Below are 55,595 nucleotides of genomic sequence, written 5' to 3'. Positions count from 1 at the left end.
GTAGTGTGGCTCGATCAGGGCAATCAATCCCTTCCACGGCACCACCTGATCCATCTCGATCAGGAACAATTCCTTACGGGTCTGCTTGCGCTTGCTGGCGTACTCGGCGTCGGCGAAGGTCATCTGCTTCATGGAAAAACTCGGCTGGCGGGATCGGCGTATTTCACCAGATTCGGGAAGTCTTTTTCAGACCTTCCTTAGGCGTAAGCACCAATACGTCCCGTGTTTTTCGATGGTACTCTTTTCAGGCGGAAAGACTGGTTCTAGAAACCGGGTTAAATCGCTTCGAGATCTGACCGTTACTGTTCCAAGAAACAAGCGGGATGTTGGTCTGCACGCATGTCGTTTGAACATATTCCTGGGTTGGTCCTGGCCGCGCCAATTAAGCCAACGCTCAATATGACTGCACAAATGTTCCAGATTCAATCGGAAGGAGGCTGATACGATCCCAAGACGATCTGTTTGTTGCCGTCCATGATATCAAGGCGAAAGTCCTAACTATGACAGACGACAGGAAAAGCTGGGTTCACCTGAACCAGGACGCCGAAACCGGTATCGAGACCATTCGTGCTCATTTTGAGGGTCATGCCTATGATCCCCATTGGCATGACAGCTATCTTGTAGGGTTTACCGAGCAAGGCGTGCAGCAGTTCAGCTGCCGGAATGCGCTGCACGTCAGCACCCCTGGTAAGGTCTTCATGCTTGAGCCGGGTGAGATTCACGATGGCCATGCGCCGGCAGAGGGTGGGTTTACCTACTCCATGCTTTATCTGGAGCCGCAGTGGATCGAGCGTGAGCTGAGGATGTTGCATGAGGATGCGCCTGTACAATGCCTTCCCAGTTTTGGCGCGACACTAACCGATCAGACCGAACTCATGATCGCTATTGCCGATGCGTTCAAGGCGCTCGAATACAATGAGTTGAGAATAGTAAGGCAGACCGCGCTGGATCAATTGCTGATCAAGCTGACCGACCATGTGAAATGGCGAATGCGGGGAGCTTATGATCCCAGACTTCCGTTGGTGGCTTATCGCGTTCGAGATTATCTTCACGCTCACATGCAGGACGATGTAGGCCTGGATGAGCTTGCTAATACCGTAGGTGTGGATCGATTTCGCTTGACCCGAGCCTTCAAGGCCGCCTTTGGTTTGGCACCGCATGCTTACCTCATCCAGCTGCGACTCGCCAAGGCTCGTTTTATGTTGGCGAAAGGCGATCAACCGGCCGAGGTTGCCATGAGACTCGGTTTTGCGGATCAGAGCCACATGGGCCGTTGGTTCCGCCGCGCCTATGGGCTGACTCCAGCCAGCTACCGCAAGCGCTGCTCAAATCTTCCAGACGCCTCACGCAGCTAACACCACAATCGACTCCAGCCGTATAACTGTGGAGTCGATATGATGATTTCTGTGCCGTTCATTCTGTTCTCTCTGGTAGCCTCCATCACTCCAGGGCCTACCAACATCCTGGTGCTAAGTCACAGTGCCCGCTATGGATTCTGGAAGGCATTACCTATTGTGCTGGGCGGGTGTGCGGGCGCGGCCGGTATCGTGCTGGTAACAGGCGTGGGTATTGGCGAAAGCCTGACGAGCTACCCGTTGATCCAGCTCGTGATGAGCACTGCCGGCGTGCTGTGGTTGAGTTATCTGGCCTGGCAGATCTTTAGCAGCCCAGCCACGCCATTGAATGAGATGAGTGAGTCCATGGCCAATGACAAGCGCGTCGGGTTTGGCGGAGCGGCCGGGTTGCAGCTGATAAATCCAAAGACCTGGATGATGGCCATCGCCGTTATCAGCGTGTTTACGCAAGCCGGGTCAGACAAGGCCGCGCAGGTGGTACAGCTGACATCTGTATTCTTTGCGATATCGATTCCATGTCTGACGGCATGGGCGGTGCTGGGCTCAAGCGTTTCGCGCTGGCTCGATTCTGCCACCCGTGTCAGATACTTCAACCGTCTCATGGGCCTGCTGTTATTGGGATCGGCTTGGCTGAGCCTGCTTTGATGTTTGTCCCATAGTTAGGCCAGACAGCTGCTTGGCCTAACTATGGCTGTCTTCATGTAGTACTTTCAGGATATTTGGCTCGAGCCAGCCAGCCCTTCCATAACCATTTTCTCTCATGAGCATCCAGAGGAGCATCGAACGCGTGCAATGCTAGCCACTGGTTGAAACGCAGCTGTTCGAGTTCTTCGGCTGGCTTGCATACCGGCCCACCCAGAACCTGTTCGATATTGTTAAGCAGTGGGGCAGGTACCTGTTCGCGATACAGGCAAATCTGCTCTCTCAAGACATCCAGTGTGTAGGTGAGGATTTCCTTGTCAGAAAACTCAGGCACGGACATAAGACACCTCTTGCAGCATTGATCATTAAGCAAAAACGGTTAAATACGATCCGTCGCGATGTCACATGAAGCGGGTTAGTGCTGAGTCGTTAGTTGGGCAAGCAAAAGCCCCATTTCTTTTACCGGCACGCAGTAGTTCGGGTTACAGGCGCTAAGTTCATGAATAGCCGTGGTCGAGCTAATAGCCTGTCTTTGATCCTCTACGATGCAGATCCCCCCGGCGCCTTTGATGGCGCGCAAGCCCTCGACGCCGTCTCGTCCCGATGCTGATAACACCGCGCCTATTGTACGCGGCCCAAATACCTTGGCTGCAGAGGTGAACAGTTCATCTGCTGAGGCATGCTCATGCCTTGCGGAATCAAGCCGTTTAAGCCTGATCATGCCCTTGGGCTCTATAGTGACTTGATACCCAGGCGGAGTGAGATAGACGCAGCCCGCCACGAGTAGCTCGCCGGGTGTGCATACTTTTACGGGAAGGAAGGTATAGCGTCCCATAAGCGTTACGAGCGCCTCTACAGGACTGTCGGTTGCTACACGAAGCATCACAACGACACAGGTTTCCAGGCGAGAAGGAAACGTGCTGGCGAGCTGGCATAAGGCTCTAAGACCAGGAAGGGGGGAGGTAATAACTACAATGTTGTTGATTGAGCTCATCTTAAACTTCTCATGCAAAACGCTGTGAAAGCATGTCCTGATGAAAAGGTAACTCCGGCTTACTGCCCTCACGCTCCGTATGCGGCTGCGTACAGACGGAAAAACAACGGGAATAAAAAACTGTATCGCCGCGAGTACAACAACTTCGCCAACACACTAAACGCGGCGATACAGAGGAGCACACTTCATGAGCTATGACATCACTACAGAACAGGTTCAAATACAACCTGTATTCAATGGAAAGCTGGGTGAAAGATAAGTTGCAGAATTGCTAAGTCATTAAATTCTTTGAACTTTATTAAAATACAAGTTTTGCTAAGTAGATACCAGACGCTGATTAAGATAGCGCTTCGTTGGAACGGCGCAATTGTGCAGATTTGCTTTTTAACCTTCTACATGAAAATTGTACATGTATAACTATGGACCTATCTGTACGTCTTAGCCCTGTAATATCTTGAAACATCCATCAATCCTTATATACGACTACGGCAGCTGAAACAGGTAAGCTTTAGTCCCGGATCACAGCTGCTACTCGCCGTCGACGTTGGACGTAAGCAGTGAGTCAATGGCGTGAGCGTTCAAAGGCATACGATGCTACCGGTCTCATCTACCCAGTGATCACACAGAAACAAGGCTTAGTACCCCTGTTTTGGCTAGCCGATATCGAGCAAGGTCTTCTGCCAGAAACAGCGAGCCCTGGTAATGGTGTGCAGCTTCACTACGGATATCCTCAATGGAGGGAGACTGCTCCGGATTGGCTTGATAGCGGGCGCTAAAGTGCGTCAGGACAAGATTGGGCAGCCCGCTGGATTGGGCAAAGCTCGCAATCCCGGCCGCTGAGCTATGTCCGAATGTATCGCCAGCCCTGTCTGCCACATCTTGTGTATATGTCGACTCATGAACAAGCACCTGAGCTGGCTGGCAAAAGGTCCGCAACAGCTCGGGCTGATCGTTGTCACCGCAGACGACCAGGCAGCGAGCCGCTTGGGGGTAGTACACATAATCGGCGCTTTTAAACGTTTGGCCTTCATGTACCACATCAATGCCTTTACGCAGCTGTCCCCAGATTGGGCCGCGTGCAATACCTTCGGCATTCAATTTTTCAGTGTTTAGATGAGGTTCACGGGCTGTTTCGGTAAACCGATAGCTGAAAGAGGGCACGCGATGGGAGAGGGGCGTAGCATCGACCGTCCACCGTGGAAATGCCCACTGCCCTAGCGCCTCAGCCGGCAGAAACTCTACGTCAAAGGGCAGGTACAGCTGGGTGAATTGTCGAGTCGCGTTAAACCATTCGGCAATGCCCGACGGGGCAATGATGGGAAGTGGCTTCTTTCGGCCTGACATGCCTGCGCTGGCCAGGAGGCCTGGCAAGCCATAACAGTGGTCACCATGGACATGTGTAATGAAGATGGCCTGCAGATCATGCAGCGACAGACGTGTACGCAGTAGCCGGTGCTGAGTGGCCTCGCCGCAATCAATCAGAAACCAGTCACTGCCCATCTCTTCCTGTAGGGCAAGCCCGGTCACGTTGCGTTTCTTGGTCGGTACGCCAGCGGACGTGCCCAGAAATAGTAAATCCACAAATGCCTCTATTTATTGGTGCCGCACCAGTATCAAGACATAGTGTATATCGCAGATGGCTGCAAGGTGGTGAGCATGAGACTTGCCGACCTCCGTGTCGGCGTATTTCAGAACGCTCAGGTTCCAGGCGCGACGTCATTTCTGGCGATTCGGATTTCTTGCACCATGGCCTCGGAGAACTTCTGGGCGGCTGACCAGCGCAGATGGATTGCATCGATGAAGGATGTCTTGGCGGTAATCCATTCCTTGTCGCCATTCCAATACTGGGCCTTGGTTGGCGCCAGGGCGGTAGCAAGCTGCTGGTCGAAATTAGCCAGAAAGACACCTGTTGGATCTTGCTGGGCTTTCCAGTCAGGATGTAATGGCGTGGATACGACCGTTAATTGCCGTCCCTCCTGGTACAAACGGGTAGCCAGGGTTTGCAGGGCATTGAAACAGGTTGAATCCAGCGCTTCCGGGCGGCCATAAAGCAATTCACGACTGTTCACCGTATTGAGCGGGCCGTCCCCGTAGCGATTGAACACTAAGGGATCGAACTCGATACGGTTGGCGCGCTGATCTTTTACCTTCAAGGCATTGCGCATCAGCGAGCCGGGGGAGAAATAGTGCATGTAGTAAAGCCAGGGTGACGTTTTCTCATACACGTACTGATCAACATCGTTGCGATTGAATACGGCAGCCGAAACACGCCAGCAACCCGCAAAATCCTGGGGGTCGACTACCACCAGGACATGCCTGACGGTAGGTTCCCGGTCAAGTAGCCAGTTGGCAACGTATACCGACTGATTGGCATGCAGACCACAGAAGGCGCCGTTCAGCGGGCGCGTACCTGGGGAATGCCTGACGATGGCATCACCATCGATATGCCGCCAGGCTACAGATGACCCTATCACCAGCAGGTCTGGCGATTCGATGGGATTTTCACGTAGAAAGCTGAGTTTTTCGTCAACGCACAGGCTATTGGAAAATGCCGGTGGGGGCAGGTTATCTGTGCCGCGCAGGCCGAGCAGCAGCATCCAGAACGCCGCGAGGGCACCCGCCATTCCGCCAAATAGTGCAAGCAGGTAGCCGGCAGAAATCCTGCTGCCGGAACTGGAGGTGGGCTTGTCATCCGCTGCTGAAGTCTTCATGACACCGCCGCTCCTTCGAGTTTGGATTGTATCAGCTGAGCGAAATGGCCCACATTCTTGAGTGACTCAAGCTCTGCGGTCCTGAACTTGATACCAAAACGCTGCTCTGCCGCCACGATCAGGATGACATGCGTCTGGCTGTCCCAGCCGTCGATGTTGTCGGCGGTCATGTCTGGAGCAAGCACAATGTCGTCGTCATCGAACACGTCGCTGAAGACCTGGGTCAGTGCGTTGAGAATGTCCTTATCGTTCATACGTCAGTAACCTCGATGAAGTGGCGGGAAGTACGGGGTGAGAGCAGGTCATAACGCCAGAAGCTGGCGTTGGGGATAGCGCCTTCAGGTGCTGGGCAATGATCAAAGCCCAGCGCTGCATAATGTTCGGCAACCATGCCGTTCCGGTCGGTAGGGCGATATTCGCCGATGAGCGCTGCCCAGCCAGCTGCCGTTGCACGTTTGATCAGTACGTCGAGGACGGCCTCTTCTACCTGACGGCCCAGGACGCGGCAGCTCATCAGCCAGGTATCGATAAGAAGTTCATCCTGAGCCCATGCGGTATCTGCGCGTGCGAGAACTACGCTGATCAGGCCGTTATCACCGAATTTGTCGCTCAGGCGCACCGCAAGGGCAACTGCACGATTATCTGCTGCAAGGCGTTCGACCTCCGCTTCGCTGTAGCGGTGCGTCGTAAGGTTGAACTGATTGGTCTTGTTAATCAGCTGCGTGGTACGGATCAACTCTGCCGGACCGATGGTGGTAGCGGTAAGAACCATTTGCAGACCGCGCAGGTAACCTTCCATGTCGGTTGCCTGGCTCATGGCAACCTTGCGTTCGGCGTTAAGGGCATAGTGACGGCTGCGTGCAGTGTCGTCTGTGGTGAACGAGACTGTCTCGAAATAACCGGCAGCCGCTACGCGAGCAGGGTAGTCGGCTACATCCTCGGGAAGTTCCGGCACCGCCACCTCGGGTAGCTCACGGCGAACAATGTCACGCTCAGCCGGGTTATCGTCGACAAAGACTAGGCTGTCGAGTCCGATATTGAGCATGGAGGCAATACGACGCAGGTTGCCCGCCTTGTCCTCCCAGTTGGCGACAAAGGCGGCGATATCGGAGCGCTTGAGACCCATTTCCGGGTGGTCGAACGCCGCTTCAGCTACTGCCAGATCGTTCTTGCTACAGACCGCGAGAATGATGCCTCGTTTGGCCAGCTTCCCTGCGTAATGCTGGAATGCCAGAAACGCTTCACCTGCCGGTGATCCCTGGCCTATCTGGATGCCATGAACACCATCGTCGCCAATCACGCCGCCCCACAGAGTGTTATCAAGGTCCAGGACCAGGCACTTGCGTGAGAGACCGACCCCAGCGGCAGCAACCCTTGCCAGCTGATCGCCATAAAGGGGGGCCAGCGTTGGGCTGACCAGCTGTTTGGCTTGGTGCCACCGCACAGGCTCAGCCAGACCGGTGCCATACATCCCTTGTGCAGCTTGCCACGCCAGGTCCATCAGCAGTACACCTTCTTCCTTTGCCGCTGCACGGATGGCGGTATTGAGCCGCTCGATTACGGCAAAGGGCGCGGCTGGAACATGGGCTTCGAATGAGCCGAACAGCAAGGGTTCTGTAGTGACAAGCGTTTGCTGAATAACCTGCGCTGCGTAACGTTCCCGGGCGAGGCGCCAGAGGTGGCGTAACTCCTCGATACGCGTCTCAACGGCGCTTGAAACCTGCGCCTCTGATGCATCCAGGGGCAGCTGCAGGGCGGTGTCTTTTGCATCCACGGCCAACAGAATCACCTGAGGGGCAAAGGACGATAGCGCAGGGTCGTCCATTAGTAAGGCCTGTCGATACATGCCATACGGGGCAACATACACGGACAAGGCCAGACGCCGGGAGAGACCTGCGATCCGAATGGCAGGAACGAGATGATCCACGGTATGGGAGGAAAGCAGGGCGATACGCAAGGGACGCAAACCCAGTGTTGCCAGATCTCCTGCTGTGGTGAGATCACTTAGTCCTTCTGCGGCAAGCTTATCCAGTCGGGCGGTAAGGGTGAAGTCGCGTCGAAATCCGGATAAATAAGCCGCCTGACTGAGCCGCTTGGCAGGGTCTGCCTCTCGCTTGGCCTCGCTGATCGCTGCGCCGAGATCTGGATGAGGGGGAAGCCAGGGTAATAGGTCCATCATGGAATGCTCCTGTTTCGACACTTAGAACTGGAAGTAAAGAAACTCGGTCGGGGCCGCAGAGAACGCAGAGGCCAATGCAAAAAAACCCAGTACACCCAAGGCAGCGCCCAGCACTGGCGTAGGCCGCCACGCCACGAAGGGGAACCAGTGTTCGATCCAGTTTTCCTTTGGCCGAAAGTTCAGGGCAGTGCGGAAGTGATGCATCCACTGGCCGATATTGGGCATGGTCCAGACAAAGGCCAGCAACATAGCGATGGCCAGGAAATCGGACTTGTCGAGCTTGGTCGAGACGTCGCTCAGGCCCACCATGCCGGCGAGGATTGCCATGGCAGCGGACACGCTTTCGGCTCGGAAGAACACCATGGCCACCACCACACAGGTGAAGGTGAGCAGCAATGCAGCGACCTGATGGATTCGGTTGTCACTGTCGAGCTTCCAGCCTTTACTGACCTTATAGGCGCGCCAGCCATGGGCGACCACAAGGTAAAAACCGTGGAGTAGCCCGAACGCTACGAATTGCCAGCCGGCCCCATGCCAGACGCCGGAAATGAACATGGTGAAAAGGGTAGGGTAGGCCACCAGCGCTACAAAGGTACCAAGCGACATTTTTCCGCGCTTGGGCAGGGGCTTACCGGCAGCCAGCCGTGCACGGGTAATCCGCATGACGATGGGATTGTAGATATAGGCGGTCAGAAAGCGTGTCAGCGTCATGTGCCAGCGAGACCAGTAGTCGATCACGTTGCGTGCCTTGAACGGGCTGTTGAAGTTGGCCGGTAGGCTTATTCCAAAAAGAAGCCCCAGGCCGATCGCCATGTCGCTATAGCCGGAAAAATCAAAATAGATCTGGAGGGTGTACGTAAGCGCGCCGGTCCATGCGTCGAAGAAAGAGGGCGTCACGCCGTCGGCTGCCAATGCAAACACCGGCGAAGCTTTTTCACCCAGCGGGTCGGCGATAACAACCTTCTTGAATAGCCCCAGCAGGAAGATAGTGGTGCCAATAGTGAGATTATCCAGGCGGGGTTTGAAGTTGTTGCGTTCGCGAAACTGCTCCAGCATCTCACGGTGATGGGTAATCGGTCCGGCGATCAGGTGCGGAAAGAAAGTAATGAAAAGGCAGTAGTTGAGAAAATCATGTTCAACAACTTCACCGTCGTGTGCATCGACCAAATAGGCAATTTGCTGGAACGTGAAGAACGAAATCGCCAAGGGTAGAATGATGTCACTGACCGTCCAGCCTGTATCGAGCACATCGTCAAGCGTACCGAGCAGAAAACCGGTGTATTTGTAGTACCCCAGCAGTGCCAAGTTGGCAGTAATACCTAGGGTCAGGGCCCAGCGGGAAGGGTTGCGAAGTAGATAGCCACCCAGCAGGTAATTAAAGATCATGCTTGCGGCCAACAGCGGAACGTTGGCTGGGTTCCACCAACCATAAAATACCAGGGAGGCGAGTGTCAGCCAGACGATCGCCAGGCGTTGTCGACCCGTCCCACCCAATACAAAAAAGCCTAATAGTACGACTGGAAGAAATCCGGCTATAAACGCAAACGAGTTAAAAAGCATCGTCCTGATCCTCTTAACAACGCCGTTCCATGGCCAAGGGCTCGCCCGGCGACAAGCCAGAGCGGGGTGGTTTCCTTGGCACTGCATCATGAATGGCTATCACTGATATCCACCACGGCCATCTACTACCGACCGCGCATAAGTGCCTTTCACCGTCGCGTACGGGGATTTTGATCCAAAACGTTTGTGCGCTCGGCCACAGAAAAATCCTATATCTCCGTGTAGCACCTATGCTTAGCGCCTGCCAAAAAAGCTCGCCGCTTCAAGCGGCAGATTTGCTTATTTATGTGATCTAGTTTGCTTTGTATGGAAAGAAAAGCGCTGTTTATTAATGTTCTGTTAATGAGTCTTTACCAGATTGCCCATAAATTGTGACGGCTATCACTCATAAATGGGGCGCGGTTGTTGTTGCTCCTTAAAACAAATAACGGAATTACAAAATAATACCAGCCCTATAAATGGTTTAAGAAAACTAACAAACCCAAGCACATAACAAGTAATCAGAAACGTAAAAACAAAAAGGCCACCATTAGGTGGCCTTTTCGCTAAACAGACGATTAGCGTTTGGTGCGGGTGGTAGGATCAACATCGTCCATATGATCGGTGCCACGCATGCCAGCCCGGGTTGCGACATTGTCATTTTCGATGTCTACATCGGTACGGCGTACTGTGTCATGAACCGTTTCGTTATGATGAGTCGTTTCCTTACCTACCACGACTTCTTCCACAACTCGAGCGGTTTTCTCAACAACGGCTTCTTCTGCCGTTTCCTGGATCTCTACCGTTCCAGATTTGAAGGCAGAAAGATCGTCAGTGGAGACTGGGCGGTCGACAGGGCGACGTTCGATAACGGCATGCTGTTCGCTGAGGTTGACCGTTTCTTCAACGGGACGCTCACTCATACGTGATACCACTCGTACGCGGCCCAGGCTGTTTTCACGTTTGCCGACCTTCAACTCTTCTTCCATGACTGGAATGGCCGTGCGGTCAGTCGCTTCAGTAGGCGTCTGGTCAGCGTGGGTAGTGGACCCTGCACCCAGTGTAGAAGCTGTGTTAGGGTAGTCATTCGATACCGGCCCGGTAGCGGCGCTGGTGCCCATGGTGGTCGCTGAAGAGCCGATCGCACCCTGGTTGCTCCAATTGGCGCTGCGCTCGTCGATATCAATTGCGCCATTGCGCTCCATGATTTCTTCAACGACACCTACTTGTGCGTCGTCATTGACGGTAACAGTCACTACAGTGGATCCACGGCGTACCGCTTCAGGATAGGTATCGGCGTAGCGGCTATTATGGGTGTCGCTGTCGCTGAAGATTGAGCGGAAGAAGCCGCCGATCTTGTCGGTCATCGATTCATCGTCGTGAGTACGGGTGTCGGACCGCATGGAAGTATCTGTCGTGCCGTCGAGCACGGGGGATTCGTTAGAGGCGGCCATGCGGATGTTCGTTTGGGATACGCCTTTGGACAAAAGCTCACGCTTAACCTGTTCTGCTTCGTTAACGTGGTCAAATGCTGCAACTAGAATGTGCTGTTTCATAAGGTCACCTTTCGTTCTCTTCGGCAGCTGTGCTGCGATTCGATTGGGCGGTGCAGACTGCGATTACCGCGCGGAACCGGAGTGATCTGACTCCGGATGAGAGTGGCTGCGTTCCACAGTCACGTTTTCGCGTTTCAATGTGACCGGCACGGTACGTTGTGCTTCACGAGTGACGCGTTGGACATGAAGTTCTTCCTTCAACATCAAGCGTTTTTCAACAACCAGAACTTCTTCGAAAACAGGGATGATGGTGACATCACCGTCCTGCCGCACCTGTGGAAGGTGAGCGGGGTCGACTGGCGTGTCGAATTTGACCCGTTCGATAACCGTTTCCTCATACCGCAAGGCGTCAGAAACGGTGTATTCCTTGGACTCGACGGTCTTATTGATCCGGACGCGGCCGGATTCGACAGTCTCTTTATGAAGCTCGGCACGCTCTTCAACGATAGGTATCGTTTCGGTTGCTTGCCTATCAGACTGGTCGTTGTTCATCCGTCTATCCTGCTGTTGATTTCGCTCGGTGTTTTCATGCCCTTCGTGAAAATGGAGTGAGTCATGAACGGTTCGTTCAGAGAAACTTACGAGCGGTAGGGCCGGTTCTAGACTGGTTGAGAGCTGTGTCTAAAACCAGAAGATTTACAGGAACGTAAGCGGTCTGTAGGAGTCGGCCCAATGCAACCGAGCAAGCGTAACGCTGTTAAAGGAGGTAATGAGAGGAGGCGGACGCAGAAACGCCCGCCGACATGAAGAAAGGACCTAAGCGCTCAGATGACGTATCCATGCCAAGCCTTCAGATGTATTTCCACGGGGACGGTATTCACAACCGATCCAACCGGTGTATCCCAATTCATCAATCAGCTGGAACAGATAGGGATAATTGATTTCGCCGCTGTCTGGTTCGTGGCGGTCCGGTACGCCAGCAATCTGGATATGCCCAATACCTGTTATGTAACGACGTAGTTTTGCAGAGATATCTCCTTCTACGATTTGGCAGTGGTAGCAATCAAATTGGACCTTGAGGTTGGCAGCACCTACTTCTGAACAGATGGCCTGAGCCTCATCCTGTCGGTTCAGGAAGAAACCGGGCATATCACGCGTATTGATAGGCTCAATGACTACCGTCAGGCCACTCTTGGCCACTTCCTGTGTCGCATAGGTGAGGTTTTGCAGGTATACCTCACGGTGTGCTGCGCGATCTGCGCCTGACGGCAGCAGCCCAGCCATAACATGAAAGCGGTCATTACCCAGAGCGGCAGCATAGTCCAGCGCACGGGCGATGCTATCCCGAAATTCAGCTTCGCGGCCGGGGAGGGAGGCGAGACCGCGCTCCCCAGTCGCCCAATTCCCAGGCGGTGCGTTGAACAGCACCTGGACAAGTCCGTAGTCGTCGAGCCGTGCCTTGAGCTCGGCAGCTGGGTAGTCGTAAGGAAACAGGTACTCGACTGCCTTGAAGCCATCGGCCGCGGCCGCAGCAAAGCGGTCGAGAAAGTCGTGTTCGGGATATAGCATGCTCAGGTTTGCAGCGAAGCGGGGCATGGTCTCTCCTTCGAGTGTTCAGACAAAGGGCCAGAGCAACAGGGTCAAGATAAACCCCAGGGAGCCCAGCAGTGTGGTCAGTACGGTCCAGGTTCGCAGGCCGTCGCCCACGTTCAGCCCAGCCAGTTTAGTGAAGATCCAGTAGCCCGCATCGTTGATGTGAGACATGGCGAGCCCGCCTCCGCCCATGGCTATTGTCAACACCACTCAGGAAACAAGCGGCATTCCGTACGTGTTCGCCTTGCCGTGAGCACCTGAAAGCCTGTCAATCTTGACGGCAGGCTCTCAAGTGGCCCGCTCCGACGTCCGTCGCCATTGACGGCTCAGCCATCGCCAGGCAATCCAGCCCAGACCCAGCATATAGGCGAGGCTGCCAGGCACCCACATGATGAGGCCTGCCAACTGTTGGTCAGACAGGTCGCCTGATTCGTGGTAAAGCGTTTGGGTACTGAAGGTGAGAAGCGCGCCCAGTAATCCGGTATGCATAAGTGTGAGCAGAAGCGCAAGCAACGCCTGAGGAACACGCGCATGACTGGCATGCAGGCACGACCACCACAATAACCAACCGGTAAAAAGAAAGCAGATGTGTTCGGTGACATGCCACCAGAGGTTATCCAGGGCGAGCTGGTAAGGTTTGGGGGCATGCCAGCCCCAGATCGCCAGCGCATGGAGCAGGGCTGCAGCCGTTGGATAGCGACCGGCCTTCAGGATGGGATGCCAGACGCGTCGGCCGCGTCCACGTAACGCAGCCTGCCACTGGGGCAGCGGTCTGGCGAGCGCCCACAGGGGCGCAACGATAATCATATAGAGCATATGCTGGACCATATGCATCGCTGTACTGGTTTCCGCCCAGCCATCGAACGGGCCAAACGTTGCCAGGGCTGCGACGACCATGCCGGCATGAAACCAGAGCGCCTCGCCTTGATGAGGCGGAACCCGGCGCTGCCCTATGTAATAGAGCCCCCACATGGCAGCCAGCAGTACAGCGCAACCCCATATAGGTAGACGTTCGGTCAGATGACCCTCTAGTAACCCATGACCATAGGCCGAAGGTGCAATACCCAGCAGGATTATCAGGGCTAGAGGCATGGCGGCATCAACAGAATGGGAATACCCACAAACAGCGTGGCGATTGCGCTGACCAGATGCAGTCCGGCGCCCAGCGTTGCCAGGAAGCGTTGCCAACGCGCCTCCTCGGAATCGCCGAGGCCAATAGCCTGCCAGCAGCGCCGCGCATTCCACAGCAAAAAAACCAGTGTGGCGAGCGTAAGCAAACCCAGCATGAGGTTTATACGATTGAGGGCACCAGCTTCTGCAGCGGGCGGCGCGATCTGGCAGGCTACTGTAAGCCCCCCGTAAATAGTAATAAACCACAAGCTCCAGACGACAAGGCCTGCAACCAACTGCAAGGGATGGGCTGGACGCATCAGTAAGGATTCCAGGTCAGGGGAAACAGCACCGTGGCGATGTAGCTGATGGTAACTACCGTTGTGGTATAAACCCACCACTGCAGCACGATCTTGGGCTCATAAGGTGCATTGATCCCGACATATCCCCAATGCACCCGCAAGGCCTGAAGTGCAGTAGCCAGGACACCTACCACGGCGTGGAGCAGGCTGTAACCCAGCATGGTCAGCAGCACGGCATCGTGGGTTGTTTCGGTAGGCTTCAAAGGCGCTTCAATGATTACCAAGACCAGCAGCAGCGTATGCACCAGGCCAAGCACAGTGATACCTGCCAGTTGAGACCCTAGGTGCGTAATGTGCTTCTCCCTGAGCTGACTCACGACACGGCGCAGCCAGCCGGTGACGATGAATGCCGGCAGCAACGCGGCCAACATAAGTCCATGGTTGAGCGGGTTCTGCGAAGGAATCTGCCAATTGGGCGACACGCTCCACAGGTAGAACCAGCCGAACAATAGCGAGAGGTAAAGGGAGCCGTTGGAAATCAATGTGGTTCCCATGCCCCAGAGGCCCGGACCGTCAAACGTACGGGAGTGCAAGGGAGGCTCATCCGGCTGGGTATGCGCATCAGGCGCTGCCTTGGGATGAGCGCCGTTTTCCCAGCTCCAGCGCAGACAGATGATCAGCGCCGCCAGCGCACCCAGACCCGCTAACGTATAGGCACTGACTAACAGGCAGATGCACATCACAGCCAGTACAGCCGAAAGCACAAAGGGCCACATCGAATTGCCGGGTAGGTGAATCACATGGCGTACCCGTCCGGTAACCGGATCGACACCCCAGGTTTCGCGGCGACCATGACTACTGACCGAAAGGCCATATTCGCCATTGGCGATCGCTTCCGGCAGATGCGGCTGGTCCCACAAGGGATGGCGGGTCTTCACTTCCGGCAGGCTGACGAAGTTATAGGCAGTAGGTGGCAATTGCGTTGCCCATTCCAGCGTATCCGCCTTCCACGGATTCTCACCGGCCTTCTCGCCAAAGCGAAAATGCAGGAACAGGTCGAGCAGAAACGTCGCAACGCCAAAGGCCATGATGAAGCCGCCAATCGAGGAGATCAGGTTGGGCAAATCCCAGCCCAGGCCGCTTTCATAGGTATAGACCCGCCGTGGCATGCCCATGAGGCCCGTCCAGTGCATGATCAGAAAGGTCATGTTGAAGCCGATGAAGGTCAGCCAGAAGCCCCACTGCCCAAGCGTCATGGAGGGCATCCGGCCTGAGAAATGCGGTAGCCAGTAGTAGATGCCGGCCATCAGCGGGAAGAACATGCCGCCTACCAGCACATAATGAAAATGGGCGACGACAAAGTAGGTATCGTGCACCTGCCAGTCGAACGGCACGAGAGAGAGCATCACGCCTGTTAGCCCACCTGCAACAAAGATGACGATAAACCCTACCAGCCAGAGCATGGGCAGCTCGAATCGAGGCTTACCCAGCCACAGGGTCGCAATCCAGGAAAACACCTGAATCCCTGTTGGCACCGCCACCAGCATGCTGGCCGCCGAAAAGAACAGCTGCGCCAGTTGGGGAATGCCGATGGTAAACATATGGTGTACCCATAGACCAAAGCTGATGAAACCAGTCGTTAGCACACCCAGTACAACCCAGCGGTAACCCACCAGCGGACGCCCGCAGAACACCGGGAGAATGGTCGAAACGATACCGGCGGCCGGTAAAAAGATGATGTAAACCTCAGGGTGGCCGAACAGCCAGAACAGATGCTGCCACAGCACAGGGTCGCCCCCGCGGGCCACATCGAAAAAGGGCAGATCGGCGGCACGGGAAATCTCCAGCATCAGGCTTGCCAGTATCATGGGCGGAAAGCCGATCAGGATCATCATGGCTACTACGAGCATGTACCAGGCGAAAATCGGCATCTGGTGTAGTCCCATGCCGGGCGCGCGCGCTCGAAGAATGGATACGACGATCTCGACGCCTGCCGAGATAGCGGAGATCTCGACAAAGGTAATTCCGATCAGCCAGAAGTCCGAGTTGAGTCCCGGTGAGTACACCCGGTCCGACAGGGGCGTGTACATGAACCAGCCGGCATTGGGAGCTACATCCAATAGCAGGCTCGACAGCAGGATCAATCCACCGAACAGGTAGCACCAGTAGCCAAGGGATGAAAGGCGTGGGAATAGCATATCGCGTGCGCCCAGCATCTTGGGTAGCAGGTAGATGGCGAGACCTTCCAGAATCGGTACGGCAAACAGAAACATCATGACCGTGCCGTGCATGGTGAAGACCTGGTTGTATTCGTCCGGTCCCAGAAATGTATTGCCCGGGATGGCCAGCTGGGTGCGAATCAGCATGGCCAGAAGCAGTCCAACCAGAAAGAAAAACAGGCCCGTCACCAAAAAGCGCACCCCAATGGTGGTGTGGTTGACGATACTAAGTGCGCGCCAGCCACGAGGATTACCCCAGACCTGATCAAGATCCTGGTGAAGACGATCCTGTTCGGCCTGCTCACCGTGGGTATGGGTGGTCATGTCGCTCATGGGGTGAGGGTCTCCAGCCAGTCGGCAAGTACATCGAGTTCCGTATCCCTCAGGTGATCCAGCGGCGGCATGCGGTTTTCCGGCTTGAGGGTCTGATGCTCTGAAAGCCAGCGGCGAATGGCGCCCGGTTCATTTTTGAGCACTCCGGCGCCCAGGTGGCTGCGGCTACCTACGTCGCCCAGATCCGGACCTATCAGCAGCGTTTCGTCTGTGATCCCTCCAAGCGGCGACTCAAGTCCACTGACCTGATGACAGGCGGCACACTCGCGCTCAAAGAGGCTTCTGGCTTCGGGCTGTGGCGCAGGCGCCTGCCATTGCTGTCGCGCCTTGAGCCAGGTTGCGAAATCCTCAGCCGTCTGGACCTCGCTGTAGAGAATCATGTGGGTGTGCTGCATGCCGCAGAATTCGCTGCATTGCCCGCGGTGTGTCGCTAGTCGGTCCGCTTCCAGACGGATGACGTTTGTACGGCCGGGAATCATGTCGATCTTGCCGCCCAGGCGCGGAATCCAGAAGGAGTGGATCACGTCCGCGCTGCTGACGTGAATATCCAGCGGGCGACCGGCCGGAAGGTTCATCTGGTTGGCCGTTACCACGCCGCTTTCGGGATAGCGCACTTCCCACCACCACTGATGACCGATCACCTCAACTTTGAGCGGCTGTACGCCTTCCACTGGCAGCGGCAGCATGCGCTTACCCTGAGGAATGCCAAAGCTGAGCAATAGCACGATACTGACGCAAGGCAGCACAATGCCTCCCCAGACAATCCAGCGGCGGTTGTAGCGCGCAACCTTTTCCTCCGGTACAGCTGCCGGCGGGCGACGCATTCCGATCAACCAGAGCGCTACTACACCTACCAGGACGACGGCGGAGAAACCAAACATGGCCCACCAGGTCCAGGCGACGGCCCGGGCTGCTGGGCCATAGGGGTCGAGCATGGACTGTGTACCGCTACAGCCGACCAAGGGAACTGTTAGTCCCCATGCGGTCCATTTAAAGGTCTGCCATCGACTGGAGAGTCCTGCATGCCTGCGACCGACAACATCGAAAGCCGCGCCGCCGTAGCGGGCCACCCGATTCATCCCATGCTGATTCACTTTCCCGTCGCGGCGCTGATCGCACTGGTGGGTGCCGATTTCGGCTTCTGGTGGACGGGCGATGAGTTCTGGGCACGAGCCGGACTGTGGTTGGCAGGTGTAGGGGCTGCGGGTGGTTGGGTAGCCAGTATCGCCGGACTGATCGACATTACTACCGTGGCGGATATACGCCGACGTATTACAGCATGGTGCCATGCCATTCTGGCCGTAATGATGTTGTCCCTGGCTTCGCTCAACTGGATGGTGCGGTATCAGGGGGGTGAAGAGCTCGTGCTCTGGAGCTTTTACCTGACCGGCGTTACCGCTGTACTGATTTCCCTTGCCAGCTATCTGGGAGGCCGTCTGGTCTACGAACATGCGGTTGGGGTGGACGTGGAAAGCTGATCGGTTGGTCATGCGCCGCTCCAACCTGGCTTGGCCAGGACAAGATACAGCGTGCCCCCGATAGCCAGACTGAGCGCAACCGCCAGGCCTATGCTCCATGCCCGTATGGTCCTGGGTGCCAGGTTATCGCTTTTCAGAATCAGCGCACCACATAAGGCGTGGCCTACTACCATGACGGCTACCAGGCTGAGCTTCAGGATCAACCAGGGATCGAAAAGGCTGTGACGGATGAACAGAAGTGTTCCGCTGATAATCGCCACCAACGCACAAGGGGTGGCAATGAGCGTGAATACATAGCGCAGCAGCTCAGGCCTTAGCAGCTGTAGGGCCGGAACGGGAGCGTCTAGCTCTGAAGTAATGTCGCCTGTACCAGACCGATAAGGTCTGTCGGCCTTGTGTATGTCATGAACCTGGGCCATCAACAGGCCCGGTAGATAGAGCAGGCTGCCGCACCACCCAATCAATCCCAGAAAATGCAGCAGCTTCAACAACGGCATAAGTCGTCCTAATGATCCAGATACATGCTGGCCTACGGCCGGTCCTTGGGGTCCGACCCCATGAGGTTTGCAGATGTTCGGATCAGGGCGTAGCGGGTTGTAACATGAATTGTATGGATCGGTTCAGGCGATTCCTCGCCCATGGCTACAGTACCCAGCCTGTCCGGGGAGGAAAAGAGAATCCATCATGAGGCCATGGACTTCGCCTGAATGGGTTTCTGGCTTTTCAGGCAAAGGCTTCTGAGCGTAGAGCAAAGCCCGCCAGTGCGGGCCTTACGTTAAAGAAAGCGACAGCTTTTTACGCTATCGCCAGGCGCATCTCCATATCCTCTGGAGCACGATTGGGTGGCCGGATAGTCGCGTGCCCCTGGCTGGCCCGTTGGTGCTAGGCAGCCTGGTAAAGCAGTCGGGAGCCCTGGAGGGAGAACCTTGGTTCAGTGCTCGCCTACGCGTTCAAGGTCGTCGGCGATCAGGGAGATAAGTGCATTCTGCTGTCGACCGGAAAGCTGGCGGAAGCGCTGGAGTAGTTCACGTTCGTGCAGGCTCAAGGTCGGGCTGTCCATGCGCATGTCGGGATCAGCTTCCAGAAGGCCGTCCTGCACTAGACTATGCTCCAGGTACGAGATGATTTCAGAGTTCATGCTGCGGTGGTGGTTGCGAGCAACCTCTGCAATACGCTCACGCATGCCTTCAGGCAGCCGGAGGACGAATTTTTCGGCGGTACGGGTCGAGTAGGATCGAATGGCTTGTGGCATGAGTCTATTCAGCTCCGTGCTGGGGTAGGGACAAACAGCTGTGCAGTGAACCGCTCCAGCCAGGTTTCGACACGGCCCGGCAGCTTGTGGCTATCGAGCCGTGAAACACTTAGATGATCGACAGCAACAACCGGCCGGCGAAGAACACCAGCACTAGCCCCATCGTACGTTCGAACCAGTGCCCCATGCGCAGGAACAGTTGTCGCACACGAGGGCTCGAAAACAGAAAGCTGACGATCATGAACCAGGCTGCGTTCACACAACACATCCACAAGCCATACAGCGCCTGGATTTTCATTGGGGTTTGTGCGCTCACCACGGTAGTAAAGATCGCCAGAAAAAACAGGGTTGCCTTGGGGTTGGTAGCATTGGTGAGGAACCCAATACGGAATGCTTTGCCGATGGTTTGCTCATCGACAGCCACCGTGCCGCCTTGCACTTCATCCAATGCCTGGGTCGGCTTGCTTTTGAGCAGGCTGATGCCTAGATAAAGGATGTAGGCGCCCCCAACGACTTTTGCAACACTGAGCAGCCAGGGAGTGGCATGCATCAGGGCACCGATGCCCAGCAGCGTATAGAGCACATGTACCGAAATGCCTGCTCCGATGCCCAACGCCGTAAACAGCCCGACCAGACGTCCGTAGCGAACGCTCTGGCGTACCGTGATGGCAAAATCGGGCCCTGGTGCGACCACCGCCAGAAAATGGATGATGGCAAGGCTTAAAAATTCGGTGAAGTAAGAGGACGTCAATTTCAACTCCAGAAGGTTAACGGGCTGCCAGCGCCTCGGTATCCAACAAAACACGACAGGCTGAGGCGTAAATGGTCCGAACCGGGAGTGACCGCATGCATCTTTCTTGAGTTGAAGAGAATGAGGTCACCCGGCTCCGGTCGGATTTCAACATCGGGTGGTCCCAGCAGGGTGGGGTCTATCCCATAGCTTGTGCCACGCAGGGCGTCGAACTGATCGGGCGTAAGCTCGGTTCGCCAGAGCTGCAGGGCGCCGCCCTCGCTTGGCATGTTCAGGTAAACGTTGCAGGCCATCTGGGCCTCAAGGCTCATGGCCTCGGTGCTCTGCGGAGCATCCTTGGCAAAGATGTCGTGATGGGCAAGGAAGCGAACGCCCGGTTTGACGACGCGGGAAAGCCCTACATACATCTTGCGTCCATACAGGGTTTGCAGCCGGGCGCCCGCAGGCCAGACTTCATCAAGCGTGCAGCGCAGCAGATCGATAGGGGACAGATACGGCTGGCAACGCCGTCGCAGTTCTTCGATGTTTTCGTAGACGCTTTCAAAATAGTCCGCCAGCCGGGGCGGCTGATTTTCAGCCTCGTAAAAGGCCATGCCGATACGGCCGATACTGGGTGCGTTAAGGTAGCTTTCGAAACCCTGCCCGAGAATTTGCTGGGCTATCTTCGACGCCAGTTCCTGAGGAATGAACTGCCTGACGTGGATCGCCATGACCTCTTCGTTAGCGAGAGCGTTGATGGACGACGTCTCGAGACGCTGCTTTTCAAGCATCATGAGCAGGTTCCTTGGGTGATAGGGTGACTTCCTGGTGTGCTCGTATGGTTGTTACACGTCGCAGACCCTGACCATCGTGTGATCACGTCATGGGGAAGTCACATCGTAATGAACGGAGAGTTTTCCTTTCTTTTCCTTGAGCAGGAGATCCTTCAGTCCGTTAAGCTCCCGCGAGGAGCGAACATGCGTGCCGCCACAGCCGTAAGGCGTAAAATCGCCAAAGCCAACCCTACGCTGGCCTTCGTCATCGAGGGTGATGCTGACCGGTAGATCCTGTTGCACGTACTGGTCGAAATGAGATTCCAGCTGCTCCGCATCCAGAGGCCGAGCCTCCTGACCGGGCATGAACTCAATACGGCCTTCTCCTGGCCAATGGTGTGCCTTGACGGGTCGCCAGCCAAACGCCTCTCCGATATGACCGATCAGATGACCGGCCGAGTGCAAGTGTGTATGCAGTCGACGTCGGTTCTCATCGACACGGGCTCGCACGGAACCCAGTGTTAGAGGCTCTCGTGTGTAGTGGACGATACGCTCGCCGTCCTGTTTGACCATGACGACCTCTGTGTCGCCCAGCCAGCCGGTATCGCTGGGTTGCCCGCCGCCCTGGGGATGGAAGGGCGTGGCGGCCAACTCCACCGCATAGAGATCTTCCCAAGGGGCACAGGCGGTAACTTCAACCTCCATGACCAGAATGTCACTCGAATAATACAGACGCTGAGTCATGTCTAAAGCCCTTTGCAAAGCAGATGCCTGCCCCATTCTAGGGAAGGGGTGATATTGTGATAATCCGCCTGCATTCCAAAGGACTTTTGCGCGGTGAGCACAAATCTATCAATCATGCTAATGGGCGAGATGGTTGTTTTCGTCAAGGTCGTCGAAACTGGAAGCTTCTCCGAGGCTGCACGTCAGCTGGGCACGACACCGTCTTCCACTAGCCGAAGTGTAGCCCGGCTTGAAAAGGCCCTGGCGACACGCCTGCTCAACCGGACGACACGCAAGCTTCGTTTGAGCGAAAGCGGAGAAGAGGTCTATCGGCGCTGTGTCGACATGGTGAACGCTGCGCGCGCCGTCATGGAGGTCAGCGGGCAGTTCAGTCAGACGCCGGAGGGTGTTATCCGCCTGAGTGTGCCGAAGGCAGTCGGGCGATTTCTGATTCATCCGCACCTGCCCGAATTTTTGCGGCTCTACCCGCAAGTGGATGTGCAGATGAATCTGAGCGACCACTATGTCGATCTCATCGATGGTGATGTGGACCTGGCTATCCGCATTACGGATCAGCCACCGCCCGGCCTGATGGGACGAGAACTGGTGCAGATCGACCATCTACTGGCGGCGACGCCCCATTATCTGGCAGAGCATGGCACGCCGGAGCATCCTCGGGAGCTGACAACGCACAGCTGCATTTACCTTGGGCAGGAGCCGGCCGATTCACGTTGGCGGTTCAGAAAAGGCAACAAGACTGTGAGCGTCAACGTTCGCGGCCGTTATGCCGCTAATCATACCGGGGCGCGACTGGACGCTGTGCTACACCATATCGGTATCGGCAGTCTTCCCTATTTCACCGCGCGCTACGCCTTACGCAAGGGTCTGATCGTTCAAGTACTGCCTGAGTGGTCATTCCAGACGCAATACTGCGGAGGAGCCTGGCTGCTCTATCCAGCAACCAGGCACCTGCAACCCAAGCTCAAGGTGTTTATCGATTTTCTGGTCGAACGGCTGAGTCAGGAGCCAACCCTCCATGACGATCCAGAGATAGGCATGGCAGTGACCCAGTACCGGGAATACGAGATGCCGGAGGCAGGCGGCGACTGGTAGCGCCGCCTGGAGGGTTCAATAGCCGATTGCGGCGCCTGCGGGACGGCGTACGTCGTTGGAGCCGTAAAGAAAGCCTTCCCGCACCCGCCCGGATACTGCCGAGTCGTTGCCGGAGTCATCTGCCATGACACCAGGCGCACCCGGCAGGCCCACCATGATCAACTCGGCTGCGCCCCATGGTGTCTGCTGCACCATGGTATAGCCCATGTCCTGCAGGAGCTTGAGGCTATCGGCAGATACGCCGCGTTGCTCGTAATACACCTCATCCGGCATCCATTGGTGATGAATTCGTGGCGCATCGACTGCTTCCTGAGGCGGCATCCCATGATCAATGACGTTAAGGGCGGTCTGCAACGTGATGGAGATGATGCGCGAACCACCGGGTGAGCCCAGGACCATGAAGGTTTTGCCATCTTTGTTGATCAGGGTGGGCGTCATCGACGACAGCGGCCGCTTGCCAGGAGCTATCGCATTGGCTGTGCCTTGAACAAGACCATACAGGTTCTGCTCACCCACCTTCACGGTAAAATCATCCATCTCATTATTCAAAAAGAACCCGGTTCCGGGCGCAATAACGACTGATCCGAATCGGCCATTGATGGTATAGGTCGTGGAAACGGCATTTCCATGTTCATCCATGATGGAATAGTGCGTGGTCTCTGGCTTTTCTCGTGTTTCCATGCCTGGAATGACCTGCGCCGACGGGGTGGCCTTGTTGGGAATAATCCGGTTGCGTACCTGGGCGGCGTAATCTTTGCTGGTGAGCTGCTCGATGGGATTATCGACAAAGGCCGGATCGCCCAGAGAGGTGTTGCGGTCCATGTAGGCCTGCCGCATGGCTTCGGTCAGGGTATGGATATAATCCGCTGAGTTGAAGCCCATGCTTTTCAGGTCATAACCTTCAAGAATGTTGAGGGTTTCGCACAAGGTTACACCTCCTGAGCTGGGCGGTGGGGCAGACACAAAAGTGTAGCCTCGGTAGGTACAGGTAAGCGGTGCGGTTTCGTTGATGGTGTAACGCGCAAAATCCTCTGCCGTCAGGATGCCGCCCCCTGCCTTGGCCGCCTTTTCGACAGCCTGGGGAATGCGTCCCTGGTAGAAGGCGTTCGGTCCCCCTTTAGCGATGCCAGCGAGGGTGTTGGCAAGGTCGGTCTGTATCAGACGGTCACCCGGCTGAAGTGGAGAGCCGTCCTTGCGCAGGAAAAGTCGTGCGGCTTCCGGATCATGCTTGAAGCGTTCAACGGTAGTGTCGAGGATATCGGTATCCGCCCGGGTCAATACAAAGCCTTCCCGCGCCAGCCCGATCGCCGGCGCCATGACCTGCTCTCGGGTCAGCTTGCCGTACCGCTGGTGAGCGGTGTCCAGGCCCAATACCGTACCGGGCACGCCAGCGGCCAGATAGCCATATAGGCTGGCGTCTTTACGGACCTTGCCGTTGCTGTCGAGATACATATCTGCACTGGCGGCAGCAGGCGCCTTTTCGCGAAAGTCGATAAAGGTATCTTTGCCATCCGCCAAGTGGATTGTCATAAAGCCACCGCCACCGATATTGCCGCAACAGGGATTGACCACGGCCTGCGCGTAACCGACAGCAACAGCGGCGTCGATGGCGTTACCCCCTTTCTTGAGAATATCCACGCCTACTTGGGAAGCCAGCTGTTGCGACGAGACGACCATTCCATGCCTGGCCTCCACGGCAGGGCTTGAGGCCGCAAACGTAAGTGCAGGTGACAGAAGCATGGAGATGGAAAGTGATACCGCTGCAGCAAATGGCAATGTCCATCGGGCGAACATCAAGGTCTCCTTGTTGGGATTGTTATAAGGCGTAGCACATTGAACCGGTGGAACCGCGCGTGCACATCGCTATGGATACTAAAGGCTGCTGGGTTGCATTGAAATGCCAGCTGTAAAAAGGCCGGACGAGGTCCGGCCTTTCATACACCGCTATCAACGAGGCTGAAGCAGCAGCGCGACCAGTGCGCTCCAGCCGGTCTGGTGGGAAGCTCCAAGACCGCGCCCGTTCTCACCATGGAAATACTCATGGAAAAGCACAAGGTCTGCACAGTCTGGATCATTCTGAAGCTGTGGATAGGCCATCATGCTGGGACGGTGGCCGTTTTCATCCTTGAGGAACATGCGTGTCAAACGCTCGCTCAGGCCGCTGGCGACCTCTTCCAGGGAGGCGAGGTAGCCGGAGCCAGTCGGATACTCCACCGAGAAGTTATCCGAGTAATACAGATAGAACTCGTGCAGCGATTCGATCAACATATAGTTGATCGGCATCCACAGCGGCCCCCGCCAGTTGGAGTTACCGCCATACAGCCGGGAGTCAGATTCGGCGGGTTGATAACGTGCGCTAAGCATGGAGCCGTCTTCCTGCCGCATCTCGAAGGGGGCTTCGGCATGTATCTTGGACAGTGAGCGGATGCCGAATGGTGACAGAAACTCCTTCTCATCCAGCATTCGCGCCAGGAGACTCTTGGTCCGCTGGCCACGCAGCAGCGCCAGCAGGAATCGGTTGCCCTGACCGGGCTCGGTCCAACGGGAAACCAGTCGTGCCAAATCAGGACGTTGCCGTACGAACTCCTTCAGACGATCCCGCACGCCAGGCAGGCCTTCATATTCCTTGGACTCTAATACCTGCACGGCGAACAGCGGGATGAGTCCTACGATCGAGCGCAGCCGCATCGGCTCACAGGTGCCATCGCCACGGTGCAGCACATCATAGAAGAATTCATCCTGCTCATCCCAGAGTCCATCATGGCGCTCTTCACCCGCGTTGATCGCGCCGGCGATATGCAGGAAGTGCTCAAAGAACTTCACGCCAATGTCGACGTATACCGGGTTTTCCTTGGCCAGCTCTAGTGCAATGCGCATCAGGTCAAGCGCGTAGGCAGCCATCCACGCAGTTCCATCGGCCTGATCCAAGTGAGAGCCGGGCGGCAAGACGGCGGAACGGTCGAAGATGCCGATGTTATCCAGGCCCAGGAAGCCCCCCTGGAAGAGATTGCGGCCTTCGGCATCCTTGCGATTGACCCACCAGGAGAAGTTGAGCAACAGCTTATGGAAAACGCGCTCCAGAAACTCGCGATCACCGTGTCCCGTCAGTGCCTTTTCTTGCTGATAAACATGCCAGCAGGCCCAAGCGTGTACGGGAGGATTGGCATCCTCAAAGTTCCATTCGTAGGCCGGTAGCTGCCCGTTGGGGTGCATGAAGCGGTCTTTGACTAACAGAAGAAGTTGCTGCTTGGCAAAACCCGGATCGATCATGGCATAGGCCACCGCCTGGAACGCAAGGTCCCATGACGCATACCAGGGGTATTCCCACTTATCCGGCATTGATACGATGTCGAAATTGACGAGATGCCGCCACTGGGTATTTCGCCCGCTCTTACGCTCCTGGGGCGGGGCAGGACGATTGGGATCACCATCAATCCAGCGGTTGACTTCAAAATAGTAGAGCTGTTTGGACCAGAGCAGGCCGGCAATGGCCTGCCGCTGTACGTTGCGGGCGTCCTCATCGATGATGTTGTGTTGCAACTCTGCGTAAAACGCGTCTGCTTCAGCACGGCGTTTGGCGAAGACCGCTTTTACATCGAGATGAGGGTCAGCGGTTTCCGGTGCAAATCGCAGATAGATAACCGACCGGCCATTTCCCTGAATATCCAGTACGAACCGTGCAGTCACCTTGCTGCCGGAGTCTCGGCGAATCGCCTGCTCGTCACCACTCACCACATAATCGTTTATACCATCCTTGAACGGACCGGACGCTTCAATGCCTTCCAGTTTTGGCTTGTTGGTTTCGTTGTTACAGAAGATCCATTCGGGCGTGACGTCACCCCATGCGGTAGCGATATAATCCGCCCAGTTGTAGTTAGTTGCCTTGACTTTTCCGTCGTCCATGATGGATAGCAGCGGTCGCTGCGGCGCTCCGGTCCATACCCAGGTGTTGCGTGTCCACAGGTGGGGCATGACATGTAGGCGTGCCGCCTCGGTAGAGCGGTTTACCACCGTGACACGCATCAGCACATCGTCCGGCGTGTTCTTGGCGTATTCGACGGTCACATCAAAATAGCGGTTGTCGTTAAAGACACCGGTATCCAGAATCTCGTACTCCGCATCCTCAAGGCCACGGCGACTGTTTTCTTCTACCAGGTCGGCGTAGGGAAACTCGGCGTGAGGATACTTGTAGAGCATGCGCATGTAGGAGTGGCTTGGAACGCCATCCAGATAGAAATACAGTTCCTTGACGTCTTCGCCATGGTTGCCTTCGGCGTTCGTCAGGCCGAACAGACGTTCCTTGATAAAAGGGTCGCGCTCATTCCAGAGCCCTAGCGCCAGACACCACTGCTGGGCTACATCGGAGAAACCGGCCAGCCCGTCCTCACCCCAGCGATAGGCACGGCTGCGTGCATGTTCGTGCGGGAAATAGCTCCAGGCGTTGCCATCGGCACTATAGTCCTCACGCACCGTTGCCCATTGGCGTTCACTCAGGTAGGGACCCCATTTCCGCCAGTGCTCGGCATCGACGCCGGAAAGCCGCTGACCTTCTATTGTATTGAGGATGCCCGGTGCTGGATGTGCCGTCATCGTATCTCCCGTGATAATTAGATTGCCAAACTCCAAGCGCGAACAGGCGCCCTTGATGAGGTATAGACATCTTTTGGCACAGGAGGATTCACATTCCACGCTTGCTGCACTAACCGGGCCGTTTATACGGCTTGATATGGCCGGGCCAAACGCGTCGGCAAGCACGTTTGGCGTCGGCATTAACCTGAAACCTATTCATGTTCGGCAACCTTTTCTTACAGTTACATAACCCCCTGATATGGCAGTACAATGGCCTATCGCTTTGCGATCACCAGTAGAGAAGAACAGGCACCTGTTTTCTTGCGGGTGCGAGGTGGCTGCTCTCGTACATACCCTTTCACGAGAGAGCTCATGATTTGCCAGGCCTTATGAGGCTTTTGGAACGCTCGCGTAGGCTTACCCGCCGAGGCGGCACCCAACCGGTAAGCCATGAGCATTCCTGTCATTCACGTGTGCGGGAATCCTTCCAGTCCGTCAGGAAAGACCTATAGAAACAAGCCTGATCGTCACACCGTATTAGTCAGAAAGGAACGGCAGTAGATGTTAAACAAACGGATTACCTTGATTGCTTGTGGCGTATTGAGTGCTACCCAGGCATTGGCAGCTGAAACCCAGACCTCCAACGGGTTTATTGAGGACAGCAGCCTCAAGCTGTTCCTGCGCAACGCCTACATGAACCGTGACTATAAGCACGGTAATCAAGACAAGGCGGAGTGGGGGCAGGGCGTAACGGCCAATTTTGCATCTGGATTTACACAAGGTATCGTAGGGTTTGGCGTCGACGCATTTGCTTTGTACGGTCTGCGCCTGGACGGTGGCAAAGGCCGCTCGGGTGCTGGCGGTATCGATTTCTTCAAACAGGGCGACAGCGGTGAGGCGGCCAGCGATATCGCCAAGGGCGGCGCCTCGATCAAGGCACGTTTCTCCAACACGACCATCACCTACGGTGATCAGATGCCGGCGCTGCCGGTCCTGAACTCGGACACCTCACGCCTACTGCCGGAAAGTTATACCGGTACGCTGATTACCTCGAAAGAAATCGATGGGCTTGTCCTCAACGTAGGGCGCTTCACCGAGGAGTCCCGCAAGAGTGCCGAAGGACGTGATAGCGGTGGGCTGAAAAAGATCGATGTCATCGGTGGCAGCTACAAGTTCACAGATCAGTTCATGGCATCGCTTTATGCGTCCGATGTCAAAGACGTCCTGAAAAAGCAGTACATCAACCTGAACTACGTCCTGCCCATCGATAAGGACCAGTCTCTGACGTTTGACTTCAATGGCTATAAGACGCGGTTGGACAAGAGCTTTGCCCAGACTTATTCAGGTGATGCCAATGCCCGCGACAACAAGATCTGGAGTCTGGCGGCTACCTACTCGGTAGGGCCTCACTCCTTCACTCTGGCGCACCAGCGCAGCACGGGTGATATTGGCTATCCCTACGGCTGGTATCAGAACGCGGGCGGCATAGGTGACGGTGGCATGACGATCTTTCTTGCCAACTCCTACTGGTCGGACTTCAACGCTAAGGACGAGCGTTCCTGGCAGTTGGGCTATGGACTGGATTTTTCCACTTATGGGGTTCCGGGCCTGAGCTATCAGCTGGCTTATGTTCGCGGTGATCATATCGATGCCGGAGATGGACGTGGCAAGGAGCGCGAGCTGTTCAATCAGGTGAAATACGTTGTTCAGAACGGTCCGGCCAAGGACCTTTCGGTACGTCTGCGTAACTCCATCCTGCGCACGTCAAACAATGTCCGCTCCTACAACGATGACGGTAACGAAGTGCGTATCTTCATCGACTACCCAATCAGTATCTTCTAAACAGATGCCGGCTGGATAAGCCGGCAAGGCGGGTCGCTTGAGATCAGCGACCCGCCTGGTTTACCAGACGCACTACTGATGAAAGGCCTGACTTATAAGTGGCTAGCGTCTTTTGCAATAAATGGCGTCTGAAGACCTGACACTAGGTTTCGATCATTGGCGGCGGGTCTGAGCAGTACCCAAAATGTCTAGAAGAAACATTCATGACAAGATGACGCTTTAAGGACAAACGGTCGATATTTGCATACAAAATGTCACAAAGAGGGCATAGCGTGAGGTGAACAGTCCTATAAGGTCCTCTCGTATGTCGACGATCCAGGCTCATGATGCGGCCCCCGCAGCCACGCGTCCCCGGCTGGACCAGACGTTCAGTCGCCGAAGTGTTTTCCTATTTTTCTCATTGCTTTTTGCCGGCATTCTCATCAGTTCCTACGGTATTGTCAGTGATGTCCGTGAAGCCGGATCGGTAGCCACCACTTGGTTGCCGTTCGCATTGCTGGGCCTGGCTCTGGTCATTGCGCTTGGATTCGAATTCGTCAATGGGTTCCACGATACGGCCAATGCAGTTGCTACCGTTATCTATACGCATTCACTGCCTGCCCAGGTCGCTGTCGTGTGGTCCGGTTTTTGGAATTTCATGGGTGTGATGCTTTCCAGCGGCGCCGTGGCGTTCGGCATCATTGCACTGTTGCCGGTTGACCTCATCCTGCAGGTCGGCTCCAGCAATGGCTTTGCAATGATCTTTGCCTTGCTGATTGCCGCCATTGTCTGGAATTTGGGAACGTGGTGGCTTGGGTTGCCAGCGTCGTCATCCCATACCTTGATTGGTTCGATTCTGGGCGTCGGGCTGACCAATGCCTGGCTGGAAGGGCGAGACGGCAGCAGCGGGGTAGATTGGAGTCAGGCGCTGAAGGTGGGGTATGCGCTTCTTTTCTCACCCCTGGTAGGATTTATCTGTGCAGCGCTCCTGCTGCTGACATTGCGCATGCTGGTCAAGCAAAAGGCACTCTATCAGGAGCCCAAAGGCACTCAGCCGCCCCCGTTCTGGATTCGGGGGATGTTGATCCTTACCTGCACCGGCGTGTCGTTTGCCCACGGCTCCAATGACGGTCAGAAGGGAATGGGGCTTATCATGCTGATCCTGGTAGGTACCTTGCCAATGGCCTATGCGCTGAACCGTGCAGTGCCCGCCACGCAAACGCCGCAGTTCGTTGCTGTAGCTCAGGTGACTCAACAAGGAATTGTAAAGGATGTACCTGGCGCTGCACCGGCCGATCCACGTGGCGTACTTCTGGAATATGTACGTACCCGCAAGTCCACGGAGGAGGTCATTCCGGCGTTGGGTGCAGTGACCGGGTTGATCGCCGATGAGGTGAAAAGTTACGGCACGCTGGCCAACGTACCTGCCCAGGCCATGATGAACGTGCGTAACGACATGTACCTGACTTCAGAAAGCATCAGCCTGCTCAAGAAACAAAAGCTCGATACCTTTTCCGACGACACGCGCAACAATCTCAATGAATTCAAGCGCCAGATCGATGAGGCGACACGATTCATTCCGCTTTGGGTAAAGGTGGCGGTGGCCATTGCGCTGGGTATGGGCACCCTGGTTGGGTGGCGACGGATCGTCATTACCGTGGGCGAGCGCATTGGTAAGACGCACCTGACCTATGCTCAAGGCGCCAGTGCCGAGCTGGTCGCTATGGCTACTATTGGCGCAGCCGACCTGTATGGCCTGCCTGTCTCGACCACGCATGTCTTGTCCTCGGGTGTAGCGGGAACCATGGCAGCCAATGGCAGTGGCCTGCAGATGTCTACGGTACGCAACCTGGCCCTGGCCTGGGTATTTACCTTACCCGCCGCGATGATGCTTTCAGGGTTGCTGTACTGGCTCTTCCATGCCGTGTTCTGATGATGAGCTGCCTGTGCGGTACTCCTGTGCCTCGCCAAGCAGCCAGTCGCGAAAGGACTGTAATGCTTGAGATGTGGTCGTACGCTCGGGGATAGCAAGATAATACGCACGATCACTGCGGTAGCTAGAGGTATTCAAGATGATAAGCCGCTCCTGCTCCAGCTCGTTCTGGATAAGGAACGGCGGAATCAGCGCAACCCCCATTTCATGGATGGCGGCCTGAGCCAGCATGGAAAACAGCTCGTAACGCGGACCATGCAGATCATGGGGGAATGACAGGCCCTGCGCATTAAACCATTGTCGCCAGGCATAAGGCCGTGTGGTCTGTTGCAGTAGCGGAAGCGCTGCAACAGCCTGAGCGGTAATGCCATCCTTGTGATCGACCAATGCCGGACTGCACACCGGCACCGGGTATTCGTGCATGAGAAAATGGGTTTGTGTGCCTGACCACTCACCGTCTCCACAATAAAGCGCGGCATCGAAGTCAGTGTCGGCAAAGAGAAAAGGGCGGGTACGGTTGGTCAGATTGACCGTTATGTCTGGATGAAGTACTTGAAACCGCTTAAGGCGTGGCAGGAGCCATTGTGTACCAAAGGTGGGTACTACCGCGAGTTCGAGCCGGCCTGAGCCATGCTTGCCCATAACAGCCAGAGCGTCCCGCTCGGCTGCATCCAGGTGCTGGGCTACCTGCCGGCTATAGGATAATCCCGCTTCAGTAAGTAGAACACCCCGGCGAGTACGGCGAAACAGCTCAATGCCCAGAAAGCTCTCCAAACCTGCAATCTGCCGGCATACCGCACTTTGTGTCAGAGCCAACTCATCTGCGGCACGGGTAAAACTCTGGTGTCTGGCAGCAGCCTCAAAGGCAATCAGCGCAGCCGTACTGGGTATTTTTCTTCTCACATGTACCTCTTGCTCACAGACAAATGCCTACAGCAGCGGTAATCATCATGGTGTGAAGTGAGTTTTACGCACAACCCTGTGCACATTGCTCGGTTGCAGCACAGTTAGGCGTCTTCTAGCCTTGCTTCACAACAAGATCACCGGAGTGACCTGCAATGGCAGCCAATGCACCGTTCAATTGGGAAGATCCTCTCCTGCTTGAGCAACAGCTCAGCGATGAAGAGCGGATGGTACGCAACAGCGCCGCGCAATTTGCACAGGCCCAACTGGCGCCTCGTGTCCTGGAGGCGTTCCGGCATGAGCAGACCGACCCGTCGATTTTCCGCGAAATGGGGGAGGCAGGCTTGCTTGGCGCCACGATCCCTAGTGAATACGGCGGCAGTGGACTTAATTATGTGTGTTACGGCTTGATCGCCCGTGAGGTAGAACGGATCGACTCAGGATACCGCTCCATGATGAGTGTTCAGTCGTCTCTGGTCATGGTGCCTATCTATGAATTTGGTACTCAGGCACAACGCCAGAAATACCTGCCAAGGTTGGCCTCAGGCGAATGGATTGGTTGCTTTGGGCTGACAGAGCCGGACCATGGCTCTGACCCAGGCTCAATGGCTAGCCGGGCAAAAAAGGTAGAGGGCGGCTATCGCCTTACGGGTAACAAAACCTGGATTACCAACAGTCCGATTGCCGATGTCTTTGTGGTCTGGGCCAAGGATGAGGCCGGTGATATCCGCGGATTCATTCTGGAAAAAGGCTGGAAAGGTCTCACCGCACCTGCCATTCACGGCAAGGTGGGACTGCGTGCCTCAGTAACGGGTGAAATCGTAATGGATAACGTCTTTGTCCCTGAGGAAAACCGATTTCCAGAAATACGCGGCCTGAAAGGTCCCTTTACCTGCCTCAATTCCGCCCGGTACGGGATCAGCTGGGGCGCATTGGGTGCGGCCGAGTTCTGCTGGCACACCGCTCGACAATACACCCTTGATCGCAAGCAATTTGGTCGACCTCTTGCTGCAAATCAGCTCATTCAAAAGAAGCTGGCCGACATGCAAACCGATATCACGTTGGCCCTGCAAGGCTGCCTGCGTCTGGGACGAATGAAGGACGAGGGGACGGCCGCTGTGGAGATCACTTCAATCATGAAACGCAATAGTTGTGGCAAGGCACTGGACGTTGCCCGTATGGCCCGGGACATGCTTGGAGGCAATGGTATCTCTGACGAATTTGGCATTGCGCGGCATCTGGTTAATCTTGAGGTGGTCAACACCTACGAGGGAACCCATGATGTGCACGCGCTCATCTTGGGACGGGCACAGACCGGTATCCAGGCCTTCTTTTGATCACTCTCAGGGAGGCTGGCTCATGGCTGGAGCACTTGCAGGCTTACGAGTCCTAGACCTGTCACGGGTTCTTGCCGGGCCTTGGGCAGGACAAATCCTGGCGGACCTGGGGGCAGAAGTCATCAAGGTCGAGCGCCCCGGGCGAGGAGATGATACACGTCATTGGGGGCCGCCCTTTTTAAAAGGCCCGCTAGGGGCGAACACGGGCGAGTCGGCCTATTTTCTGTCAGCCAATCGCAACAAACAGTCGATAGCCGTGGACTTCACCCAGCCCGACGGTCAGCAGATCCTTCGGGATCTGGCTGTTAAATCGGATGTGGTGCTAGAAAATTTCAAGGTTGGAGGCTTGTCAGCCTATGGCCTGGACTACGCCTCGCTCAGTGTTCTTAACCCGAAACTGATCTACTGCTCGATTACCGGTTTTGGTCAGAGCGGCCCTTATGCACAGCGGGCAGGCTATGACTTCTTGATACAGGGGCTTGGCGGCCTTATGAGTCTGACAGGCCATCCGGATGATGACGAGGGCGGTGGCCCGGTCAAGACAGGGGTTGCGCTGGTAGATATCCTGACGGGGCTGTATGCCACGGTGGCTGTTCTGGCTGCGCTGAACCATCGGACTCAGACCGGTGAAGGGCAGCATATCGACATGGCGCTGCTCGATGTTGAAGTGGCTTGCTTGGCCAACCAGGCCATGAATTATCTGGTCTCCGGTGAGTCGCCAACGCGCCTTGGCAATGCCCATCCCAACATCGTGCCGTATCAAGCCTTTCCAACAGCCGATGGCGATATGATCCTCACGATTGGCAATGATGCTCAGTTCCGCCGGTTCTGCGAGGTGGCAGACCGGCTGGATTGGGTGAATGATCCTCGTTTTGCCACCAACCAGGCGAGGGTCGTCCATCGTATGGAACTGGTTCCGCTGATTCGGCAGGTTACCGTTTTCAGGCGTACTGAAGAATGGATCGCCCTGCTCGAAGCGGTGGGTGTGCCCTGTGGTCCGATCAATTCAGTGGCCCAGGTTTTTGCCGATAAGCAGGTAGCGGCACGCAGTCTGGTCTTTACGATGGCGCATCCGCTGGGACAAACCGTTCCGCAGGTGGCAAGCCCGATACGTCTTTCCAGAACGCCCGTGGAGTACCGACGTCCTCCACCGCTGCTCGGTGAGCATACCGAGCAGGTGTTGCGGTATCTTCTGGGCCACGGCGATGCCAGAGTCAACGCCTGGAGGCAGGCGGGTATAGTCGGTTAGACTTTACGCCCGAATGCCTGAACGGCCAAGGCCAACCGCTCTACCGCGTGGCCGATCTGCTCGAGCGATGGCGCAGCAAACGACAGCCGTACCGTAGAGTGGTCAGGGACTTCGGCGTAGAAGGCGCTGCCTGGAACGTACATGACCTTATGCTCAATAGCCTGCTCGAGGACCGCCTTGGCATCCAGCCCCTCTGACCAACGCCCCCAGACAAACAGCCCGCCTGCCGGCATCCGGCATTCGAACCGTTGGCCAAGGTGTGTCTGTAGACCACTCACTAGCGCCAGGCACTTCTCATGATAGGCCGCGGTAAGCACCGGTAGATGCCGCTCCAGTAAACCCTGCTTCAAGTAGGCTTCGGCAATGGATTGCATCCAGCCGGAGGCACACAAGTCAGCGGTTTGCTTGGCGATCGTACAGCGTTTGAGTACCTCGGCAGGCCCTATCATCCAGCCAATACGAACCCCAGGCGCCACGATTTTTGAAAGGCTGGACAAATAGACTACCTGATCTCGGGTTTCCGGTTGTGTGCGAGCCAGCGCTGCCAGCGTGGGAATGGCAACGCCGGTAAAGCGTAGATCACCATACGGATCATCTTCGATAATCAGCAGGTCATGACGCATCGCCACCTCCAGCAAGGCGCGGCGGCGTTCCAGACCAAGCGTAAGTCCGGTAGGGTTGGCAAATGTGGGGGAAAGATAGAGAAACTTCGGTCGTTGCTCCTGCGTACAGCGGGTCAGCTGACTATCCAGTTGCGCAGGATCGATACCGTCCAGATCCGAGGCGACGGTTTCTATTCTGGCCTGAGCCAACCGTAAGGCTTGAAGCGTAGCGGGGTAGGTAGGTTGTTCGACCAGAACGGCGTCACCCGGCGAAAGCAGGACGCGAACCAGCAAATCAAACCCTTGTTGCGAGCCAGACGTGACGATCAGATCGTCCGCATCACAGGGAATACCACGCTGGCGGCTCAACTGAGCAAGTGCCTCGCGTAGGCCCGGCAAGCCTTCACTGCTGGAATATTGCAGGCAACCGACTGAATTGCGAAAGGCCACTGTCATCGCCTCTGCCAGCCCTGCTTCATCAAACAGATCGGAGGCAGGGTAGCCGCCCGCCAGCGAGATCATGCCGGGTACGGAAAGATACTTGAATAACTCTCGTATGGGAGAGCCTTGTGGCGACTCGAAGACAGGGTTGAAGATACGCATGAGGGATTCGCCGTTAATCACGATGCGAAGACTATGCGTCTGCCGCTTCCCTCACTACAAACGAGAAAAAGTCATAGGCTGTTGAAAGAAAGGAATTCTAGTGATTTGCCGTTTCGCTTGACTTTCCTGCTGAACCGGTTAGCTTTGTTGCCCATGAACACCTTTATCACACCTATCGCTGCGTATTATTACTACCTGAACTCTTTCGGGTGGTAGGTGGTGCTGCGCTGCATTCCGAACCGCCTGTGGCGGCTCGGTGAATGCAACCTCTCCCAGTCTCCGCAGGCCAGAAAGCCAAGGAGACGTATTCAATGAACAAGCCCCAGCAAGACCTGCTTCACCTGTTGGAAGAACGTGGTTTCATCCATCAGATCACCGACCGTGACGGTCTTGGCCAAGCGCTCAATAACGGACCAGTGACCGCGTACCTAGGCTTTGACGCAACGGCTGATAGCCTGCACGTCGGGCATCTGCAAGGTCTCATGCTCATGCGCTGGATGCAGCGTGCAGGGCATCCGATCCTGCTTTTGATCGGTGGCGCCACGACGCGCATTGGCGATCCCAGCTTTCGGGACAGCAGCCGCCCGGTGCTGAACGACGCCCAGATCGCTCAGAATATGTCCGGTATTGCCAAGGCATTTACAACCTACCTGGAAGTGGGCGATACGGACGGGCAAGCCCGGGTAGTAGACAATGCCGAGTGGCTTGATGGGCTGGGTTACCTGAATTTCCTCAATACCGTAGGACGGCATTTCTCGATCAGCCGCCTGCTCACGTTCGATGCCATCCGCAATCGCCTGGATCGTGAGCACTCTCTGTCCTTCGAGGAATTTGGCTACACCTTGCTTCAGGCTTACGACTTCGTCGAGTTGGCCCATCGGTATGGCTGCACTCTGCAGTTGGGCGGCGCTGACCAGTGGGCCAACATTATCAATGGCGTTGAGCTGTCACGTCGCCAGAATGGCCCGCAGCTCTACGGGCTTACGATGCCGCTGTTGACCACGAGTGACGGCAAGAAGATGGGCAAGTCGGCACAATGCGCGGTATGGCTCAACGGCGATAAGCTATCTGCCTATGATTTCTGGCAATTCTGGCGCAACTGCGATGATCGGGACGTACAGCGTTTCCTGGCACTGTTTACCGAACTGCCCATGGACGAAGTACGTCGCCTGGGCGCATTGCAGGGTGCAGAGCTTAACGAGGCGAAAATCGTTCTGGCCAACGAGGCGACCCGTTTGTGCCATGGCGAAGCGGCCCAGCGTGACGCGGAGACAGCGGCACAGGCGTTGTTCAGTGAGGGCAGCCAGAGCGACACACTCCCCAAAGTGGAAGCCAGCCGCACCGCACTGCAAACGGGCCTCACCCTGACCGATCTTCTGGTGGCTAGCGGACTACAGAGTTCGCGCAGTGCCGTGCGCCGACTCGCGGACGGCGGTGGGCTACGCCTGGACGACGTGCAGGTCCAGAATCCGGACGAGCCCTTGTCTCCCACGCTGGAAGGCAGCCGATTGAGCCTGGGCAAGAAACGTCATTTTCAGGTTGTGCTGGTGGACTGAAAAGGAAAAGCCCCGGTGTTCCGGGGCTTTCTCTAGCTGGCTTTATGTCGCAAACCGCATGACAAGTCGATTCATATCTATGGCTAGGCGAGACAGTTCCGCGCTGGCCGTAGCGGTCTGGTTGGCGCCTGCGGACGTCTGTATCGACAAGTCACGGATGCTGACCAGATTGTAGTCAACGGCCCGGGCTACTTGGGCCTGTTCTTCAAACGCCGTAGCGATCAGCAGGTTTTCTCGTTGTAAGACATATTATAAGATTTGTAATCAGGCTAAGGCACGGGCAACGCCCCAATAATGGTACGTTAATGGGCGTAAGCCCGTTAAATAAAACGTTTTGAATTCAATCATTTCGAATTTGGCGTCATGGATAAGTTTGCCTATTTCCCGGTTCAGGTGGCAGCCGCCCACTACTTGGGACCAGAGCGGCGTCATCCGATCTTGCCATACACGCACCGCTTCATCGGGGGCTTGTCCATGCTCGCAGAACAGGAGCTGTCCTTCCGGCTTGAGTACGCGATGCATCTCTTTAAGTGCAGCGGCCGGATCTGGAATCGTGCACAGCGAATAGGTCACCACAACCGTGTCGAAGGAGCGATTCTCAAAGGGAATCCGCTCGGCCGACAGATCAACCAGCTCGACGTCAAGGCCTGCGCGTTGAGCACGAGACCGAGCCAGCCGGTGCATATCCAGGGAGGGGTCCAGCCCAACGATACGCTCTACCCGAGACCTGTCATAGTGCTCAAGGTTGAGCCCGGTCCCGATGCCAATTTCCAGCACCTGACCATACGCCAAAGGGATAAGAGACTGCCGCTGCAGGCGTACGGGTTTAATCCCGCAGGCAATATCGAGCAGATAAGGCAAAACACGACGCTCGTACCAGGAACTCATGTTGAACAGGCCACGTGATCCGTTGAAAGACGGTACTACTGTATCCGGTCTGTAAAACAAAAGGCGGGGAGAATACCCCGCCTGGCTCAGGCGATCATTGCTGAATCATCGAGGCCATATTGGCTGTACCCAGTTGAGAAACGATCGCTTCATTACCTATGCCTGAGCGCTCAAGGCTTAGGGTGTGGTTGGTGCCTTCCTGCACCAGCGCGAAATGGTCATTTTGTGTATTCATTTGAGTCACTGTCATGACCAGCCCATCCCCGCGCTGCGCCATATCCAGGGAGCTGTCAGTCGTGTTTCGTTGACTTAAGTTCATCTCATTGTTGTTACCGGTCTGCTCGGCCGTAATCTCATGGGCACCCGCACCCCCCATTTGCACCACGGTCATGCGGTTATCGTTGCCGTTTACCGTAGCTTCCAGGCGGTTGGTCATCTTGGTGGTCAGGTAGCCAGACCACCCCCATTGCTGCACATCCAGAGTATTACGGTCACCGTTCTGGCTGGAGATGAGAGTATTGCCGTCACTTCCCTGACGGACGTTCATAACGTTGTCGTTCCCATTCTGGGAGGCCTGCATCAAAGACCCGCTCAGCTCGCCCTCGATAGGCCCCAAGCCGCTCTGCTGCACCTGAACGATATTGCCATTACCCTGCTGATTGACCTCGGCCTCCTGACGACGCCATTGCTGTTGCAGGTCGATCAGGTTGTTGTCACCGTTTTGCACAAGGTCTGCATCCATGAAGTATTGAGCATCCTCGCCCTGCACAACCCTCATGGTATTGCCATTGCCCAGGGTGCGGGCACTGAGGCTGGGCGTCCCACTCATGTTTTCCAACCGGAAGTCGTGCAGGTTGTGAGTACCCTCCTGGTAGCTCGTGACACGCCCGGCGTTATTGCTGCCCTGATCGATACGCACCTCGTTCACGCTGCCTCGCTGCGTAACCGCCACGGTAGACCATCCTCGGGTGTCCTGATAAATCTCCACCAGGTGGCTTTCACCACTCTGATCGATATCAATAGTCCCGCGAGTTCTTTCCCCCTGGTAGATCGATGCCGCATTGAGTTCGCCCGTTTGCAGCACCGTTTGACGGGTGTCGGTGCCCAGCTGGACCTGAACGCTGTGGTTGCCTTGCCCGGTTTGTGTCAGCGCGGCCGTATTCTGCGCACCGCTCTGAGTCAAGTCGGCCGTATTTGACGCGGCGTAACTATGGGTGGTGCCGAGTAGTCCGATAAGCAGTGCGAGTGGTTTCAACCTGAACATGACGGATATCCCTACGATCTAGTAATGACCTGTACGCGCTTTGCTATTACAGGGCCGGTGTTATCCGGCCTTATGAGCGTAGACGGAAATCCGAAATATGTAGCGAAGGAAAATATCAGATGAACCATAAGCCCTTTTCCATCCTCAGCTGAATATGGGCATGGGCGATGTCTCGCATGATGGCAATTCCAACGCCCGTACCATACCCCACTCAAGCCGATAGAATCGCTCGAAGATACGCTCACGTTCATCCGATGGAATACCTGGCCCACTGTTTTCTACTTCTAGGATGACCGCCTGGTCCGACAGATTGATTCGCATTGTGGTGCAACCTTCAGGCGGGATATGGCGGATGGTATTGTCGACAAGATTGACGCAGCAGAAAGGCATTGCCTTGTGTTGAGGCTCGGGCCAAGGTCAGTAGTTGATTAGCCTGGTGAATCATCCGCTCGCTTGTCTGATTGATAAAACTCAAGATGCGACTGCTATCAGGAGCGCCTGCATATCGTTCGCATAACCATTGGCGTTGGATATGCAAGCCGACAAGCGGGGTGCGCAACGGGTGCGCCATATTATCGAGAAAGGCGCGCTGCGCTTCTGCACCCGAGTGGATACGGAGCAGTAGGCGATTGAGCGCGGCAATAATGGCGGAAGGCTTCTCAGGCCGCTCTGTTACTCAACGATGTCAAAGTACGGTAATGGTGCGTTGCTGAACAGCAGCCATACCCTCAGCTGAACCATTACATTAAAAGTGAAATCTTAGGATAGCATTATATGCCCTTGATTTATAAGAAAAAAATTTATGTTGATAGGTGATAGATATTTTCCTTCAATTTATCGTGAGGCCAAGCCGTCTACATCTTAGAAAATGCGTTAAAAGGTCAGAGAGTTAAAGTGATTTCTCGTTAAAATTAGTGATCAACATTAGGTTATGTTTTCAAGCTATTGTTTTTTATACAGATTATTTTGAAAAAATGGTTTTTTGTGATCGCCTCGCTTACAGCTGCATAAAGCGTTGAATCACAGGCCCTCTCTTAGGGTCCATAAGTACTCTAGGTTTAATCACGAGGGTCAATCATGGGACTGTTTAGCTCGATTCTTGACAAGCTTGGCTTGGACGGCGTTAGTAACGAAGAGCAGCGAAAGGCTGATGTCGGCGTCATTGATGCCAGCAAAACGTCTACACGTATCGTTACCGATTCTGAAGAAACCAACGCTGCCCACAGCGCTCGTGCCGAGCAACTACAGGCTCCGGCAGCTACCGGCGTGCAAAATTCGATGGATATTTCGGCGCGTCTCGATGCAATGGCTGCTAATCATAATGATCACCTGAACTGGCGCTCCTCCATCGTCGACCTGCTCAAGGTACTTAATCTGGACAGCAGTTATGAATCACGCAAGGAGATGGCCGCCGAGCTTGGGTGCCCTGCCGATAAGCTTGAAGATTCGGAGCAGATGAACAACTGGCTACACAAGGCCGTTATGCAAAAGCTGGCCGAGCACGACGGGACGGTTCCTCCCGAGCTTAAGGCGTAACCGGTTTTGGAAGGCAGGCATCCAGCTCAGGGATGCCTGTGAGACACCTCCGACGGTCAGGTATTGCCCATCAAGGGATCGCTAATCGAATGGCGGCCAGTTTCAAGTCTGCCAGCCAGACGCCTTTCCCAGCTGCCCTGATCAGCCCGAACCGTAATGTCGTACCATCCACCACTCACGCGCGTCGATATACGCTGTTTATGTGTGGCACCCGCACCAAGCTGAAACTCGTGGGGCTTTTCAAACGTATAGGGACACCGATCAATCTGAACGGTCATAGCCTGCAGGCTTGTATTGGTGATTGTCATGACCAGATTGTGGCTTTTACCGTCACGCTGCAGCCTTACTTCTGGCTGCGGAGCCTTGAGGTTGCCACGCAGTGCTCGATGAAAGCCGTTAGGCCCCAACAACCACAGGTCGTAGGTGCCATCATCTGTAGTAGTGGGGACCCAGACATCACTCAACAGCTTCCCTGCCTCGATGGTATAACGGCGAGGGATATCCTCCAGATGCAGCCGATCGTATACATGCAGCACGAGACCTTGTTCGCCTGTGTTGCGCATGGTCAGGGTTAGCTGGCGCGTCTCCGGACTGGCTTCCGCCTCGACCTCGATCCGATACGGCAATGCTCGGGAAGGGCGAGCCAGACGTCGCTGCACAGGGACTTGTTGTTGGTCAGCAGGCGGAACAGGGACCTGTGGTAGCTGCTCCTGTTTTTCCCGCAGCTCATCCGCTGCACGGCGAGAGGTAGTCTGCAAGGGCGGCAAAAACTCCTGATTCGGATCGACAAAGTTAAAGGCAGACGTCAGATCTCCGCATACCGCTCGCCGCCAAGGACTGATATTGGGCTCTTTTACGTTGAAGCGCTTTTCCAAGAATTGCAGTACCGAAGTATGGTCGAAGACCTGCGAATTCACCCAGCCGCCTCGGCTCCACGGCGAAATGATAAACATCGGGACACGGGGCCCTGGTCCGTACACACGTCCATCAGGGGCCGGCTGTTCCTTCGAGCCAGGAGGTGCTTTGTGCTGGAACACTTCGGCATCGAAAGCAATGGTTGATTTACCTGCCAGTGTTCCATCTGCGCGTAGGGAAGGAGCGGCAGGTGGCGGCACATGGTCGAAGAAGCCATCGTTTTCGTCATAGTCGACGAGAAGTACCGTCTTGCTCCAGATCTCTGGATTTTCAGTCAGTGCATTAAGGACTTCCTGGGTATACCAGCCTCCCTGAACAGGACTGGGGGGACCGGGGTGCTCCGAATACTCCGCTGGTGCGATCAGCCAGCTCACCTGAGGCAGCTTGCCTTGTCGGATGTCGCGTCTGAAACTTTCGAACATGGTTTCAAGGTCGTTGCTGTTCGCTGCTGGCATCGTATTGCCGTTGCCTTTGTACAACGGGGCGACGGCCTCCAACGCTTCGCGATAGACGACGAAGTCGTTAAAGTCTGCAGAGGGCTGGGCGGGGTTGCCAACCTTGACGCTTGCGGCACGGTATTGGCGAAAGCCTGCATAGGCATTATCACCGAAGTTGTCCGGTAGGTACTGATAGACCTTCCACGAGACGCCCGCATCCTCAAGTCTCTCTGCATAGGTCGTCCAGTCATATCCCTCATCGGGCGGCCCCGGAGCATCCCACTCGTTGACAACCGCTGCGACGTTAGAGCCAGTGGGGCCGTTGGTACCGGTCCAAAGAAACAGGCGATTTGGTGCTGTTCCACCTAACAGCGAGCAATGGTAGGCGTCACACAGCGTGAAGGTGTTAGCCAGGGCAAACTGAAAGGGCACCTCGTTACGCTCGTAGTATCCCATCGAAGTCAGCGTCTTATAGGTTGGCCATGCACTCAAACGACCGCTGTCCCAGGCCGCCTGGGTGTCTGCCCATGAATGTGGCGTGTCATGCACACGCTGGGCGTTACCTTTTCGGCTGTCGAGGTGATAAGGCAGGATAACGCGCTCTTGACCTTGCTGCTGCCAGACAGCGCGTCCGCCCGGCAATGGAATCGTCAGCCGGTCAGCAAAGCCGCGTACGCCCGGCAGCGTGCCAAAATAATGATCGAATGATCGGTTCCCCTGCATCAGGATGACTACATGCTCGACGTCCTGAATAGTACCGGTACGGTTGTGGGCGGGAATGGCCAATGCCCGTTGGATCGAGGCGGGTAGCATGGCGATGGCCGACCCGACGGCCGCTGCCTGCAATAGATTTCTGCGGGTGAGAGAAGGCATGACTCGTTCGCTCCCTGTACGTGCTGAGGGGGTTAGCCGGAACAACTCGTTACATATTTGTACGGGCAGCAGGTAGTAGAAATATGACACTGCGAAACGATCTGGAATTTATAGGCAGGTGTATGAAGCGCTTGTCTGTCAGATGAATCGGTGCGACTGGGCAGAGCCATATCGCACCCAGGCAGGGAGGTCAGGATTTTTCAGTAATAATGAATTGATTGGTGCCGAGTTTATGTGCTCCCCAGGAAACGGCGTAGCCCTGGCCAAGCCTTACCGCCTCGGAGACAGCTACCGCCTCGCTGTTGTAAACGCAAGCCAAATGCCATGGAGTGTTCCGATAAACTCCCCAGCCTTTGACCCAGTCCTGGTCGTTGGGATCTCGTTGTAGCTCACGGAGTAGCCATTTAAATTCCATAACAGCCTTCCTTGTAGCAGTGGGACAAGGTGATACAACCATAACGCCCCTCAGCGCAGCGGGCGATTCCGGCTTGTGGCAAGTGTAGCCAAGATCATTGCGTTAGCTTGATAGACTTTCCAAAAAGGCAGTATCGACTGCAACGGCAGCGATAGCACCACGATGACATTGAACATCGAAACCCGAAGATGTTCATGGGAATGAAGGGACTGGGCCGAAAGAAAGGGCCCCGTCCCTGGGGCAGCATGCTCAGCTAGGCAGGGTATCCTGTCTGCCTGCATATTTCATCGGCTGCCAAATCAATAACTTGAGCCACTTTTTAAAAAATATGGATTTTTTTGCTAACCGTTTATCCCTTTAGACAGACGGCACGCTGTAGTGGCGAATAAATAGCAAAACGCTGCCTCTAACAAACACTACTGCCTGGTTCTGCTTGCATCATGAAGTGTCTGTCTCGCCTTACCTACATTTTTGCTGACTCATTTGCTCTTAAAGGCATCATCGACCAAGAGGGTAGCCTGACGATTACCGCAGCGCCTCTTGATGGAGGAGAGCCTTATACTTGGCGTTTTTCCGCCCGGTATTTGAAAAATGGTGCGCTGTTCCAGACGCTGCTGGACGATATCGAGCATGAGCTGCTCAAACACAACAAGCAGAAGGCGCAGTTGCAAATAGACGACCTGGTAGGAACGCCCGTAGGGCAGGTGTCTCGCTAAAGGCTCATCAGATCACCTGCTACCGTTTATTTTTTTGCTGTTGCCCCCATCTTGATTCCACTACCGCTGCGTGCCGTTGCGCCGTTGGCGCTGTAATACAGTAGAGGTGTTCAACCTCTGTCTCTTCTCGACGTCAAACGTATTATCGCCTACAGCAGGATCTGACAGCCTATGAGCCTCGTCTATGGCATCTGCTCGGATGCACATTTGCATAATTGGTCAGCGTTTTCCCGTGTCGACAAGAATGGGCTCAATAGCCGTCTCGGTCATATTCTGGATCAGATTCAGGTGGCGGCGCATGACCTTCGTGCGGCAGGAGGACGTACGCTCTACATTACAGGCGATCTGTTCCATGTACGTGGCTCCGTTTCGCCCACGGTTCTTAATCCAACTATCGACCTGTTCGCACGGCTTACGACAGACCTGGGCCTGAACATTCGCGTCTTAGCAGGCAATCATGACCTTGAATCCCGTGACAGCAGCGCGCTGGGCAATGCTTGCGAGAGCTTGCGTACCATTTCCGGTATTGAAGTGATTTCAACGCCAATGTTGTTCGAGGATGACCATGTTGTCATGGTGCCTTGGTATGACCGACTCGATGATGTCCGCCGGCATATTGACGCTTGCCTGACAGATTTGAATGCAAAAGGGGAAGCTCCCAACGCATGGACTCTGATGATTCATGCGCCAGTCAATGGTGTTCTAACCGGCTTGCCAGACCATGGCTTTAACGCAGCGGAGTTGGCCCGATACGGGTTCAAGCGCGTTTTTAGTGGGCACTACCATAACCATAAGCGCTTCGAGGGTGAGGTCTATAGCGTAGGCGCCACCACCCACCAGACTTGGAACGATATAGGGACCCGGGCAGGCTATCTCTTGGTCAGCGATACCGACGTGGTATTTCGTACCTCTTCTGCGCCCCGCTTCATGGATCTGGATATTCGCTGGGATGAGCAAGAAGCTAGGGCGCAGTGCCGAGGTCATTATGTGCGGGCCCGGCTGGGCGAGGCGACCGAGGAGGAGATTTCTCACCTTCGTGATCAGCTTAAGACATGGGGTGCGTTGGGAAGCCTGGTACAAGCCATCCCCTTGCCACGCTCTGCTGTTATGCAGCGTCGCTCGCCGGTCTCCAGCGCACCGACACTACGCGAATCGATCCGCGGGTGGGTGGAGGAAAACAGCACGCATGGTGACGCACTGGTAGCACTGTGCAACGACATACTCAGCGAAGCCGAGGCGATCGATCCATGAGGATACAGAGCCTTTCGATTACTCACTTCATGGCGATTGGACATGTCGAGTCGCTTCCCCTGAACGACAAGGGTCTGGTACTGATCCAGGGCGAGAACCTGGATGATACGAGCCAAAAGAGTAACGGCGCTGGCAAGTCGTCAATTGCCGACGCACTGTGCTGGGTCCTGTATGGCGAAACCGCTCGTCAGGAGTCTGGTGATGCGGTGATCAACCGTACCGCAGGAAAGGGTACAGAAGTCAGACTTGAGCTGCTTGACGAGACGGGCGCACGTTACCGCATCAGGCGTTATCGCAAGCATCGCCAATACAAGAATCAGTTGCGCCTTGAGCATTTCATGGAAGGCGAATGGCAGGACCTTACCAAGGGCTCGGATAAGCTGACCCAGGTGCTGGTCGATAAGGTCATGGGCTGTTCGCGCGAAGTGTTCGTTAACGCGATCTATCTGGGTCAGGAGGCCATGCCCGACCTGCCCGGGATGACAGACCGAAACCTCAAGCTCCTGGTAGAGGAGGCCGCAGGTATCCATCAGTTGCAACAGGCTTATGAGATCGCTCGGGCCCGACTTAATCAATGCAAGGTCGAGGTAGGAGAGCTCACCACTCAGGCCAAGGCCTTGGAAACAGCCATCACCACCTTTACCGCCAATGTCGGGGCGGCCGAGCAGGATCGCGAGGCGTGGATACATCAGCAGAGCGCCGCCGTCCAGACCGCTACCCAGCACTACCATGCCGTTCGGGATGCATTTGATGCAAGCCTGGGAAAGTATCTTCAGGCACACTTGAAAAGCCTGGACGAGCAGGCCGCGGCCGTTCGTAGCAGGATCACCGCGTCCGATGAGGAACGCCGGCAGGAGCGTATCCATGCCAAGACGCTTCGAGAAGCGGAGCTTGCTTATGTCGCAGTCCAACAGACCCTGGAGCGTGAACAAGCCAAGACCCAGCGGCTCGCTCACACGTTGGAGCACATTGACGATCAAGTAGGTACTACGTGTTCTCAATGCGGTCATGTCATCGAACCACAGGATCTTGATGCCTCACGAGACATGACCCGGCAATCCGTGAAAACGCAGCAGGAAAAGGTACTTGCGCTACAAGATCAAGCGAAGACAGCGAAAGAGGCGCTTGACCAGTTGGAAAACAGCCTACGCAATTATCGCCAGCAAATGACTGATGTTTCCGAGCAAAGTGCAACCCTGGAAGCGCTTGAGCAGCAAAGACGAAAAACCCAGGCTGAACAGCACGCCTGGCAGGAACAGGCCAGGCAGCTACAGGTGCTGAAGGAGCGCATCGCGCAGCTCGAATCAGCAAAGAATCCGCACGATTCAGCCATACAGCGTGCACGTGAGCAGTTGGTACAGGCAAGGGTGAGACAAGAAGCCTTGACGGCTACATTGAGCGCAGCGCAGCAACGGCTTGCACTGGCGGAAGAAGCCGCCCGGGTATTCAGCCCGTCAGGCGTTCGTGCGCATATTCTGGATAACGTAACCCCCTACCTGAATGCTCGGACGGCTCACTATTTGTCTACATTGACGGACGGAAACGTGACCGCAGTGTGGTCTACCATTGCATTGACGGCCAAGGGAGAGTTACGCGAGAAGTTCTCTATCGATGTGGTCAGCGCAACCGGGGGTGAGACCTTTAAAAGTCTCTCAGGAGGAGAAAAGCGTAAAGTCAGGTTAGCAACCGCCATGGCACTGCAAGATCTGGTCGCATCGCGAGCCAGTAAACCCATCAGGTTGTTTATGGCAGACGAGATTGATCAGGCCCTTGATGAGGCCGGTCTTGAGCGATTAATGTTTTTGCTGGAGGAAAAGTCCCATGACAAGGGAACGGTCCTGGTTATCAGCCATACGGATCTACGCGATTGGATTCGTAACAGCATCACTATAACCAAGGAAAACGGACAGGCTACCGTAGAAGCTGCATATACCGTCTAAGCGGTGCTGGCTCATTGGATAGCCAAAAGGGCATTTGATGCGGGCTAGTAAAAATCAGTCTGCTATTTTTTAGTGTTAGAGCTAAGCCAAGCGTCCCTGCAGGCTTGCCAATGGATAGGTGAGGGAAATCATGCCGCGTTGTCCTGACTCTTGCGTTCCTGGTACTTCTTGGCGGCTGACTCGAGACTGCTGACAATGCTGTCATAGACGTCAACGGTCATCTTGCTGGCGTCCGGGTAATCCGTTTCAAACTTCTTCTGAACAGCCGGGCTGCACTCGCTTACCGCATTTTCGATACGCTTGAGCTGACTCTTGTTAATGTAAACAGCAGGCTGGCGGTTGGCATTGGTCTGAGAAGCATCATTGGCATCGTCATCCTCTTGGGCAATACCTGCAAAGGCTGCCAGGGAATAACGGCGATAGTACGTAATCGCGCTACCAACCCCTTGAGGGTCCATTTTCATGCAGGGGCCCAGCAGGGTATTGCTGATCCACTGACCCGACTCGTGCATCAGTACCGTTTCGACACTGACCTTGCCATCTTCAAAGCCCGGCATTTGGACGATCGAAAGGCCGAACTTGCTCAGAATCGGTCGGGTTGTATTCAATACTTCGGCTAGATCCGCATACTTGCTTCTGAAGTGCGGATTGATGCTTCCCTTCGTGGCGTTTTCAATCTCAGCCTGTGCGGCGGCCAGGGCCTTGGCAAGGGCGTCGATGTTTTCTGACATTTTCATACAGGTATCTCCAAGGCAACATACCCCTTACCGACGGGACAGGGGTGAACGTCGAGAACTGATGAGAAGGGTTTAAAGAGGCTTTCCAGGCAGTCCATCCTATATGGGGGCAAGCGGGCTAAAACCAAGCTGAAAGCCCCGAGCTGCCTGACCTTTCGTCGGATGAACACTGCCTTTAAAAGGCTTCTCAGTTATCAAACGCGCTACTACCTGGACCACAGCGAAAGCGGTTTATCTGCAAGCGTGCAAAGGTTTGTAATGGGTCAGAATTTATGAAGCGCGAGGGATATCCCATAGCTCAAGGCCTGCCCGGTCAGTTGGCGAAGCTCCTCGTCAGCGTCGTGTTTCGCTGCCTGAACAAGGCGATCACCCAGAGCACCTTCAAGGCATGCAGGCGTTGCCTTCAAAATCTCGAGCCCCTTGGCAGTGAGGACACAATCATGAGCGGTTCCAGCCACTACATCGCCATGTTCGATCAAGCCTGCATTGCCAAGCCATCTGACCGAGGCGGTAAAGAATCGAGCCTCATCCGCACAGGGATTAAAGTCATCTATTTCATTCAGGCCCGCCGCCTCGATGTGCTTTTGCATATCGGTACAAAAGAGATTACGCGGAATAGGGAAGGCCTCGTACAACTCACCAAAAAGCCGACCGACCAGATTATCGAACCGTTCAATGTTGGTAGCCATGGGCGCTCCTGAGTTGATTTCACTCCATCATAGCTGACATCGTAATGCGCAGGAGAGCACCGTCTGGCGAAAAGCGCTGTAAATCAAAGTGTTAAATATAGTCCTGCCTTTTTCTGGCTACGCCATCCCCTACTTGGGATGAGCACAGAGTTGCGCTACGATTAGCCTTACGATTTTTATCCTTTACGTAAAGCGAGTAGCCATGAGCCGTAACGGTATAGACAAGGAGAAGGTGGCCACTGCCATTCGGCAGCTAAAGGAAGAGGGCCGGTCTGCCTCTGTACCTGAAATCCGGGCGCTGACAGGAGGCTCGTTTACAACTATTCAACGCTATAAAAAAGAAATCGAAGCTGACGAGCAAAGCCTTTCAGGACCGAGCGGGCGGATCAGGGCGGACATGCTGGCACTGATCGAACAACTCGAACGCAAGTTGCTGGAGAGGGCCCAGCTGGAAATAGACGAGGCCGAGCAGACGCTCGCGGTTCAGGCGAAGTCGATAAATGAAAAGCTCAAACTTGCCGATGAGCGTGCGAACGCCCAGCAAGAGCGTATCAGGGACCTGGAGACCAGACTAGCGAAGGCCGAAGCACTCGCAGCAGATTACGCAAACCGATACAACGCAGCCAATAACGAGCTGGCCAGGCAGGCGGTAGACCTGACTCATAGCCAACGTGAGTCGGCTGCCCGTGCCCAGCGTATCGAAACGCTAAGCGCTGAACTCAAGACGGCACGGGATGCGTTGGAAGGTTATCAGGAGGTGATGCAGCGCCAGCGGCTGCAGGATCAGGTGCAGTCGGATTCCGCCGTCAGTGACTTACGCAACCAGCATCAAGCGGTTCTGGCCGAGAATGCCTCCTTGCGGGAGCAGAACATCCAGCTGATTCGGGATAATGAGCGACTCCAGGCCTTGCATACCACACAGGCCCGGCATCTGGATGACCTGGCCCGTCAACTCGATCAGGAGCGCGCCACCGGCAAGGACCTGATCAGGCAGATCGCCCGTCTGGAGGCGCGATTGGAATCGCATCAGCTCTGAGACTTGTCCTCCGGGGCAAGTTGCTCATTCAACTGCTCAACCAGGCGTTCTACCGGGACCGGTCTGCCTAGCAGAAAACCCTGCGCTTGATCGCAGCTCAGGATACCTAGTGCATTAAGCTGCTCGGCTGTTTCGACACCTTCTGCGGTCACGGACATCGAGAGCGCCTTGCCCAGTGCAACAATGGCCTTGATGATGGCCTGATTGCTGTCGTCACCCTCGCTTAAGCTCATGACGAAGCTGCGATCAATCTTGATGCCATCGAATGGATACTGGCTCAAGTAGCTAAGCGAGGAGTAGCCTGTTCCAAAGTCATCCATGGAAAGCTTCACACCCAGCGCCTTGAGTTCATGCATCAGGGCCAGTGCGCTTTCAGCATTATCCAACATCACGCTTTCGGTAATTTCCAACTCAAGCCGCGCAGGCTCAAGTTGCGTTTCTTCCAATACCTGCCGGATACGCTCTACTAGGTCATTACGCTGAAATTCGATACAGGAAAGATTGACCGAGACGAAGATAGGATCTTTCCATTCGAGCGCCTCGCGACATGCCTTGCGCAAAACCCAGTCGCTCAAAGGCACTACAAGCCCGCTCTGCTCGGCCACCGGTATGAATACAGCAGGACTCAGCAAACCGCGGGTAGGGTGGCTCCAGCGTACCAATGCCTCTGCGCCAATGATATTCCCGTTCTGGATACTAAAGCGCGGCTGGAAGACGAGTCGTAACTCATCGCGCTGCAGGGCGGCCCGTAGGTCTTCCTCGATCTGCTGACGTTGAAGCAGCCGCTCGTTCATCGCGCTGTCGTACAGCCGCCACGTATTACGGCCTGCCCCCTTGGCCTCATAAAGTGCAATGTCCGCAAACCGAAGCAGCTCGCTCTTGATAACCCCATGGGCAGGCGCCTGCACGATACCAATGCTGGCGCTGATACGAACCTCAAGTTCGTCAATCATGATTGGAGCAGAAAGGCAGGCCAGCAGACATTCTGCCAATACAGGAGTGTTTGGCTGCATTTGCCCGGTAAGCACAAGGACAAACTCATCGCCACCCTGACGGGCAATGAATACGCTGCTATCCATACACCGTTTGAGCCGGTTGGCCACTTCGATCAGGACCTTGTCACCAAAGCCGTGCCCTTGAGTATCGTTAACGTGCTTGAAGTCATCCAGGTCCAGATAAAAGATGGTCAAAGGACTCTCTGGCGTAGGTCCGTTTCCCAATTGCTCCTTGAGATACCGATACATGTACGTCCGATTGGGAAGCTGCGTCAGCGGATCATACTTGGACAGATGCTCGTAATGGGCCTGAGCTTCCATTTCGTCTGTAATGTCGCTGAGAGTCCCGCGATATCCGGATAAGACGCCCTCCGTCCAAACAGACCGAAGATAAAGGTGCCCCACACGTTTATGTCCTTCGCGGTCCATGTAAAAGCATTCCAAGGCTTTTGGGGCACCTGCTGGTTCCTGATCTTGTTGGGCGCTTGCCTGGAAGTCCGTTTCGCTGAAATCAATAAGCTCCTGCAGCGGCTTTCCCAGCCACTCGTGAACACTAAAGCCGGTGCTAACTGCGAAACGGTCAGAAAGATAGGTCAGCTCACGTCGGGCATTCGTCTCCCAGATCCAGTTTGAAGAAGCCTCGGCAACATCCCGAAAACGAGCCTCGCTATGCTCCAGGGCTTCATGGCTGCTGTCGATCAATGCAGCCGCGCGCAGTGATCGGCGCTTGAGTTTGATTAAAACCAGATACAGGGCAAATGCCGTAAGTACCAGCAGAGGCAGCATTACGCTTAGCAGTACACCGCCAGGACGCTCTGCCTGCCAGCTGAGCAGAAAAGGAACGCCATAGTCCTCACTTATGATAAGGCTGGCGCTATCCTTTTCTGCCGGCCCGGCTTTCAGATTGACAATGCCAGAGGCCGCACCTATCGACGCCAGCCTCTGCTGATCCAGCCGTTCAACAAAGAGCAGGATGGGAAGCTGGTCTCGCCTGGGTAGATACGCCACCTGAATAGGTTGAACCAAAGCTGCCGAAACAATCGCCGGTACGCCATCTACCTGATAAGAACCCTGAACATACGTAAGCGGAGGCTCGCTCCGGAGTCGGTCCAGCATTGCCGGCAAGTCGCCTTCGATCCACTGGAGTGCATCCTTGGGGTCGACCGTATCCTTTAAAAAGGCATAACGGGTATTTTGCGAGCCGTCGACAACCAGGACGGCATCCAGCCCATACTGCGACAGCAGCGAGCCGGCCAGCTTATCTTCTTCACGCGCCCATTTCGTATCGACCGCAGGATAGAGGTGCATGAAATTCTCCTCCCAGCGGGCATAGTCCATGAGTGTCGCCACCGTGGACTTCTTACGGGTATCGATAGCATTGCGCAAGGCCTGCTCACCACTGGTAATGGCCTTATTATCTAACGACCAGGCAATATAGCTCGTGACGGCGCCTGCCAGGGCGAACAGGCTCAACATCAGGACGGTAAACATCAACACAGAGCGACGGGTCAGCTCAGTGTGGCTTTGTGAACGAAACGGCTCGTCCTTTTTCATGGCTGGCGGGGGCGGAGAAATAGGCATGGTCAGGGAGGCGATTCGATAATCTGCTATCAGGTTGTTTTATATCGGCTTCCGCTCTCGCCGCTGTAGCAAATAATCCGGTTCAGGCGATGTGAGGCACAACCGGGCGGATCAACAGACCATCCGGCAACTTTTGACTCAAGAATTCCGCACTGATGCCGCTTCAATACGTATCACTTTGCATGTCCTCTCCGGCCCCCTTATCAAGGTTATGTCTATGAGCCTTCGCTCCGTGAAAATTGCATACCGAAGCCTGTTTTGCTTTGGCGTTATCGCGGTCATCCTGACCGGGCTGGGGGTGTTCAGCCTGGCACAGATGTCTCATATCCAGGATCAATCTCGGAAAGTGGAACTGAACTCACTGCCCAGTATTGTTGAAAGTGACAATCTGGCCCTGCAAATGGCCCGTATTCGTATAGAGGCGTTGCGCCTGATTGCCTTGCCAGATGCTGAAACGCTTCGAAAGACTCAGCAGAAAATCAAAGACTTGGGACAGCTTGTTGAAGCTGGCTTCAAACGCTATGAGCCTTTAATCAGCACGCCGGAGGAGGGCAAGGCGCTACAGCAGTTGCAGGCTATCTACCGCGACTATATGACTAATACCGATCAGCTCGTAGCGTTAATGGTCAACGGCCGGATCGATGATGCCCGTAAACAGGTCATGGGTGGCATGGCCAGCCTTGGCTTGAGCATGAACGAACAGACCGAGAAATTGCGTACCCTGAACCAGCAGGCAGCCAAAGCCTTTGGCGAAGATGCACAGGCAGTGTATAGCAACTCCGTATCCATTACCCTGACAGTTATCGGCTGCGCCCTGGGCCTTACAATCCTGCTCGCCTGGCGTCTGACCTTGAGTCTGTCCAAGCCTATTCGCGAAGCTGTGCAGGCCGCGGAGGCCATCGCGTCGGGTGACCTAACCCACCGGCTGGAAACAACCGGTACAGATGAGGCCGCTCAGCTGCTCAAGGCTATGGGAAAAATGCAGGGCAATCTGCGCGATACGCTTGAGCAGATCAACCGGTCGGCTGAGCAGCTGGCTGCTGCGACTGAAGAAATGAGCGCAGTCATGAGCGAAAGTACGCAGGGACTGCAACAGCAGAACAGCGAAATTGAGATGGCAGCTACTGCAGTCACCGAGATGAGCCAGGCCGTTGAAGAAGTAGCGGGTAACGCGACGTCGACGTCAGTCGCCTCCAAGGCAGCAGCCGAAACCGCGCGCCAAGGGCAGCGTCAGCTTAACGATACCCTCAGTGCTATTGGTGTCCTGACGGACAACGTTCTGAGCGCTTCTGAGCAGGCACGTCAGCTGGCCGAACAGACACGCAACATCAGCCAGGTGCTGGATGTCATCCGGTCCGTAGCGGAGCAGACCAACCTGCTGGCGCTGAACGCTGCAATCGAGGCGGCCAGAGCAGGGGACGCGGGTCGCGGGTTTGCTGTTGTAGCAGATGAGGTACGCTCACTGGCACACCGGACCAGTGATTCTACCCGCGAAATCGAGGCCATGATTGGTAGCATTCAGCAGGGGACTACTCATACCGTAGACGCCTTGCTGACCAGTGCGGATCAGGCCAGGCAAACCCAGGAGCAGGCTGAGGCGGCAAGTCATGCACTAGGCACAATCAACGATGCGGTTAACGGTATCGATGAGCGTAACCTGGTCATTGCCAGCGCTGCTGAAGAGCAGGCACAGGTGGCCCGAGAGGTGGATCGTAATCTGGTTCGTATTCGTGATCTGTCTATCCAGACGTCCGCGGGTGCAGAACAGACCCATACAGCCAGCCAAGAGCTTTCTCGCCTGGCTGGAGACCTAAGCGGGATGGTTCGCCGGTTCAAAGTCTGATCGACCGGCAGGATGATGCTGATTAACAGACATCGTTCTGCCCTACGTTTCGGCTAGGTAACGCAACGGAATGTAATAAATGCGCCCTTTATGGAAGGGCGTTTGTAAGCCCTCGTTGCAGTCCATGCCCTAAGGTAGGTTTATGTCTCATCCTGATTCAATGGTTTCGAAGAAACTCAAACGCCTACCTCTGGAAACGCTAACGATGGCCTTTCTGGGCCTGGTGTTTGTGTCCTTGGTAGGGTTTGATTTCTGGCAAAGCTGGCATGCGCGAGACGTTCAACTGCAGCAGTCCGAGAGCACAACGCTCAACCTGACTCGCGCGTTGGCCCAACATGCTGAGGACTCGTTCCAGGAAGTGGATGTAGCGCTCATGAGCCTTCAGCACTTGCTGGAGCAGGGTAATGAGATATCGTTTAAACCAGACGCGCTGCATACGCTGCTTGAGAAATATGCGGGCTCCCTAGAGCAGGTCGAGGGCCTGTTCGTTTTTGACGAGCAGGGCAATTGGAGGGCAACCTCTTTAGGTGAAACGCTATGGAAAGGCCAGAACTCAGACCGAGGCTACTTTAGATTTCACAATCAGAACACAACTGAAGACCCCTTCATTAGCCGTGCCATTCACTCCCGCTCTACAGGTAACTGGATTATTCCGATATCCCGGCGTGTTACCGACAAACAAGGGCGTTTTGCGGGTGTAGTGCTGGCTACAGTCAGGATGGAGTATTTCCTTGATTTCTATAGGCACATCGAGTTAGGGCCTTCAGGTGCCATTGTGCTGGCGATGCCGGACGGCACGATTCTGAGTCGACGCCCCTTCAAAGACGAATATCTGGTGGGCAAACACCTTGCCCAGAGCTACGTCATTACCACAGCATTGGCTCAGGCGCCTTCCGGCATCGTGACTATCAAAGCGGTAATTGATGGGGTTGAGCGCCTGTATGGCTACCAGCTGATAGATAGATATTCCTTGTTGGTAATGGTGGCAATGAGCAAGAAAGAGCTCTTGTCGGACTGGACCGGTGATACGCAACGCTCAGCCATCATTGTCGCCAGCCTCATTATCGTGATGTCGCTGTTCGGCTTGGTGTTAATGCGTCAGATCGGGCACGCCAATACGGTAAAGGCTGAACTGATCGAGGCACATACTCTATTTAACATAAGATATATTATGCGAAGCCCTTTGTGTGGCTTGAGTCTCACCACCAGTCAATATTGTTGCTCCAATGCAATTACAGGGTCAGGCTCCTGAACCTGATCATGTGCCTTTACGATACATAATCCCATCCAGATGGCACAAAGCCAGAGAACAATCGGATTGTCCATTTCAATTACTCGCGATCAAGTGCGTGCTCAGACGCCAG

The 55,595-nt window shown here is 55.3% G+C and carries 47 protein-coding genes and 4 pseudogenes; 16 read left to right on the top strand and 35 right to left on the bottom strand.

Annotated elements, in window-relative coordinates:
• Nucleotides 1-132: pseudogene (locus HMPREF1487_RS27380) on the bottom strand (IS5/IS1182 family transposase); the annotation flags it as partial.
• A 368-nt stretch (nt 133-500) separates the two neighbouring features.
• Between HMPREF1487_RS27380 and HMPREF1487_RS19950 the strand changes: the two are divergent.
• Together HMPREF1487_RS19950 and HMPREF1487_RS19945 are read left to right on the top strand one after the other, a co-directional pair.
• Complete coding sequence (locus tag HMPREF1487_RS19950) at nt 501-1,355, top strand: AraC family transcriptional regulator (protein ID WP_010798525.1); 855 nt, start codon at nt 501-503, stop codon at nt 1,353-1,355.
• Between the two features lie 39 nt (nt 1,356-1,394).
• Nucleotides 1,395-2,000: a LysE family translocator gene (locus HMPREF1487_RS19945; protein ID WP_010798524.1), complete on the top strand. Its 606-nt coding sequence runs from the start codon at nt 1,395-1,397 to the stop codon at nt 1,998-2,000.
• 52 nt (nt 2,001-2,052) lie between these two features.
• Here HMPREF1487_RS19945 and HMPREF1487_RS19940 read toward each other — a convergent pair whose 3' ends face one another.
• From HMPREF1487_RS19940 to coxB, 15 genes and pseudogenes are all read right to left on the bottom strand, one after another.
• Entirely contained in the window at nt 2,053-2,337 is a 285-nt protein-coding gene (locus HMPREF1487_RS19940) for a hypothetical protein (RefSeq protein ID WP_010798523.1), read from the bottom strand.
• A gap of 75 nt (nt 2,338-2,412) precedes the next feature.
• Nucleotides 2,413-2,991 carry a chemotaxis protein CheB gene (locus HMPREF1487_RS19935; RefSeq protein ID WP_010798522.1) on the bottom strand — a complete coding sequence of 193 codons (579 nt, stop codon included), beginning with the start codon at nt 2,989-2,991 and terminating at the stop codon, nt 2,413-2,415.
• 618 nt (nt 2,992-3,609) lie between these two features.
• Nucleotides 3,610-4,572 (bottom strand): ribonuclease Z, encoded by a 963-nt coding sequence (locus tag HMPREF1487_RS19930; RefSeq protein ID WP_010798521.1) that lies wholly within the window; start codon nt 4,570-4,572, stop codon nt 3,610-3,612.
• A gap of 116 nt (nt 4,573-4,688) precedes the next feature.
• Nucleotides 4,689-5,702 carry a hypothetical protein gene (locus tag HMPREF1487_RS19925; protein WP_010798520.1) on the bottom strand — a complete coding sequence of 338 codons (1,014 nt, stop codon included), beginning with the start codon at nt 5,700-5,702 and terminating at the stop codon, nt 4,689-4,691.
• Complete coding sequence (locus HMPREF1487_RS19920) at nt 5,699-5,956, bottom strand: acyl carrier protein (protein WP_010798519.1); 258 nt, start codon at nt 5,954-5,956, stop codon at nt 5,699-5,701. The genes HMPREF1487_RS19925 and HMPREF1487_RS19920 overlap by 4 nt, the downstream gene beginning before the upstream one ends.
• Nucleotides 5,953-7,878, bottom strand: coding sequence for an HAD-IIIC family phosphatase (locus tag HMPREF1487_RS19915; protein ID WP_037031127.1), 1,926 nt, complete (start codon nt 7,876-7,878; stop codon nt 5,953-5,955). Before HMPREF1487_RS19915 ends, HMPREF1487_RS19920 begins: the two co-directional genes overlap by 4 nt.
• A gap of 24 nt (nt 7,879-7,902) precedes the next feature.
• Nucleotides 7,903-9,441 carry an MBOAT family O-acyltransferase gene (locus HMPREF1487_RS19910; protein WP_010798517.1) on the bottom strand — a complete coding sequence of 513 codons (1,539 nt, stop codon included), beginning with the start codon at nt 9,439-9,441 and terminating at the stop codon, nt 7,903-7,905.
• Nucleotides 9,442-9,998: 557 nt separating this feature from the next.
• Nucleotides 9,999-10,976, bottom strand: coding sequence for a YsnF/AvaK domain-containing protein (locus HMPREF1487_RS19905; RefSeq protein WP_010798516.1), 978 nt, complete (start codon nt 10,974-10,976; stop codon nt 9,999-10,001).
• A 63-nt stretch (nt 10,977-11,039) separates the two neighbouring features.
• Nucleotides 11,040-11,483: pseudogene (locus HMPREF1487_RS26905) on the bottom strand (YsnF/AvaK domain-containing protein); the annotation flags it as partial.
• 249 nt (nt 11,484-11,732) lie between these two features.
• Nucleotides 11,733-12,512 (bottom strand): 2-oxo-tetronate isomerase, encoded by a 780-nt coding sequence (gene otnI / locus HMPREF1487_RS19895; protein ID WP_010798514.1) that lies wholly within the window; start codon nt 12,510-12,512, stop codon nt 11,733-11,735.
• An 18-nt stretch (nt 12,513-12,530) separates the two neighbouring features.
• A pseudogene (locus HMPREF1487_RS26900) lies at nt 12,531-12,716 on the bottom strand (transporter); the annotation flags it as partial.
• Between the two features lie 81 nt (nt 12,717-12,797).
• Nucleotides 12,798-13,601 carry a cytochrome c oxidase assembly protein gene (locus HMPREF1487_RS19890; RefSeq protein WP_010798512.1) on the bottom strand — a complete coding sequence of 268 codons (804 nt, stop codon included), beginning with the start codon at nt 13,599-13,601 and terminating at the stop codon, nt 12,798-12,800.
• Nucleotides 13,592-13,939, bottom strand: a complete 348-nt coding sequence (locus HMPREF1487_RS19885) for a hypothetical protein (protein WP_010798511.1) — start codon at nt 13,937-13,939, stop codon at nt 13,592-13,594. Before HMPREF1487_RS19885 ends, HMPREF1487_RS19890 begins: the two co-directional genes overlap by 10 nt.
• Nucleotides 13,939-16,464 carry a cytochrome c oxidase subunit I gene (gene ctaD / locus HMPREF1487_RS19880; RefSeq protein WP_037031126.1) on the bottom strand — a complete coding sequence of 842 codons (2,526 nt, stop codon included), beginning with the start codon at nt 16,462-16,464 and terminating at the stop codon, nt 13,939-13,941. The genes HMPREF1487_RS19885 and ctaD overlap by 1 nt, the downstream gene beginning before the upstream one ends.
• Before the next feature lie 5 nt (nt 16,465-16,469).
• Nucleotides 16,470-17,408, bottom strand: a complete 939-nt coding sequence (gene coxB / locus HMPREF1487_RS19875; protein WP_010798509.1) for a cytochrome c oxidase subunit II — start codon at nt 17,406-17,408, stop codon at nt 16,470-16,472.
• A gap of 87 nt (nt 17,409-17,495) precedes the next feature.
• Here coxB and HMPREF1487_RS19870 point away from each other — a divergent pair, with 87 nt between their 5' ends.
• Complete coding sequence (locus HMPREF1487_RS19870) at nt 17,496-17,951, top strand: DUF2231 domain-containing protein (protein ID WP_010798508.1); 456 nt, start codon at nt 17,496-17,498, stop codon at nt 17,949-17,951.
• 8 nt (nt 17,952-17,959) lie between these two features.
• Here the strand turns inward: HMPREF1487_RS19870 and HMPREF1487_RS19865 are convergent, their stop codons facing one another.
• The 5 genes from HMPREF1487_RS19865 to HMPREF1487_RS19845 form a co-directional block, all read right to left on the bottom strand.
• Nucleotides 17,960-18,448: a hypothetical protein gene (locus tag HMPREF1487_RS19865; protein WP_010798507.1), complete on the bottom strand. Its 489-nt coding sequence runs from the start codon at nt 18,446-18,448 to the stop codon at nt 17,960-17,962.
• 434 nt (nt 18,449-18,882) lie between these two features.
• On the bottom strand, nt 18,883-19,203 hold the full coding sequence (locus HMPREF1487_RS19860) for an Arc family DNA-binding protein (protein ID WP_010798506.1): 321 nt from the start codon (nt 19,201-19,203) through the stop codon (nt 18,883-18,885).
• Between the two features lie 109 nt (nt 19,204-19,312).
• Nucleotides 19,313-19,954 carry a LysE family translocator gene (locus HMPREF1487_RS19855; RefSeq protein ID WP_010798505.1) on the bottom strand — a complete coding sequence of 214 codons (642 nt, stop codon included), beginning with the start codon at nt 19,952-19,954 and terminating at the stop codon, nt 19,313-19,315.
• Between the two features lie 2 nt (nt 19,955-19,956).
• Nucleotides 19,957-20,727 (bottom strand): 2OG-Fe(II)-dependent halogenase WelO5 family protein, encoded by a 771-nt coding sequence (locus HMPREF1487_RS19850; RefSeq protein ID WP_010798504.1) that lies wholly within the window; start codon nt 20,725-20,727, stop codon nt 19,957-19,959.
• Nucleotides 20,728-20,814: 87 nt separating this feature from the next.
• Nucleotides 20,815-21,450 carry an alanyl-tRNA editing protein gene (locus HMPREF1487_RS19845; protein ID WP_010798503.1) on the bottom strand — a complete coding sequence of 212 codons (636 nt, stop codon included), beginning with the start codon at nt 21,448-21,450 and terminating at the stop codon, nt 20,815-20,817.
• A 93-nt stretch (nt 21,451-21,543) separates the two neighbouring features.
• On the opposite strand from HMPREF1487_RS19845, the gene HMPREF1487_RS19840 reads away from it, so the two are divergent.
• A complete protein-coding gene (locus HMPREF1487_RS19840) occupies nt 21,544-22,542 on the top strand; it encodes a LysR family transcriptional regulator (RefSeq protein ID WP_010798502.1) in 999 nt (332 codons plus the stop codon).
• Nucleotides 22,543-22,557: 15 nt separating this feature from the next.
• On the opposite strand, the gene ggt is transcribed toward HMPREF1487_RS19840, so the two are convergent.
• On the bottom strand, nt 22,558-24,336 hold the full coding sequence (ggt, locus tag HMPREF1487_RS19835; RefSeq protein WP_010798501.1) for a gamma-glutamyltransferase: 1,779 nt from the start codon (nt 24,334-24,336) through the stop codon (nt 22,558-22,560).
• 153 nt (nt 24,337-24,489) lie between these two features.
• Entirely contained in the window at nt 24,490-27,132 is a 2,643-nt protein-coding gene (locus HMPREF1487_RS19830) for an MGH1-like glycoside hydrolase domain-containing protein (protein WP_037031065.1), read from the bottom strand.
• A gap of 540 nt (nt 27,133-27,672) precedes the next feature.
• Here HMPREF1487_RS19830 and HMPREF1487_RS19825 point away from each other — a divergent pair.
• Entirely contained in the window at nt 27,673-28,953 is a 1,281-nt protein-coding gene (locus HMPREF1487_RS19825; protein ID WP_010798498.1) for an OprD family porin, read from the top strand.
• A gap of 304 nt (nt 28,954-29,257) precedes the next feature.
• A complete protein-coding gene (locus tag HMPREF1487_RS19820; protein ID WP_010798497.1) occupies nt 29,258-30,865 on the top strand; it encodes an inorganic phosphate transporter in 1,608 nt (535 codons plus the stop codon).
• Here HMPREF1487_RS19820 and HMPREF1487_RS19815 read toward each other — a convergent pair.
• On the bottom strand, nt 30,827-31,768 hold the full coding sequence (locus HMPREF1487_RS19815) for a LysR family transcriptional regulator (protein ID WP_010798496.1): 942 nt from the start codon (nt 31,766-31,768) through the stop codon (nt 30,827-30,829). The genes HMPREF1487_RS19820 and HMPREF1487_RS19815 overlap by 39 nt on opposite strands.
• A gap of 155 nt (nt 31,769-31,923) precedes the next feature.
• Between HMPREF1487_RS19815 and HMPREF1487_RS19810 the strand changes: the two genes are divergently transcribed.
• Nucleotides 31,924-33,105 carry an acyl-CoA dehydrogenase gene (locus HMPREF1487_RS19810; protein ID WP_010798495.1) on the top strand — a complete coding sequence of 394 codons (1,182 nt, stop codon included), beginning with the start codon at nt 31,924-31,926 and terminating at the stop codon, nt 33,103-33,105.
• Between the two features lie 22 nt (nt 33,106-33,127).
• Complete coding sequence (locus tag HMPREF1487_RS19805; protein WP_010798494.1) at nt 33,128-34,354, top strand: CaiB/BaiF CoA transferase family protein; 1,227 nt, start codon at nt 33,128-33,130, stop codon at nt 34,352-34,354.
• On the opposite strand, the gene HMPREF1487_RS19800 is transcribed toward HMPREF1487_RS19805, so the two are convergent.
• Nucleotides 34,351-35,559: an aminotransferase-like domain-containing protein gene (locus HMPREF1487_RS19800; RefSeq protein WP_010798493.1), complete on the bottom strand. Its 1,209-nt coding sequence runs from the start codon at nt 35,557-35,559 to the stop codon at nt 34,351-34,353. The genes HMPREF1487_RS19805 and HMPREF1487_RS19800 overlap by 4 nt on opposite strands.
• Nucleotides 35,560-35,870: 311 nt before the next feature.
• Between HMPREF1487_RS19800 and tyrS the strand changes: the two genes are divergently transcribed.
• A complete protein-coding gene (gene tyrS, locus HMPREF1487_RS19795) occupies nt 35,871-37,115 on the top strand; it encodes a tyrosine--tRNA ligase (protein WP_010798492.1) in 1,245 nt (414 codons plus the stop codon).
• A 42-nt stretch (nt 37,116-37,157) separates the two neighbouring features.
• Here the strand turns inward: tyrS and HMPREF1487_RS28030 are convergent.
• The 5 genes and pseudogenes from HMPREF1487_RS28030 to HMPREF1487_RS28020 form a co-directional block, all read right to left on the bottom strand.
• Nucleotides 37,158-37,346: pseudogene (locus HMPREF1487_RS28030) on the bottom strand (methyl-accepting chemotaxis protein); the annotation flags it as partial.
• A 33-nt stretch (nt 37,347-37,379) separates the two neighbouring features.
• Complete coding sequence (locus tag HMPREF1487_RS19790) at nt 37,380-38,003, bottom strand: class I SAM-dependent methyltransferase (protein WP_010798491.1); 624 nt, start codon at nt 38,001-38,003, stop codon at nt 37,380-37,382.
• Between the two features lie 94 nt (nt 38,004-38,097).
• A complete protein-coding gene (locus tag HMPREF1487_RS19785; RefSeq protein ID WP_010798490.1) occupies nt 38,098-39,267 on the bottom strand; it encodes a hypothetical protein in 1,170 nt (389 codons plus the stop codon).
• Nucleotides 39,268-39,411: 144 nt separating this feature from the next.
• Nucleotides 39,412-39,657, bottom strand: coding sequence for an ATP-binding protein (locus HMPREF1487_RS28025; protein WP_037031063.1), 246 nt, complete (start codon nt 39,655-39,657; stop codon nt 39,412-39,414).
• On the bottom strand, nt 39,602-39,880 hold the full coding sequence (locus HMPREF1487_RS28020; RefSeq protein WP_256205763.1) for a histidine kinase dimerization/phospho-acceptor domain-containing protein: 279 nt from the start codon (nt 39,878-39,880) through the stop codon (nt 39,602-39,604). The genes HMPREF1487_RS28025 and HMPREF1487_RS28020 overlap by 56 nt, the downstream gene beginning before the upstream one ends.
• A gap of 464 nt (nt 39,881-40,344) precedes the next feature.
• Here HMPREF1487_RS28020 and HMPREF1487_RS19775 point away from each other — a divergent pair, with 464 nt between their 5' ends.
• Entirely contained in the window at nt 40,345-40,803 is a 459-nt protein-coding gene (locus HMPREF1487_RS19775) for a DUF3597 domain-containing protein (RefSeq protein ID WP_010798488.1), read from the top strand.
• Nucleotides 40,804-40,859: 56 nt separating this feature from the next.
• Here HMPREF1487_RS19775 and HMPREF1487_RS19770 read toward each other — a convergent pair whose 3' ends face one another.
• Both HMPREF1487_RS19770 and HMPREF1487_RS19765 read right to left on the bottom strand, forming a co-directional pair.
• A complete protein-coding gene (locus tag HMPREF1487_RS19770) occupies nt 40,860-43,028 on the bottom strand; it encodes a phosphocholine-specific phospholipase C (RefSeq protein ID WP_010798487.1) in 2,169 nt (722 codons plus the stop codon).
• A gap of 190 nt (nt 43,029-43,218) precedes the next feature.
• Complete coding sequence (locus HMPREF1487_RS19765) at nt 43,219-43,443, bottom strand: hypothetical protein (RefSeq protein ID WP_010798486.1); 225 nt, start codon at nt 43,441-43,443, stop codon at nt 43,219-43,221.
• A gap of 440 nt (nt 43,444-43,883) precedes the next feature.
• Here HMPREF1487_RS19765 and HMPREF1487_RS19760 point away from each other — a divergent pair, with 440 nt between their 5' ends.
• The 3 genes from HMPREF1487_RS19760 to HMPREF1487_RS19750 all read left to right on the top strand — a co-directional run bounded on the left by HMPREF1487_RS19760 (nt 43,884) and on the right by HMPREF1487_RS19750 (nt 47,350).
• Nucleotides 43,884-44,159, top strand: coding sequence for a hypothetical protein (locus HMPREF1487_RS19760; RefSeq protein ID WP_010798485.1), 276 nt, complete (start codon nt 43,884-43,886; stop codon nt 44,157-44,159).
• 171 nt (nt 44,160-44,330) lie between these two features.
• Nucleotides 44,331-45,410: a metallophosphoesterase gene (locus HMPREF1487_RS19755; protein WP_010798484.1), complete on the top strand. Its 1,080-nt coding sequence runs from the start codon at nt 44,331-44,333 to the stop codon at nt 45,408-45,410.
• Nucleotides 45,407-47,350 (top strand): AAA family ATPase, encoded by a 1,944-nt coding sequence (locus HMPREF1487_RS19750; RefSeq protein ID WP_010798483.1) that lies wholly within the window; start codon nt 45,407-45,409, stop codon nt 47,348-47,350. Before HMPREF1487_RS19755 ends, HMPREF1487_RS19750 begins: the two co-directional genes overlap by 4 nt.
• A gap of 128 nt (nt 47,351-47,478) precedes the next feature.
• Here the strand turns inward: HMPREF1487_RS19750 and HMPREF1487_RS19745 are convergent, their stop codons facing one another.
• Both HMPREF1487_RS19745 and HMPREF1487_RS19740 read right to left on the bottom strand, forming a co-directional pair.
• On the bottom strand, nt 47,479-48,087 hold the full coding sequence (locus HMPREF1487_RS19745; protein WP_010798482.1) for an ERF family protein: 609 nt from the start codon (nt 48,085-48,087) through the stop codon (nt 47,479-47,481).
• Between the two features lie 263 nt (nt 48,088-48,350).
• Nucleotides 48,351-48,776 carry a hypothetical protein gene (locus HMPREF1487_RS19740; protein WP_010798481.1) on the bottom strand — a complete coding sequence of 142 codons (426 nt, stop codon included), beginning with the start codon at nt 48,774-48,776 and terminating at the stop codon, nt 48,351-48,353.
• A 202-nt stretch (nt 48,777-48,978) separates the two neighbouring features.
• On the opposite strand from HMPREF1487_RS19740, the gene HMPREF1487_RS19735 reads away from it, so the two are divergent.
• Complete coding sequence (locus HMPREF1487_RS19735; RefSeq protein ID WP_010798480.1) at nt 48,979-49,812, top strand: coiled-coil domain-containing protein; 834 nt, start codon at nt 48,979-48,981, stop codon at nt 49,810-49,812.
• On the opposite strand, the gene HMPREF1487_RS19730 is transcribed toward HMPREF1487_RS19735, so the two are convergent.
• On the bottom strand, nt 49,803-52,388 hold the full coding sequence (locus tag HMPREF1487_RS19730; RefSeq protein WP_083603186.1) for a bifunctional diguanylate cyclase/phosphodiesterase: 2,586 nt from the start codon (nt 52,386-52,388) through the stop codon (nt 49,803-49,805). The two genes, HMPREF1487_RS19735 and HMPREF1487_RS19730, sit on opposite strands and share 10 nt — an antisense overlap.
• Nucleotides 52,389-52,605: 217 nt before the next feature.
• Between HMPREF1487_RS19730 and HMPREF1487_RS19725 the strand changes: the two genes are divergently transcribed.
• On the top strand, nt 52,606-54,231 hold the full coding sequence (locus tag HMPREF1487_RS19725; protein WP_010798478.1) for a methyl-accepting chemotaxis protein: 1,626 nt from the start codon (nt 52,606-52,608) through the stop codon (nt 54,229-54,231).
• Between the two features lie 142 nt (nt 54,232-54,373).
• Entirely contained in the window at nt 54,374-55,483 is a 1,110-nt protein-coding gene (locus tag HMPREF1487_RS19720) for a cache domain-containing protein (RefSeq protein ID WP_010798477.1), read from the top strand.
• Nucleotides 55,484-55,595: the final 112 nt, after the last annotated feature.

Source organism: Pseudomonas sp. HPB0071 (genome assembly GCF_000478505.2).
GTDB classification, from domain to species: domain Bacteria; phylum Pseudomonadota; class Gammaproteobacteria; order Pseudomonadales; family Pseudomonadaceae; genus Chryseomonas; species Chryseomonas luteola.
Note: the sequence above shows the minus strand (reverse complement) of the source record. Positions and strands in the feature narration are given on the sequence as shown.

Bases quoted from the DNA above. Each gene is read 5' to 3' on its own strand.
- HMPREF1487_RS19765 (WP_010798486.1), bottom strand. From the start codon at position 43,443: ATGGAATTTAAATGGCTACTCCGTGAGCTACAACGAGATCCCAACGAC.
- HMPREF1487_RS19805 (WP_010798494.1), top strand. From the start codon at position 33,128: ATGGCTGGAGCACTTGCAGGCTTACGAGTCCTAGACCTGTCACGGGTT.
- HMPREF1487_RS19940 (WP_010798523.1), bottom strand. From the start codon at position 2,337: ATGTCCGTGCCTGAGTTTTCTGACAAGGAAATCCTCACCTACACACTG.
- HMPREF1487_RS19785 (WP_010798490.1), bottom strand. From the start codon at position 39,267: ATGTTCAGGTTGAAACCACTCGCACTGCTTATCGGACTACTCGGCACC.
- HMPREF1487_RS19870 (WP_010798508.1), top strand. From the start codon at position 17,496: ATGCCTGCGACCGACAACATCGAAAGCCGCGCCGCCGTAGCGGGCCAC.
- HMPREF1487_RS19950 (WP_010798525.1), top strand. From the start codon at position 501: ATGACAGACGACAGGAAAAGCTGGGTTCACCTGAACCAGGACGCCGAA.
- HMPREF1487_RS19860 (WP_010798506.1), bottom strand. From the start codon at position 19,203: ATGCCACAAGCCATTCGATCCTACTCGACCCGTACCGCCGAAAAATTC.
- HMPREF1487_RS19770 (WP_010798487.1), bottom strand. From the start codon at position 43,028: ATGCCTTCTCTCACCCGCAGAAATCTATTGCAGGCAGCGGCCGTCGGG.
- otnI (WP_010798514.1), bottom strand. From the start codon at position 12,512: ATGCCCCGCTTCGCTGCAAACCTGAGCATGCTATATCCCGAACACGAC.
- HMPREF1487_RS19720 (WP_010798477.1), top strand. From the start codon at position 54,374: ATGTCTCATCCTGATTCAATGGTTTCGAAGAAACTCAAACGCCTACCT.
- HMPREF1487_RS19820 (WP_010798497.1), top strand. From the start codon at position 29,258: ATGTCGACGATCCAGGCTCATGATGCGGCCCCCGCAGCCACGCGTCCC.
- HMPREF1487_RS19740 (WP_010798481.1), bottom strand. From the start codon at position 48,776: ATGGCTACCAACATTGAACGGTTCGATAATCTGGTCGGTCGGCTTTTT.
- HMPREF1487_RS19830 (WP_037031065.1), bottom strand. From the start codon at position 27,132: ATGACGGCACATCCAGCACCGGGCATCCTCAATACAATAGAAGGTCAG.
- HMPREF1487_RS19760 (WP_010798485.1), top strand. From the start codon at position 43,884: ATGAAGTGTCTGTCTCGCCTTACCTACATTTTTGCTGACTCATTTGCT.
- HMPREF1487_RS19885 (WP_010798511.1), bottom strand. From the start codon at position 13,939: ATGCGTCCAGCCCATCCCTTGCAGTTGGTTGCAGGCCTTGTCGTCTGG.
- HMPREF1487_RS19790 (WP_010798491.1), bottom strand. From the start codon at position 38,003: ATGAGTTCCTGGTACGAGCGTCGTGTTTTGCCTTATCTGCTCGATATT.
- HMPREF1487_RS19890 (WP_010798512.1), bottom strand. From the start codon at position 13,601: ATGCCTCTAGCCCTGATAATCCTGCTGGGTATTGCACCTTCGGCCTAT.
- HMPREF1487_RS19920 (WP_010798519.1), bottom strand. From the start codon at position 5,956: ATGAACGATAAGGACATTCTCAACGCACTGACCCAGGTCTTCAGCGAC.
- HMPREF1487_RS19845 (WP_010798503.1), bottom strand. From the start codon at position 21,450: ATGACTCAGCGTCTGTATTATTCGAGTGACATTCTGGTCATGGAGGTT.
- HMPREF1487_RS19745 (WP_010798482.1), bottom strand. From the start codon at position 48,087: ATGAAAATGTCAGAAAACATCGACGCCCTTGCCAAGGCCCTGGCCGCC.
- HMPREF1487_RS19850 (WP_010798504.1), bottom strand. From the start codon at position 20,727: ATGATGCTTGAAAAGCAGCGTCTCGAGACGTCGTCCATCAACGCTCTC.
- tyrS (WP_010798492.1), top strand. From the start codon at position 35,871: ATGAACAAGCCCCAGCAAGACCTGCTTCACCTGTTGGAAGAACGTGGT.
- HMPREF1487_RS19735 (WP_010798480.1), top strand. From the start codon at position 48,979: ATGAGCCGTAACGGTATAGACAAGGAGAAGGTGGCCACTGCCATTCGG.
- HMPREF1487_RS19945 (WP_010798524.1), top strand. From the start codon at position 1,395: ATGATGATTTCTGTGCCGTTCATTCTGTTCTCTCTGGTAGCCTCCATC.
- HMPREF1487_RS19905 (WP_010798516.1), bottom strand. From the start codon at position 10,976: ATGAAACAGCACATTCTAGTTGCAGCATTTGACCACGTTAACGAAGCA.
- HMPREF1487_RS19915 (WP_037031127.1), bottom strand. From the start codon at position 7,878: ATGGACCTATTACCCTGGCTTCCCCCTCATCCAGATCTCGGCGCAGCG.
- HMPREF1487_RS28025 (WP_037031063.1), bottom strand. From the start codon at position 39,657: ATGCCTTTCTGCTGCGTCAATCTTGTCGACAATACCATCCGCCATATC.
- HMPREF1487_RS19935 (WP_010798522.1), bottom strand. From the start codon at position 2,991: ATGAGCTCAATCAACAACATTGTAGTTATTACCTCCCCCCTTCCTGGT.
- ggt (WP_010798501.1), bottom strand. From the start codon at position 24,336: ATGTTCGCCCGATGGACATTGCCATTTGCTGCAGCGGTATCACTTTCC.
- HMPREF1487_RS19775 (WP_010798488.1), top strand. From the start codon at position 40,345: ATGGGACTGTTTAGCTCGATTCTTGACAAGCTTGGCTTGGACGGCGTT.
- ctaD (WP_037031126.1), bottom strand. From the start codon at position 16,464: ATGACCACCCATACCCACGGTGAGCAGGCCGAACAGGATCGTCTTCAC.
- HMPREF1487_RS19725 (WP_010798478.1), top strand. From the start codon at position 52,606: ATGAGCCTTCGCTCCGTGAAAATTGCATACCGAAGCCTGTTTTGCTTT.
- HMPREF1487_RS19800 (WP_010798493.1), bottom strand. From the start codon at position 35,559: ATGCGTATCTTCAACCCTGTCTTCGAGTCGCCACAAGGCTCTCCCATA.
- HMPREF1487_RS19810 (WP_010798495.1), top strand. From the start codon at position 31,924: ATGGCAGCCAATGCACCGTTCAATTGGGAAGATCCTCTCCTGCTTGAG.
- HMPREF1487_RS19865 (WP_010798507.1), bottom strand. From the start codon at position 18,448: ATGCCGTTGTTGAAGCTGCTGCATTTTCTGGGATTGATTGGGTGGTGC.
- HMPREF1487_RS19825 (WP_010798498.1), top strand. From the start codon at position 27,673: ATGTTAAACAAACGGATTACCTTGATTGCTTGTGGCGTATTGAGTGCT.
- coxB (WP_010798509.1), bottom strand. From the start codon at position 17,408: ATGCTCGACCCCTATGGCCCAGCAGCCCGGGCCGTCGCCTGGACCTGG.
- HMPREF1487_RS19755 (WP_010798484.1), top strand. From the start codon at position 44,331: ATGAGCCTCGTCTATGGCATCTGCTCGGATGCACATTTGCATAATTGG.
- HMPREF1487_RS19730 (WP_083603186.1), bottom strand. From the start codon at position 52,388: ATGCCTATTTCTCCGCCCCCGCCAGCCATGAAAAAGGACGAGCCGTTT.
- HMPREF1487_RS19750 (WP_010798483.1), top strand. From the start codon at position 45,407: ATGAGGATACAGAGCCTTTCGATTACTCACTTCATGGCGATTGGACAT.
- HMPREF1487_RS19925 (WP_010798520.1), bottom strand. From the start codon at position 5,702: ATGAAGACTTCAGCAGCGGATGACAAGCCCACCTCCAGTTCCGGCAGC.
- HMPREF1487_RS19910 (WP_010798517.1), bottom strand. From the start codon at position 9,441: ATGCTTTTTAACTCGTTTGCGTTTATAGCCGGATTTCTTCCAGTCGTA.